The following is a 57,671-nucleotide window of genomic DNA, read 5'->3' on the forward strand; positions in this document are numbered from 1 at the left end:
CAGGCAGCCTGTCAAGGTATTCGAAGAGTACCGTCAGGCGGCATAGGCGAGTGTCGCACTTCGAAGTTGAATTCGCGCCCCATTGAAAGCGATTTCAGTCATGTTTTTGTCATCAATTTGAATATTTATAACTTATTCATCGAAGCGAATTAATTGTTGGTAGCGGTTTCATGATGGATCTTTTCGCTTTTACTTCCATGTTGATGGTGAGTTATTGCATGGTTCGGCTGATTATCATCGTACAAAACCCTCTACGGCCAATGCTGGGCGATTTGTCGCCATTTTGTGAATCAGCTCATGTTTGTCCCGAAATTGGCTACCTATAATCGGCCTCGGTTATCACCTAAACGTTTTTATGGTGATAAGAACTTGGATATTCAGGATCACACTCCTCTCAGCGGGAATAAGGAAAATGAAAATGAAAGCAAAGTGGCTCCCGATCGCTGCAGCAGTAACCGCAGCCCTGGCTTCCCAAGCCGCCTTCGCCGTTGATTTCCACGGCTACTTCCGTTCAGGTGTCGGCGTTTCCGGTGACGGCGACATGGTGAAATACAACGTGAACAAGGTTGGTCGTCTGGGTAACGAGAATGATACCTACGGCGAAGTTCAGCTGGGTCAGGAAGTATTCAACAAGGACGGCAAGACTTTCTACGTTGACTCCATGTTTGCCATGGCTTCCAACGGTTCAAACGACTGGGAAGGTACCGGTACCGTTTGTAACTTTGATGCCAAACAGTGCAGCGGCGACTCCGATTTCGCGCTGCGCCAGTTCAACGTGCAAGCCAAGGGCCTGCTGGGCTTCGCGCCGGAAGCTACCCTGTGGGCTGGTAAGCGTTACTACCAACGTCACGACATCCACATCTCTGACTTCTACTACTGGAACATCTCCGGTGCCGGTGCCGGTATCGAAGGCATCCAGGCCGGTCCTGGCAAGATCTCCTTCGCCTGGATTCGCAATGACCGCAGCGCAAAAGACGTATTCGGTGAGTACACCAACACCGGTACCAGCGCAGCGCCGAACTATGTGAAGAACGAAGATCTGAACGTCAACACGCTGGACCTGCGTTATGCCGGTATCCCGCTGTGGAGCGAAGCCTCTCTGGAAGTCGGCGCCATGTATGCGCTGGTCAATGAGACCGAAGCGCAGAAACCGCTGAAAAACAACAACATGAAAGACGGCGTCATGCTGACTGCCGAACTGACCCAAGGCATCCTGGGTGGCTTCAACAAGACCGTGCTGCAGTACGGTACTGAAGGTTACTCCAAGACCATGGCCTTCTACGGTGACGGTTCCGGGTACGGTGCCGAAGCCAAAGACGGTGCTGACGGTTTCCGTATCATCAACTGGGGTGTTGTCCCGATGGGCAACAACTTCGAGATGGGTCACCAACTGGTCTACGGTGTAGGCAACGAGATGTGGGATGGCAACGACAAGTGGGAAACCATGTCTGCCGTTGTTCGCCCGATGTACAAGTGGGATGACTTCAACAAGACCATCTTCGAAGGCGGCTACTTCAAGGACAAGAACAAGTCCACCAACGGTACTACCGAAGATGATTCCGGTTACAAGCTGACCCTGGCTCAAGCCTGGTCTGCCGGCTCCAGCTTCTGGGCCCGTCCTGAAATCCGTGTGTTCGCCTCCTACTTGGCCAACGACGAAGACAAGAAAGTCTTCGAAAGCGGTACCTCCAAAGACACCTACCAAGTTGGTGTTCAAGCGGAAGCTTGGTGGTAAGCAGCTGTTTAAGTTAAGTTAGTCACTGCCCCCGTATGGGGGCAGTTTTGTTTCGCCGGGTAACGGCAACCGGGTTATGGAGATAAGAAGAATGAAACTGGTAAAGATGTCTATCGCAGCCGTGGTTACTGCGCTGTTGGCCGGTTGTTCCGGTAGCATGTTGGTCCCCGTGCAGGATCATGCATCCATCCTGAGTAATGCCGATCAGGCCAAGCAGGCGCTCTCGCAGGCGACCAGCTGCTGCGCCGCTTTCAGTGATTTCAATTATGTGGCGTTGCCGGAGGGCGACACTCTGCTGGTCCTCGACAGCAAGCAACCCAGTTTTCAGTTTGACGAGGGGATGAGCTATTTCGCCGCTTATCGCCTGCCGGCCAATACCGGCAATCTGGCCATCAGCATCGCATCCCAGGTGAGCAAGACGGTGCTGATCCCGCAGGTCATCATGCTGGATGCCCAGTTCAAGGTGACGCGCGTGCTGGGTGAATCGGTATTCACCTATCAGCCGGCCCATCTGCTCGATAACGACAGGATTGAGGGCAAGTTGTTCGTCGACCGCAGCATGCCGGGCAATCCGGCGGCCGAGACCTATATGATTGTCTATGCCCCGGCCAACAAGCTGGCAGGCAGCACCACCATACTGCACCCCTCCAAGGCGTTTGCCAGAGCCAACGGGACGGTTGAACCGGATATCAAGGACCCCGTGATCCCGCACTCCCCATGGGGTCTGGTACAGATCAAGGTGGCCGACATGGCAAAAGGGCAGGGACTGGAAGCGGTCTTCAAGCCTGAATATGCCGACAAGGTAGCAATGAGCAAGGCTGCACCGGCGGCGACGGCCGTTGCGGCAGGCACTGTGGCGACCGCTGCGGTAGCCGCGCCTGCCAAGCCTGCGCCCGCCATGCTGAGTGAAACCGAAGCCTTCTATCAATCCCAGATCGAAAAAGCGGTGAAAGCCGGTGATATCGACAAGGCGATGCAACTGGTCAGCGAGGCGGAGCGGGCCGGTTCGACCAAGGCGAAATCGGTCTTTATTGATGCGGTGAAACGTTCCCAAAAGGGCTGAATATTGCCCGGTCTTTAAAATATAATATTTATTTGAGGCCTCCCTTGTTGGAGGCCTTTTTAATCGGTAGACTAAAATAGAAAAAACAGCAAATGGTTACAATAAGTTACAATGCGTTTCGTTGGGTATTGTTTTGATTGGCTAAAATACAATGCGAAACAGCACTTTTCATATTTATGGCTTAGCATGAAGATGCCGAAATATATCTGTAATTAGCTAAAAATTCCCGCCGAAATTATCTTGTGATCTCCCCTCCAAATTTTTTATTCGCTTACCCCTGATGGAAGATATTTGCGATCTGCTGGGTTATATTCAGCTGGTCAAAATAAACAAACCCGCGTCGAATTCATGCCGATGAGAGATGATGTTGATGATCGTCTATAAATTGGACTGAAGCGTCTACGGTAAGACATTCCATTCAGGAGCGCACACATGTTAAAAAATGCTTTCTCTAATCTGCAAAAGGTCGGTAAGGCGCTGATGCTGCCAGTATCGGTCTTGCCCGTTGCAGGTATTCTGCTGGGGGTGGGTGCTGCCCACTTCAGCTGGTTGCCGGAAATTGTCTCCCAATTGATGGAGCAGGCCGGTGGTTCCGTATTTGGTCAGATGGCCCTGCTGTTCGCAGTGGGTGTAGCCCTCGGCTTTACCAATAACGACGGTGTATCCGGTCTGTCAGCCATCGTCGGCTACGGCATCATGGTTGCCACCCTGAAGGTCATGGCGCCTGTGATGGGCGTTGAGACCATCGAAACCGGCGTCCTGGGTGGTATCCTCGCCGGTGGCGTGGCCGCATGGGCGTTCAACCGCTTCTACAAGATCCAGTTGCCCGAGTATCTGGGCTTCTTCGCCGGCAAACGCGCCGTGCCCATCATCACCGGTTTCGTCTCCATCGGCCTAGGCGTGATCCTGTCCGTCATTTGGCCGCCGGTGGGCGCTGCCATCGGTGCCTTCTCCGACTGGGCTGCCAACCAGAACCCGGTACTGGCCTTCGGTATCTACGGCGTGGTTGAGCGCTCCCTGATCCCGTTCGGTCTGCACCACATCTGGAACGTACCTTTCTTCTATCAGGCTGGTACCTGTGTCAACGCTGCCGGTGAAACCGTACACGGCATCATGACCTGCTTCCTGACTGCTGACGACGCTTCCCGCGCTGCCGGCAACGGCTTCGGTCAGCTGGCCGGTGGCTACCTGTTCAAGATGTTCGGTCTGCCTGCCGCCGCGTTTGCCATCGCGCACTCCGCCAAGCCGGAAAACCGCGCCAAGATCGTAGGCATCATGGCCTCTGCCGCCCTGACCTCTTTCCTGACCGGTATCACCGAGCCGATCGAATTCTCCTTCCTGTTCATCGCCCCGGTACTGTACGCCATCCACGCCGTGCTGGCTGGTCTGGCCTACGTGCTGACCAACTCTCTGGGCGTGGTACACGGTCACACCTTCTCCAACGGCTTCATCGACTTCGTGGTGCAATCCCCGCGTGCCGATCACATGCTGCTGCTAGTGGGTCTGGGTCTGGTCTATGCCGTCATCTACTACGTGGTCTTCACCGTGGTCATCCGTGCCATGAATCTGAAAACCCCGGGTCGTGAAGACGAAGCAGCCGAAGAGAGCGTTGGTCAGAGCAAGGACGAGATGTCTGCCGCACTGGTCTCTGCCTTCGGTGGCAAAGAGAATATCGCTTCGCTGGACGCCTGCATCACCCGTCTGCGGGTCGGTGTGAAAGACGTGGCCAAGGTTGACCAGGCTGGTCTGAAGAAACTGGGCGCTGCCGGTGTGGTAGTGGCAGGTTCCGGCGTACAAGCCATCTTCGGTACCAAGTCCGACAACCTGAAAACCGACATGGACATCTGGATGAAGAGCAACTAATCCTGTTGCCTGAATACCAGAGTTGTTGAAAAGGGAGGCGCAAGCCTCCCTTTTTGCTGGGCGTCATAGGGCAGCCGGATGCGGTGGTGCATGTTTCGACCGGCGCGGTATCAATGTTGCCATCGGTCTTCAGCTCAAAGAAAAGGCGCCCATGGGCGCCTTTGTAGTATCAGACCGGTTTAGAGCTTTTCCAGATCCCGCTCGATTTCGCTGATCTTGTTCTGCACCACTTTTTCCAGGTGGCGCAGATCGCGCAAGATCTTCTGCTTGATGTCCGGGTCGGCCTGCACGTGCACGCCCTGGGTCAGGTTGTCGAGCTCATCCACCACGTACTTGAGATTGGCGTTGATCTCGGTGACATCCTTGTACTCGTGGGTACCCGAATCGACCAGCATGGTCTTGCGCTGGCGCGGATACTTGAACTTGACGCTCTTGGCGAAGAACTCGCCCTTCTGTTTCTTGAAGTAGATCTTGAGGATGTCGTGATTGGCTTCCTGGCGCAGGGTATAGCTGTCCACTGAGGTGGGTTCCTGGATCCCCAGGCTCTTCAGATTCTCGTACATCGGGCTTCCTCGGTTTGAAACGATCCTGACCAATCTATCTTAACCGAGTCGGTGTGGCTTGCCTGTGACAGGGGCGCCAAAATCAAAAGGGCGCCATCAGGCGCCCTTTTAAATCACCGTAAACCGCTTACTCGTCGATGGAGCGCAGCAGGGCGTTGATGCCGACCTTGGCGCGGGTCTTGGCATCCACTTTCTTGACGATGACGGCGGCGTACAGGCTGTATTTGCCGCACTTGGAGGGCAGGGAGCCGGAGACGACCACCGAGCCGGCCGGGACGCGGCCGTAGTGGATCTCGCCGGTTTCACGGTCATAGATGCGGGTGGACTGGCCGATGAAGACGCCCATGGAGATGACGGAGCCCTCTTCCACGATCACCCCTTCCACCACTTCGGAACGGGCACCGATGAAGCAGTTGTCTTCGATGATGGTCGGGTTGGCCTGCAGCGGCTCCAGTACGCCGCCGATGCCGACGCCGCCGGAGAGGTGCACGTTCTTGCCGATCTGGGCGCAGGAGCCCACGGTGGCCCAGGTGTCGACCATGGTGCCTTCATCGACGAAGGCGCCGATGTTGACGTAGGAGGGCATCAGCACGGTATTGGGCGCGATGAAGGAGCCTTTGCGGGCGGTGGCCGGCGGCACCACGCGCACACCGGCAGCCTTGAACTGCTCGGCGCTGTAGTCGGAGAACTTGAGGGGAACCTTGTCGTAATACTGGGCGTCGTCACCCTTGATGATGCCGTTGTCATTGATGCGGAAGTAGAGCAGTACCGCCTTCTTCAGCCACTGGTGTACCACCCACTCGCCGGCAATCTTCTCGGCAACGCGAGCCTTGCCGGAGTCCAGCAGGTCGATGGCTTGCAGGATGGCGGCCTTGGTGGCGGCATCGACGGAGCCGGGAGTGATGGAATCACGGCGCTCGAAGGCCGCTTCGATGATCTGTTGCAACTCGGTCATGACAGGTTTCCTTTAAAAAATTCCGTTTGTTGTATCACACTTTTCCAATTGTTTTTAAGGGCTCGGGCCGATTTCTTCACGGGAACGCCGATTTATTGTGCTGGCGTGGTCCAACCATTTGTTCTGCTTGATAAATCAGGGACAGACTCGGCGTCTTGTGAAGCCTTCACGGGCCCGGCCTGCCCTCATCATCGGCCGACTCTTGCGGGTTGAGCTGGTTGACCAGCCGCTCCTCCAGCGCCTGCTGCTCGGCCTGGGTCAACGGCTCGCCCGCGAGTGTGGTGAGGCTGAAGAAGTCCTCCACCCGCTCGCCGATGGTGGTGATCTTGGCGGCATGGAGCGACAGGCCGCACTGTTGGAACACGGCGCCGATGCGGGCCAGCAGCCCCGGGGTATCGAGCGCGGTCAGCTCCAGCAGAGTGTGGCGGGTCTCCCCCTTGTGGGGCAGAAAGACCACCCGGGTCGGCACGCTGAACTGGCGGTGGCGCCGTGACAGGGGTTTGCTGCGCAGCACCAGCTTGCCCGGCTCCTGCAGCGCCTTCTCCAGCGCCTTCTTGATGGTGGCGGTGCGGTTGGGGCTGATGGGCTCGCCGTTGGGCTCGAGCACCACGAAGGTATCGAGCACGTAGTCGCTGCGCGAATTCATGATCTGGGCGTCGTGGATGTTGAGGTTCTTCTGATCCAGCGCCGAGGCCACGGTGGCGAACAGATTCGGGGTGTCGCGACAATAGATGAACACCTCGCTGCCGCCGCGGGTCGGGTGCTTGCCGATGATCACCAGCGGCGCCGGGTTGTCGCCGTGTTCGATGATCTTGCGGCAGTGCCAGGCGATCTGCTCCGGCGTATGGCGCAGGAAGTAGTCTGCCTTGAAGTCGCTCCAGAGCTGGTTGATGGCCTCCTCCGGCACGTCGCGCTGGGCCAGGATCTGCTTGGCCTGGCGCTGGTTCTCGCGGATCTTGAGGCGCATGTCGGGCGGGTTTTCCAGCCCCTGGCGCAGCGCCTTCTGGGTGGCGAAGTAGAGCTCGCGCAGCAGGGTGCCTTTCCAGTCGTTCCAGAGGGTGTCGTTGGTGGCGCAGATATCGGCCACGGTCAGGCAGTAAAGCAGGTCGAGGTGCTGCTCGTCGCGCACCTTCTGGGCAAAGTCGGTGACCACCTCGGGGTCATAGATGTCGCGGCGCTGGGCGGTGACCGACATCAGCAGGTGGTGGCGTACCAGCCAGGCGACCAGCCGGCTCTCGTAGCGATCCAGGCCGTGCAGCTGGCAGAACTCCAGCGCATCGACGGCGCCGAGCTCTGAGTGGTCGCCACGCCGCCCCTTGGCGATGTCGTGGAACAGGGCGGCGATGCTGAGCAGCTCCGGCTTGCGCAGCCGGGTGAACACCTCGTGGCAGAGCGGGTGGGTCTGGCGGCTGGCCGGGTTGGGAAACTGATGGATGTTCTTGAGCAGCCGGTGAGTGTGTTCATCCACCGTGTAGGCGTGGAACATGTCGAACTGCATCTGGCCGACGATGAGGTTCCACTGCGGCAGGTAGGCCGCCAGGATGCCGTACTTGTGCATCAGGGTGAGCGGCTGGCCGATGCCGTTGGGGTGGCGCAGCAGCGCCATGAACAGGCGGCGGCATTCCGGCAGATCCTGCAGCCAGCAGTTGAGCTTGCGGCGCGCCTCGCGCAGCTGGCGCAGGGTGGCGGAGTGAATGCCGGCAATCTCCGGGTGCTGGGCTATCTGGTAGAAGAGGCGCAGGATGGCTGCGGGCTCGCGGCCGAACAGCTCGGAATCCACCGCATCGATGAGGCGCCCGCGCAGCTGGAACTCGTCGGAGAGGCGGCGCACGTCCATGGCGGTGTTGCCGAGGATCGCCTCGTCAAACAGCTGCAGCAGCATCTCGTTGAGCTCGGAGACCCGCCGCACCGTCTGGTAGAAGCGTTTCATCATCTGCTCGACCGGGGCGTTGCCTTCCCCCTCGAAGCCCAGCATCTGGGCCACGGTACGCTGGCGATCGAACAGCAGCCGGTTGTCGCCCTTGTTGATGGCCATGTGCAGGGCGAAGCGCACCTTCCACAAAAAATTCTGGCAATCGAGCAGCTCGCGATACTCGGCCCGGTTGAGGAAGCCGTGGCTGGTCATCTCGAACAGGGTGGTGGCGCCGAAGTGGCGGCGAGCCACCCAGGCCAGGGTCTGGATGTCGCGCAGGCCGCCCGGATTGCTCTTGAGGTCCGGCTCCAGCTTGTAGGCGGTGCCGAGAAACTGCTGGTGGCGCTGGGCCTGCTCTTCGCGTTTGGCCTTGAAGAACTGCTCGCTTGGCCAGAAGTGCTGGGGGCCGGTGGCCTCCTTGAGCTGCTGGAAGCCCGCCTCGCGGCCGGTGATGTAGCGCGCCTCGATGAGGTTGGTGGCAACCGTGATGTCGCCGCGTCCCTGCTCGAGACACTCGGCCACGTTGCGCACCGCCTGGCCCACCTCCAGCTTGAGATCCCACAGCAGGGTGATGAACTCACCGATGCGCAGCCCCAGCACCTCGTCCAACTCGTCCCCTTCGTAGAGGATCAGCAGGTCGATGTCGGAGTGGGGGTGCAGTTCGCCACGGCCATAACCACCCACCGCGATCAGAGTGAGCTCCGTCTTGTCGAAGCCGAACTTTTGCCACAACCGGGTCAGCAGCTCGTCCATGTATTCGGAGCGGGTAGCCACCAGTTCGATGATGTTGTCACCGGCATCGAAGCGGGCGTGCAGCCAGCCGAGAAAACGGCTCAGGTACTCCTTGCAGTTCTCGCGGGTGAGCTGAGCGTCGGGTAACAGGTGGGGGGAAAGCAGGCTGGCATCCATGGCGTCTCACACTCTACTGTCGCACGCCTGTGCGCTGTTCTCGCACGGGTTCGCGGCTGATAAAAACAAAACCCCGGCGGGAGGCCGGGGTTTGATGTTAACCGTGTTTGATGAGACGGTCGATAGTGTCATCCGGGCGCAGGGTCAGCACCTCGCAACCATCCTCGGTCACCAGCAGGGTGTGTTCCCACTGGGCGGAGTCGCCGCCATCCTTGGTGGTCACGGTCCAGCCATCCTTCGGATTGACCTTGCAGTGGTACTTCTTGCTGTTGACCATGGGTTCGATGGTGAAACACATGCCCGGCTTGAGCTCCTGCTTGCCGCCGTTGCGATAGTGCAGGATCTGCGGCTCTTCATGGAACTCGGCCCCGATGCCGTGGCCACAGTAGTCGCGCACCACGGAGAAACCGGCCTTCTCTACGATGGGCTGGATCACGGCACCGATCTCGGTGATGCACATGCCCGGCCGCACCTGCTTGATGGCGGCGTAGAGGCTCTCCTGGGCGACCTTGCACAGCTGACGGCGCAGCGGGGTGGTCTCACCCACGATGAACATGGCGGAGGTATCGCCGTGGTAGCCATCCTTGATGACGGTGATGTCCAGGTTGATGATGTCCCCTTCCCGCAGTTTCTTGTGGTTCGGGATGCCGTGGCAGATCACATCGTTCACCGAGGTGCAGATGGACTTGGGGAAGCCGTGGTAGTTGAGCGGCGCAGGGATGGCCTGCTGCACGTCGACGATGTAGTCGTGGCAGAGGGTGTTCAGTTCGTCGGTGGTGACGCCCGCCTTGACGTGGGGGGCGATCATGACCAGCACATCGGCGGCCAGTTGGCCGGCAACGCGCATCTTTTCAATCTCTTCCGGTGTCTTGATTTTAATGGACATGGGATCTCTCTTGGGACCTGATCGCGCATCTATCGATGTCCGGCAATCAGGTAATGAAAAATAGATGCGTTTGCAATCAGGCCAAAATTTTATCCCCAACCCCCGTTTACTTCCAGTGTGATTGTCATCACAGCGTCAAATCGGCGCTTCAGCATGCTGCCCAGGGATCCATTTTTAGCGGTTCGGCTGGTGGTGTCCTGACCAAAGTTATGGTATAAAGCGCGCCGGAATGGGGAACTTGTGTCCTCATGCCATCACCCTTACTTAAACAACACACACACATCGACACATATGCCGGGGTGCCTTAACGGGTCGGTTATATGGGATGTGTGGAGGCCTAACCCCAATAGAGGTATAAAATGGCTAAAGTTTCTATGCGCGACATGCTGCAAGCCGGCGTTCACTTCGGTCACCAGACTCGTTACTGGAACCCGAAAATGAAATCCTACATCTTCGGTGCCCGCAGCAAGGTTCACATCATCAACCTGGAAAAAACCGTTCCGATGTTTGACGATGCCATGAACTTCATCAGCTCCGTAGCTGCCAAGAAGGGCAAGGTACTGTTCGTAGGTACCAAGCGTGCCGCGTCTGAAGCCGTAAAAGAAGCCGCTGAGCGTTGCGACCAGTTCTATGTTAACCACCGCTGGCTGGGCGGCATGCTGACCAACTGGAAAACCGTTCGTCAGTCCATCAAGCGCCTGAAAGATCTGGAAACCCAGAGCCAAGACGGTACCTTCGACAAGCTGACCAAGAAAGAGGCGCTGATGCGTACTCGCGAAATGGAAAAGCTGGAGAAGAGCCTGGGTGGTATCAAGAACATGGGCGGCCTGCCTGACGTTCTGTTCGTTGTCGATGCCGACCACGAGCACATCGCTATCAAAGAAGCCAACAACCTGGGTATCCCGGTAGTTTCCATCGTTGATACCAACTCCAACCCGGACGGCGTTGACTATGTCATCCCGGGTAACGACGACGCTATCCGTGCCGTTCAGCTGTACCTGAATGCTGCTGCTGACACCGTACTGGAAGCTCGCGCTCAGGACATCGTTGTTCAAGCCGAACAAGATGGCTTCGTTGAAGCTGAGTAATTGATAAGGACTGCAAAGCCCTTATTAACCAAGCTGATGTAATTGGTTAGCAGGGGCCCTTGTGGCCCCTGTTTCTTGTCAATTCAAGACCGAGGATACTGGACATGGCAAACATTTCTGCCGCCCTGGTAAAAGAACTGCGCGAGCGCACCGCCGCTGGCATGATGGATTGCAAAAAAGCACTGGAAGAAGCCAACGGTGATATCGAACTGGCTATCGAAAACATGCGCAAATCCGGTCAGGCCAAAGCCGCCAAGAAAGCTGGCCGTATCGCCGCTGAAGGTGTGATCTTCGCCCGTACCGAAGGCAACGTTGCCGTCATGATCGAGCTGAACTGCGAGACTGACTTCGTTTCCAAGGATGCCGGCTTCCTGGCCATGGGTCAGAAAATCGTTGAAATCGCCGCTACCCAGAAGATCGCTGACGTTGACGCGCTGAAAGCCGCCGACTTCGGCAACGGCGAGTCCGTTGAGCTGACCATCACCAACCTGATCGCCAAGATCGGTGAGAACATGAACCTGCGTCGCGTGATGCTGGTTGAAGGTGACAACCTGGGCACCTACGTTCACGGCTCCCGCATCGGTGTTATCACCAAGCTGGCCGGTGGTTCCGACGAGCTGGCCAAAGATCTGGCCATGCACGTTGCTGCCAACAGCCCGCAATTCGTCAAGCCGGAAGATGTATCTGCCGAAGTCGTTGCCAAAGAGCGCGAAATCCAGATCGACATCGCCATCAACTCTGGCAAGCCGAAAGAGATCGCCGAGAAAATGGTTGAAGGCCGCATGAAGAAGTTCACCGGTGAGGTTTCCCTGACTGGTCAACCGTTCGTGAAAGATCCTTCCATGACCGTTGCCGAGCTGCTGAAGAAAGAAGGCGCTGACGTTGTTTCCTTCACCCGTTTCGAAGTGGGCGAAGGCATCGAGAAGCAAGAGACCGATTTCGCTGCGGAAGTTGCAGCCCAAATCGCGGCCGCTCAAAAGGCCTAATCGAACCGGTTTTTCCGTTTCCCCAGACCGCGACTTATGTCGCGGTCTTTATATGACCAGGAATCAGTGACATGAGTACCAATCCCAAGCCTGCATACAGACGTGTTCTTCTGAAGTTGAGTGGTGAAGCCCTGCAAGGATCCGAGGGTTTTGGCATTGATCCGGCGGTGCTGGATCGGATGGCCCAAGAGATCAAAGAACTGGTTGAGCTGGGTGTTCAGGTCGGTCTGGTCATCGGTGGCGGCAACCTGTTCCGTGGTGCCGGTCTTGCCAAGGCGGGCATGAACCGCGTGGTGGGCGACCACATGGGTATGCTGGCTACCGTGATGAACGGTCTGGCCATGCGTGATGCCCTGCATCGTGCTTATGTGAATGCCCGTCTGATGTCTGCCATCTCCCTGCAAGGCATCTGTGACTCCTATGTCTGGGCCGAAGCCATCAGCCAGCTGCGCGCCGGCAAGGTGGTGATCTTCTCCGCCGGTACCGGCAACCCCTTCTTCACTACCGATTCTGCGGCCTGTCTGCGCGGGATCGAGATCGAAGCTGACGTCGTGCTCAAGGCCACCAAGGTCGATGGCGTGTTCACCGACGATCCGGTCAAGAACCCGGATGCCGTGCTGTGCCATGAACTGAGTTATGATGAAGTTCTTGAAAAAGAACTCAAAGTAATGGATCTTGCTGCTTTTACTCTGGCCCGCGACCACGATCTGCCGATCCGGGTGTTCAACATGAACAAGCCGGGTGCGCTGCGTCGGGTGATCATGGGCGAGCCGGAAGGTACCCTGATCCATCACGTCAGCAAGTGAGACAAGCGTGAGCTTCGGCTCGTTTGTCCATGACGCCAGCCAATAAGATAGATACGGGCCGGTTGACGGCTCGTTCGCCAAAAGGAAAACCACTGTGATCAACGAGATTAAAAACGACGCCAAGGACCGCATGGCCAAGAGCGTAGAGTCGCTCAAGACCCAGATGTCCAAGATCCGTACCGGCCGTGCTCACCCGAGCCTGCTCGACGGTATCCAGGTGGAGTATTACGGTGCGGCCACTCCTCTGAAACAGTTGGCCAACGTGGTGGCTGAAGATGCCCGCACCCTCTCCATCTCCATCTTTGACCGCTCCATGATCCAGGCGGTGGAAAAGGCCATCCTGACCTCCGATCTGGGCCTCAACCCGTCCAGCAACGGCCAGACCCTGCGCGTGCCGCTGCCGCCGCTGACCGAAGAGCGTCGTCGCGACCTGACCAAGATCGTGCGTGCCGAAGCGGAAGGTGCCCGGGTTGCCGTGCGCAACATCCGTCGCGATGCCAACGCCGACCTCAAAGCGCTGCTCAAAGACAAAGAGATCTCCGAAGACGACGACCGTCGTGCTCAGGAAGAGATCCAGAAGCTGACCGATTCCTTCATCAAGCTGGTAGACGAAGCACTGGCCCTGAAGGAAAAGGAGCTAATGGAAATCTAAGCCTCTGACAGGTATATTACGAGCGCCGTGTAGTGCCCCTGCACGGCGCTTTTGTCTTTGTGGGAGAAATGAATGTCGCTTTTGGCAGCCGTAGGTGATTGCGCCAATTCGTCCTTGCCTCGTCACGTCGCCATCATCATGGACGGCAACGGACGCTGGGCCCAGAACCGTGGCAAGATGCGGGTCTATGGCCACAAGGCAGGCGTGAAGTCTGTTCGCGAGGCGGTAACCTTTGCTGCGCGGGCCAAGATAGACGCGCTGACCCTGTTTGCGTTTTCCAGCGAGAACTGGCGTCGCCCGGAAGGAGAGGTCAGCGCCTTGATGGAGCTGTTCATGACGGTGCTGGGCCGTGAGGTGCAGAAGCTGCACAGCAACGGCATCCGGCTCAAGGTGATCGGCGATACCGCCCGTTTCAGCGAGCGTCTGCAGGCCAAGATTGCCAAGGCAGAGGCGTTGACCGCCAACAATCAGGGGCTGACCCTCAATATCGCCGCCAATTATGGTGGTCAGTGGGACATCGCCCAGGCGGCCCGCAAGCTGGCCCGTGCTGTGGCGAGCGGGGAACTGGCTGCCGACCAGATAGATGAAGCCATGCTTGGCCGTGAGGTATGCATGGCCGACCTGCCGCCGGTGGATCTACTGATCCGCACCGGGGGCGATCATCGCATCAGCAATTTTGTGTTATGGCAGCTCGCCTATGCCGAGCTCTATTTTACCCCGGTGCTGTGGCCCGATTTCAACGAGGCCGAGTTCAGCGAGGCCGTTGCCTCCTTTGTGGCTCGTGAGCGTCGTTTCGGCTGCACGGGTGAACAGATCCGGGAATTGATCGCCGAGCAACAGACCGGCTAACCCCCCTCCCAAGAGAGAGGCTTCTTTTGCTAAAACAACGAATTATTACCGCATTGCTACTGGTTCCCCTGGTGTTGGGGGCGCTGTTTTTTCTGCCGTTGAAATTCTTTGCCCTGTTGGCATCCCTGGTATTTCTGTTGGCCAGCCGCGAGTGGAGCGGCTTCGTCTCCGCCAAGCCGCAGCAGTGGCTGCCGCTGGTGTACTGCCTGCTGCTCGGAGCCAGCCTGTTCTGGCTGCCGGTGGAGCAGCTGTGGACACCTCATCTGCATCCGCTGGTGATGGGCGTGCTCTGGACCGCCGTCAGCTGGTGGCTGCTGGGGCTGCTGCTGGTGTTGCGCTACCCCCAGAGCGCCAAGCTGTGGAAGGAATCCATCTGGCTCAAGTCCCTGTTCGGCCTGGTGACCCTGGTCCCCTTCTTCTGGTCCCTGGTGGCCATCCGTGGTTACAACTTCTATCACGACCCCATGATGGGGGCCTGGATCCTGCTGTTCGTGATGGGACTGGTCTGGGCGGCAGATTCTGGCGCGTATTTTTTCGGCAAGGCGTTCGGCAAACACAAGCTGGCGCCGGCCGTGAGCCCCGGCAAAACCATCGAAGGCATGTGTGGCGGCCTGTTTACCGCCAGCCTGCTGGCGGTCGGGGTGACCTGGTTCATGGGCTTCGTGCCCGCCAAGATGGCCATCGTGCTGTTCTGCTCCTTGCTGGCGGTGCTGGCCTCGGTACTCGGCGATCTCACCGAGAGCATGTTCAAGCGCGAAGCCGGCATCAAGGATTCAGGCACCCTGTTGCCCGGCCACGGTGGCATCCTCGATCGGATCGACAGCCTGACCGCCGCGCTGCCGGTGTTCCTGCTCAGCTATCTGCTGCTCAGCCAGGAGTTTTGATGCATAACCTGGTGATTCTGGGGGCCTCCGGCTCCATCGGTCAGAGTACGCTCAAGGTACTGCGGCACAATCCGGGGCGCTGGCAGGTGCTGGCGCTGACCGCGGCCCGCAGCGTGGAGGCCATGCTGCGCGACTGTCTCGAATTCTCTCCCCGCTTCGCCGTCATGGTGGACGAGGCCGCCGCCAGCGAGCTGGCTGCTCAACTCAAGACCCACGGCAGCGCGACTCGTGTCATGGCTGGCCCGGCCGCCCTGTGCGAAGTGGCCGCTCACCCCGATGCCCACAGCGTGATGGCCGCCATCGTCGGTGCCGCCGGGCTTGCACCCACCATGGCCGCGGTGCGTGCCGGCAAGCGCATCCTGCTGGCCAACAAGGAGGCCCTGGTGATGTCCGGCGCTTTCTTCATGGAGGCGGTGCGCGAGCACGGGGCCGAGCTGCTGCCCATCGACAGCGAACACAACGCCATTTTTCAGTGCCTGCCCGAGGCCATCCAGCGCCAGCCGGGCTTTTGCGACCTGGCGGGAGCGGGTATCAGCAAGATCCTGCTGACCGGCTCCGGCGGCCCGTTCCGTTATACCGACATCGCTGAGCTGGCCCGCGTCACCCCGGCTCAGGCCATCGCCCATCCCAACTGGTCTATGGGTGCCAAGATCTCGGTCGACTCCGCCACCATGATCAACAAGGGGCTGGAGTATATCGAGGCGCGCTGGCTGTTCAACGCGGCGCCCGAGCAGATCCAGGTGGTGATCCATCCCCAGTCGGTGATTCACTCCATGGTGCAGTACAAGGACGGCTCCGTGCTGGCCCAGCTCGGCAATCCGGACATGTGCACTCCCATCGCCCACGCGCTGGCCTATCCGGCTCGAGTCGAGTCCGGTGTGGAACCTTTGGATTTCTTCAGTGTCGGAGAGTTCAGCTTTATCCGTCCCGACTATGAGCGCTATCCCTGCCTGCAGCTTGCCATGCATGCCTGTCAGCAGGGACAGGCCGCAACCACGGCCCTCAATGCCGCCAACGAGGAGGCCGTGGCGGCTTTCCTTGCAGAGCGGATCGGTTTTATGGATATTGCCAGAGTCAATGAGGCCACCATGCTCGCCCTGGGCGGTACGGCGGCCGGTTCGCTGGACGATTTGATTGCGCTGGATGGGGCGGCCCGTGCCCGTGCTCACAATTTGATTGAGGAGCTTAGCTGATGAGAGCTGTTTCGTGGCATTGTGCTGCCTTCACCCTGATTGTCGGAGACAGGACCATGCATGAAAGCGAGGTGATGGGCTGATGGGCGGTGTGTTGTGGAACATCGGTGCCTTTATCGTCGCCCTCGGGCTGCTGGTTGCGGTACATGAATTCGGCCACTTCTGGGTGGCCCGTCGCTGCGGTGTCAAGGTCGAACGTTTCTCCATCGGTTTCGGCAAGGCCATCTGGCGTCGGCTCGGCAAGGATGGCACCGAGTACGTGCTGGCCCTGATCCCCCTCGGCGGTTACGTCAAGATGCTGGACGGCCGGGTGGACGAGCTCAAGCCCGGTGACGAGCAGTACGCTTTCAATCACAAGAGCGTCTGGGCGCGGATGGCCATCGTCGCTGCCGGCCCCATGGCCAACTTCGTGTTTGCCCTGTTCGCCCTCTGGCTGATGTTCATGATCGGCGTGCCCGCCGTCAAACCCGTGGTGGGCGAGGTGCGTCCCGCCTCCATCGTGGCGGCGGCCGGGGTGGAACCCGGCATGGAGATCGTCGGCGTCGGCGGCGAGGAGACCGGTGACTGGGAGAGCGTGACCTATGCCCTCATCAGCCACCTTGGCGATGACTCGGTCCAGCTCAAGCTCAAGGCGGCCAATACCAGCTACGCGGTGGACAAGACCCTGCAACTGGCCGGCTGGAAGTTTGACCCCGACAAGGAGTCTCCCATCGGCAGCCTGGGCATAGTGCCGCTCGGTGGCAAGGTGCTGCCGGTGGTCGATGCGGTGGTGGCCGCGAGCGCCAGCGAGAAGGCCGGCGTTCAGGCGGGCGATCGCATCAAGCGGGTAGGGGAGCAGGAGATCACCGAGTGGGCCCAGTTTGTCCACCAGGTGCAGCAGTCGCCCCAGCAGCCGCTTGAGGTGACCGTCGAGCGGGCGGGCAGCGAGCTGACCCTGACCCTGACGCCGGATGCCAAGAAGGTACGGGGCCAGCTGGTCGGTTTTGTCGGCCTGTCGCCGCAACTGGTTCCATTACCGGATGAGTATCGGATTCTGTTACAGTATGGGCCTTTGCAAGCCCTGTGGCAGGGCGCCCAGAAGACCTGGAGCCTGACCACCCTGACCTTCGACATGATCGGCAAGCTGATCGGTGGCATCGTCTCGCTGGACAACCTGAGCGGCCCCATCTCCATTGCCAAGGGCGCGGGCAGCAGTGCCGACTACGGTCTGGTCTACTTTCTCGGCTTTCTGGCGCTGATCAGCGTCAACCTGGGGATCATCAACCTGTTCCCCCTGCCGGTGCTGGACGGTGGCCATCTGGTCTACTTCCTCATCGAGGCGGTCACCGGCAAGCCGGTATCAGAAAAAATTCAGGAAGTGGGTTTCCGGATTGGCGCCGCCATTCTGATGTTACTGATGGGTATTGCGCTGTTTAATGATTTCGCTCGCCTCTGAGGCCAGAGCATCAACAAGGACACATAAGAACAAAATGGCTGTTAAAAAAGCATTGGTGTTGAGTTGCCTGCTGGGTGCCAGTTTCCTGGCCCAGGCGGCCCCTGCCTCTTTTGTGGTGCAAGATATTCAGGTTGAAGGTCTGCAGCGGGTGACCCTGGGTGCCGCCCTGCTGAACCTGCCGATCCGGGTGGGCGATTCCGTCGATTCCGTGACGCTGGCCAACGCCATCAAGAAGCTCTATGCCTCCGGCAACTTCGAGGACGTCAAGGTCTACCGCGACGGTCAGGTGCTGCAAGTGGCGGTCAAAGAGCGGCCGACCATCTCCAGCATCGAGTTCTCCGGCAACAAGGATATCAAGGAAGAGCAGCTGACCCAGAGTCTGGAGTCCTCCGGCATCCGGGTGGGTGATCCGCTGGATCGCACCGTGCTGAGCTCCCTCGAGAAGGGGCTGGAAGATTTCTACTACGGCGTGGGCAAGTACTCCGCCAAGGTCAAGGCCATCGTCACCCCGCTGCCGCGCAACCGGGTCGACCTCAAGTTCACCTTCGTGGAAGGGGAAGCGGCCAAGATCCAGCAGATCAACATCGTCGGCAACAACGTGTTCCCGGAAGAGAAGCTGCTGGCCCAGCTCTCCCTCAAGGACGACGTGCCCTGGTGGAACTTCACCGGTGACCAGCGTTACCAGAAGCAGAAGCTGGCCGGCGACATCGAAACCCTGCGCTCCTACTACATGGACCGCGGCTACATCCGCTTTACCCAGGAGTCGACCCAGGTCTCCATGACCCCGGACAAGAAGGGGGTCTACGTCACCCTCAACGTCAAGGAAGGGGATCAATACAAGGTGTCCGGCATCCAGCTCAAGGGCGATCTGATCGATCGCGGCGGCGAGATGAAGGGGCTCATCCCCATCGAGACCGGCAGCATCTACTCCGCCAGCCAGGTGACCCACACCGAAGAGGTGCTCTCCAAGTTCCTCGGTCGCTACGGCTACGCCTACCCGAAAGTGGTCACCTTCCCGCAGGTCAACGATCAGACCAAGGAAGTGGAGCTCATCGTCAACATCGAGCCGGGCCCCCGCGTCTATGTGCGCAACATCAACTTCACCGGCAACGTCACCACCAAGGACGAAGTGCTGCGCCGCGAAATGCGTCAGATGGAGGGCACCTGGCTCTCCTCCGACAGCGTCGAGCAGTCCAAGACCCGTCTCAACCGCCTCGGCTTCTTCGAAACCGCCGAAGTGGACACCAAGCGGGTGCCGGGCAGCGATGACCAGGTCGATCTGGACTTCAAGGTCAAGGAGCAGCCGGCCGGTTCCATCAACGCCGGTGTGGGCTACGGTACCGAATCTGGCCTGAGTCTGCAGGCGGGCCTGCAGCAGGACAACTTCATGGGGACCGGCAAGAAGATCGGCATATCCGCCAGTACCAACAAGTACTCCAAGAGCGTCGACCTCAGCTACAACGATCCCTACTTCACCGTGGACGGGGTCAGCCTCGGCGGTCGTCTCTACTACAACCAGTTCAGTGCGGCCGACGCCAACATCGTGGACTACGAGAACACCACCATCGGCTTCCGCCTCTCCAGTGGTTTCCCGGTCAACGAGAACAACCGTCTCGACTTCAGCCTCGGGGTCGAAAACAACAAACTGTCCCAGCCCAACCCCTATCTGCAGGTGGATGAGTTCTGGAAGGTGTACAGCGAGAACAAGGATGGCGACAACCGCATGGTGTTCAACACCGTCGATGTCACCGCCGGTTGGACCCGTTCCACCCTCAACAAGGGCCAGTTCCCGACCGCCGGTGACCGTCAGCGGGTCAACGCCAAGGTGACCGTGCCGGGCATGGATCTGCAGTACTTCAAGCTCAACGCCGAAGACGCGCACTACTTCCCGTTCGATGCGGATCACAAGTGGGTGCTGATGGCCAAGGCGCGTGCCTCCTACGGCAACGGCTACGGCAGCAACGGCAGCTATGACCACGTATTGCCGTTCTTCGAGAACTACTTCGCCGGTGGTTTCGACACCCTGCGCGGCTTCAAGAGCAATACCGTGGGTCCGAAGGCGCTCTACTACTACAACCTGAGCGGCAACGACGTCATCCAGGGTACCGACAGCTCGGTGGGCGGCAATGCCCTGGCGGTCGCCTCCCTCGAGATGATAGTGCCGACGCCGTTTGCGTCCGAGACCTATCAGCCGCAACTGCGGACCAGCTTCTTCATCGATGCCGGTTCCGTGTGGGATACCACCTTCGACTATGACCAGTACCGCAACCGTTGCTTCAGCGGCTGCAACTATCTGGCCGACTATTCGGATCCGACCAACTACCGCGCCTCGGCCGGTCTGTCGCTGCAGTGGCTCTCCCCGATGGGCCCGCTGGTGTTCGCGATTGCCCGTCCGCTCAAGCAGTACGAGGGCGACCGGACCGAGTTCTTCTCATTCAACATCGGCCGTACCTTCTAAGGACGGACTCTGCCCCCACCCAGCGGTGGGGGTATTCAATGATGGGACGCGCAGCTTGCGTGCCTCACCAGGTAACAAGTCGGTCCGGGTACCACTTGCATAATCAGGTAAATCAGGTAGCCCTCACATGAGGGAACAAGGAGTAAGTGTGAATAAAGCGTTGAAAGTAGCTGGTTTGAGTTTTGCACTGATGGCTGCCGGCATGGGCTCCGCCTTGGCCGAGACCAAGATCGCCGTGGTCGACATGGGCGAAGTATTCCAAAAGCTGCCCCAGCGTGAAGCAGTCTCCAAGAAGCTGAAAGGCGAATTCGAGCCGCGCATGCGTGAGCTGCAGAAGCTGGAATCCGACGGTCAGAAACTGGTCGAGAAGTTCAAGAAGGACGAAGCCTTCATGAGCGCCGAGCAGAAGAAGCAGAACCAGGAGAAGCTGGCCAAGCTGCAGATGGAGTTCAACCAGAAGCGTCAGGCGTTTGAACAGGACAACGGTCGCCGTCAGTCCGAAGAGCGCAACAAGATCCTGACCAAGGTGCAGGCTGCCATCGATTCCATCGCCAAGAGCAATGGTTACGATCTGGTGCTGGAGCGCAACGCCGCCCCGTACGCCGCCAGCAAGCTGGACATCTCTGCCCAGGTTATTTCTCAGGTAAGCAAGAGCAACTAATTGATGGCATTCACTCTCGCACAGCTGGCCCAGCAACTGGGGGCCCAGGTCCATGGCGACGGAACCCTGGAAATCCGCAAGGTAGCGACACTGGAAAAGGCCGGGGAGGGGGATATCACCTTCCTGTCCAATAAAAAGTACCGGCATTATCTGGAGCAGAGCAAGGCGACCGCCGTGCTCATCACAGAAGCGGATCTGCCATTTTGTCCCACCAATGCCCTGGTGCTCAAAGACCCCTATGTGGGCTTTGCCCGGGTAGCCCAACTGCTGGACACCACCCCGCAGCCGGCCACGGATATCCATCCGAGCGCCGTCATTGCGGCGGACGTGCAACTGGGCGAGAGAGTGGCCATCGGGGCCAATGCGGTGATCGAATCCGGCGTGGTGCTGGGTGACGATGTGCGCATCGGTCCGGGCTGTTTCGTTGGCAAGAATACCCGACTGGGAGCTCGCTCCCGGTTGTGGGCCAACGTCACCCTGTATCACAACATCACCATGGGCACCGACTGTCTGGTTCAATCCGGCACAGTGATCGGGGCCGATGGGTTCGGTTATGCCAACGAGCGCGGCGAGTGGATCAAGATCCCCCAGCTCGGCGGCGTGACCATCGGCAACCGGGTCGAGATCGGTGCCTGCACCACCATCGACCGCGGCGCGCTGGAAGATACCCGCATCGCTGACAACGTCATCATCGACAACCAGTGCCAGATTGCCCACAACGTCGAGATCGGCTACGGCACCGCCGTGGCGGGCTCCACCGTGATGGCAGGTAGTCTCAAGGTCGGCAAATACTGTATCATTGGCGGCGCCTCCGTCTTTAACGGGCACATGGAGATCTGCGACCAGGCCACCGTTACCGGCATGGCCATGGTGATGCGACCCATTACCGAGCCCGGTGTCTACTCTTCCGGCATCCCCCTGCAAACCAATAAAGAGTGGCGCAAGACCGCCGCCCGGGTGATGCGTATCGAAGAGATGCACAAGCGGTTGAGCAAGCTTGAGAAGAAGCTGGACCAAGAATAATCACGATTGGTATAGGGTACTGTTTTGACTACTGAAAAGAAGAGCCTGGGTATCCAGGAAATAATGGATCTGCTGCCCCACCGTTATCCGTTCCTGATGGTGGACAAGGTGGAAAACTACGAGATCAGCGATGAGCGCAAGACCTTGCGTGCCATCAAGAACGTCTCGTTCAACGAGCCGATCTTTCAGGGCCACTTCCCGGCCAAGCCGGTGTTCCCCGGCGTGCTGATCCTGGAAGCCATGGCACAGGCCACCGGTATCCTGGCGTTTACCATGGTGGGCAAGCCGTCTCCCAACGAACTCTATTACTTTGCCTCAATCGACAACGCTCGTTTCAAGCGTCCGGTGGGCCCCGGCGATCAGCTGGTGCTCGACGTGGAATTCCTGAAAGAGCGTCGCGGTATCGCCAAGTTCACCGGTGTGGCCACGGTCAACGGTGAAGTGGTCTGTACCGCCGAGCTGATGTGCGCCAAACGCGAGGTTTAACACACGTGATCGACCAGACTGCCATCATTCACGATACTGCCGTCGTCCATGAGTCTGCCGTCATCGGTAAAGGGGTTGAAATCGGCCCCTTTTCTGTCATCGGTGCCGAGGTGGAAATCGGCGACAACACCTGGGTCAGCTCCCATGTGGTGATCAAGGGCCCGACCAAGATTGGTCGCGGCAACAAGATCTTCCAGCACACCTCCATCGGTGAGGATTGCCAGGACAAGAAGTACGCCGGCGAGCGCACCTTCCTCGAGATCGGCGACAACAACGTCTTTCGCGAGAACTGCACCGTGCACCGTGGCACCATCCAGGATCAGTCCCTGACCAAGATCGGCAGCGGCAACCTGTTCATGGTCAACGTCCACGTTGCCCACGACTGCATCATCGGTGACAACTGCATCTTCGCCAACAACGCGACCCTGGCGGGCCACGTAGTGATCGGCGATTTCGTGATCTTCGGCGGTCTCTCCGCGATCCACCAGTTCGGCCGCGTCGGCTCCCACGCCTTCGTCGGTGGCTGCGCCGCTCTCAACAAGGACGTGCCGCCCTACGTGATGGCCGCCGGCAACTACGCCAAACCGTTCGGGGTCAACTCCGAGGGGCTGCGTCGCCGCGGTTATACGCCTGAGGCCATCTCCGCCGTCAAGCGCGCCTACAAAGAGATCTTCCGCTCCGGCAAGACCATCGAAGAGGTGCTGCCGGTGCTGATCGAGATGGCGCAAGCCGAGCCGGCCATCCAGCTCTACGTGGATTTCCTCAAAGACAACGAGCGCGGGATCATCCGTGCCTGATCCCGTTCGCATCGGTATCGTCGCCGGAGAAGTTTCCGGCGACATTCTGGCTGCCGGCCTGGTGCGCGAGCTGCAGGCCCGCTACCCGGACGCTCAGTTCGAAGGGATCGCCGGGCCGCGCATGCAGGCCCTCGGCGTGAAGGCGCTGTTCGAGATGGAAGAGCTTTCCGTCATGGGGATCACCGAAGTGCTGGGCCGTCTGCCGCGCATTCTCAAGGTCCGCCGCGAACTGCTGCGCCACTTCATCGCCAATCCGCCCGACATCTTCATCGGGGTGGATGCTCCGGATTTCAATATCGGGGTGGAGCTCAAACTGCGCCGCGCCGGTATCAAGACGGTTCACTACGTCAGCCCCTCGGTGTGGGCCTGGCGCCAGAACCGCATTCACAAGATCAAGGCCGCCACCGACATGGTGCTCGCCTTCCTGCCGTTCGAGAAAGCCTTCTACGACCGCTTCGATGCCCCTTGCCGTTTCGTCGGCCACACCATGGCGGACGACATCCCGCTGGTGCCGGATCAGGCTGCGGTGCGTAGAACCCTCGGCATCGACGCCAACCGACGCTGGCTGGCGGTGCTGCCGGGCAGTCGCAGCGCCGAGGTGGGCTTTATGTCGCCCCTGTTTCTCGAGGCCTGCAAGCACCTGACGGTGCGCTATCCGGATCTCGGTTTCATCGTGCCGCTGGTCAACCAGAAGCGGCGCGAGCAGTTCCTGGCCATCAAGGCCGAGCTGGCGCCGGATCTCGACATGGTGCTGCTGGAAGGGCAGGGCCGTGAGGCGATGATCGCCGCCGACGTGGTGATGCTGGCCTCCGGCACCGCGGCGCTTGAAGCCATGCTGGTGAAAAAGCCGATGGTGGTGGGCTACAAGCTCAAGCCGTTCAGCTACTGGCTGGCCCAGCGGCTGGTGAAGACCGAATTCGTCTCCCTGCCCAACCTGCTGGCCGGTCGCATGCTGGTGCCCGAGCTCATCCAGCACGAATGCACCCCGGAGAATCTGGTGGTCGAGGTGAGCAAGTTCTTCGAGCACGACAACAGCGCGCTGGTGAACACCTTCACCGAGCTGCACCAGCTCATCCGCTGCAACGCGGATCAGCAGGCGGCCGAAGCGGTGGCCGAGCTGCTCGGCAGATAACTTCCGGGCGGCCGCAGGGGCTGCGCCAACGTGACGCCAGGCCCTGCGGGGCCTGTTTTGATTCAAGGCTACAAGATGATGATCGATATTCCTGACGACAGGCTGGTTGCCGGTGTGGACGAGGTGGGCCGTGGCCCGCTGGTGGGTGACGTGGTCACCGCCGCGGTGATTCTTGACCCGGCCAATCCCATCATCGGGCTGAACGACTCCAAGAAGCTCTCCGAGAAGAAGCGGCTCGCCCTGTTTGACGAGATCAAAGAGAAGGCGCTGGCCTGGTCCGTCGGCCGTGCCAGCCCGGCGGAGATCGACGAGCTCAACATCCTGCACGCCACCATGCTGGCGATGCAGCGCGCCGTGGCGGGGCTCTCCATCGCGCCCGAGCTGGTCTTCATCGACGGCAACCGCTGCCCAAGCTTGCCGATGGAGGCCCGCGCCGTGGTCAAGGGCGACAGCCTGGTGGCTGCCATCAGCGCCGCCTCGATCCTCGCCAAGGTGACTCGCGATGCGGAGATGACCGAGCTGGACAGCCGTCATCCCGAGTACGGTTTCGCCCGCCACAAGGGCTATCCGACCGCGGAGCACCTCGCCATCCTGGCCGAGCGCGGCCCGCTGCCCGAATATCGCAAAAGTTTCAAACCGGTGCGTCGCGCACTGGGGATCGAATAGACCATGCAATTTAGTCCGAGCAACGAGAGGGGATGACGATGGCTGAACCCCGTTTTATCCACCTGCGGGTCCACTCCGACTTCTCCATGGTCGACGGCCTGCAGAAGATCAATCCCATCGTCGGCGCGGCGGCGGCCAACAACATGCCGGCGCTGGCGCTGACCGACCAGATGAACATGTGTGGCCTGGTGCGCTTCTACGGTGCCGCCCACGGCAAGGGCGTCAAGCCCATCGTCGGGGCCGACTTCTGGGTGCAGAGTGACGAGCTTGGCGACGAGCAGTTCCGCCTCACCCTGCTTGCCATGGACAACGACGGCTACCAGAACATCACATTGCTCATCTCCCGCGGCTATCAGCGCGGTCACGTGCAGGGGCGCCCGGTCATCGACAAGGCTTGGCTGGCCGAGCACGCCAAGGGAGTGATCGTCCTCTCCGGCGGGCGCGAGGGGGACGTGGGCAAGTTCCTGCTCAAGGGCAACCGCCAGATGACCGAGCAGTGTCTCGCCTTCTATCAGGGCCACTTCCCCGACGCCTATTATCTGGAGCTGCTGCGTACCGGCCGCCCCGATGAAGAGGTCTACCTGCACATGGCGGTGGCCATTGCCACCGAGTTCGCACTGCCGGTGGTGGCCACCAACGAGGTGGTGTTCCTCACCGCCGATGACTTCGACGCCCACGAGATCCGGGTCGCCATCCACGACGGCTATACCCTGATGGACAAGCGCCGCCCGCGCCGTTACAGCCCACAGCAGTACCTGCGCAGCCAGGAGGAGATGGCGGAGCTGTTTGCCGACATCCCTGAGGCGCTGGAGAACACGGTGGAGATCGCCAAGCGCTGCAACGTGACGGTGCGCCTCGGCGAATACTTCCTGCCCAACTTCCCGACCGGTGACATGACCACCGAAGACTTCCTGGTCATGAAGTCGAAAGAGGGGCTGGAGGAGCGACTTGAATTCCTGTTCCCGGATCCGGCCGTGCGGGCCGAGCGCCGTCCCGAGTATGACGAGCGGCTCGACATCGAGCTCAAAGTGATCAACCAGATGGGCTTCCCGGGTTACTTCCTCATCGTGATGGAGTTTATCCAGTGGTCCAAGGACAACGGCATTCCCGTCGGCCCGGGCCGGGGCTCGGGGGCGGGTTCCCTGGTGGCCTACGCACTCAAGATCACCGATCTGGATCCGCTGGAATTTGACCTGCTGTTCGAACGTTTCCTGAACCCCGAGCGGGTATCCATGCCCGACTTCGACGTCGACTTCTGCATGGACAGACGGGACGAGGTGATCGACCACGTCTCCGAGATGTATGGCCGGGAAGCGGTATCGCAGATCATCACCTTCGGCAGCATGGCGGCCAAGGCGGTGGTGCGGGACGTGGGCCGGGTGCTGGGCCACGCTTACGGTTTTGTGGATCGCATCTCCAAGCTGATCCCGCCGGATCCGGGCATGACGCTCGCAAAGGCATTCGAAGCCGAGCCCAAGTTGCCGGAGCTCTACGAGCAGGACGAGGAGGTCAAGGACCTCATCGACATGGCCCGCCGGCTGGAAGGGGTGGTGCGCAACGCCGGTAAACACGCCGGTGGCGTGGTGATCGCGCCCACCAAGATCACCGACTTCGCGCCGCTCTACTGCGATGACGAAGGCCATCACCCGGTCACCCAGTTCGACAAGAACGACGTGGAGTACGCCGGGCTGGTGAAGTTCGACTTCCTGGGCCTGCGCACGCTCACCATCATCGACTGGGCGCTCGGCATGATTAACCCGCGCCTTGCCAAAGAGGGCAAGCCGCCGGTCGACATCGCCGCCATCCCCATCGACGACAAGCGCTCGTTCGACCTGCTGCAGCGCTACGAGACCACCGCGGTATTCCAGCTGGAATCTCGCGGCATGAAGGATCTCATCAAGCGGCTGCAGCCTGACTGCTTCGAAGACATGATCGCTCTGGTGGCGCTGTTTCGCCCGGGCCCGCTGCAGTCGGGCATGGTGGACAACTTCATCGAGCGCAAGCACGGCAAGGAGGCCATCTCCTATCCGGACGAGAAGTGGCAGCACGAAAGCCTGCAGCCGATCCTGGAGCCCACCTACGGCATCATCCTCTATCAGGAGCAGGTGATGCAGATTGCCCAGACCCTGGCGGGTTATACGCTGGGTGGCGCGGACATGCTGCGCCGGGCGATGGGCAAGAAAAAACCCGAAGAGATGGCCAAGCAACGGGCCGGCTTTGAGGAGGGCGCGGTCAAGAACGGTGTCGACGGCGAACTGGCGATGAAGATCTTCGATCTGGTGGAGAAGTTTGCGGGCTACGGCTTCAACAAATCCCACTCTGCCGCCTATGCGCTGGTCTCCTACCAGACCCTCTGGCTCAAGACCCACTTCCCGGCGGAGTTCATGGCGGCGGTGATGACCGCCGACATGGACAACACCGACAAGATAGTGACCCTGGTGGACGAGTGCCAGCGGATGGGGCTGACCGTGATCCCGCCGGATGTGAACACCGGTCGCTACCGCTTCAGCGTCAACGAAGATGGTCACATCGTCTACGGCATCGGCGCGGTGAAGGGGGTGGGGGAAGGCCCCATCGATGCGATCCTGGAAGCGCGGGATCGGGACGGCCCGTTCCGCGATCTGTTCGACTTCTGCAACCGGGTCGACATCAAGAAGCTCAACAAGCGGGTGATGGAGAAGCTCATTCTCTCCGGCGCCATGGACCGGCTCGGCCCCCACCGCGCCGCCCTGATGGCGACTCTGGAGGAGGCGATGCGCGCCGCCGAGCAACACGCCAAGGCGCAGGCGGTGGGTCAGGTCGACATGTTCGGCGTGCTCACCGAAGAGATAGACGACGTCAAGAAGGCGTTCGCCAACGTGCCGCACTGGCCTGACAAGGTGTGGCTGGAAGGGGAGCGCGAGACCCTCGGGCTCTACCTCACCGGTCACCCCATCAACCAGTACAGCGGCGAGCTGCGTCGTTATACCTCGGGCCGGCTGTGCGATCTGCACCCCACCTCCCGCGATACCGTGACCACGGCCGCAGGCTTGGTGATTGCGGCGCGCAGCATGGTGACCAAGCGTGGCAACAAGATGGGGATCTTTACCCTGGACGACCGTTCCGGTCGCCTCGATGTGACCCTGTTCAGTGAAGCGCTGGAAAAGTATGAAGAATTGATGCAAAAAGACCGTATTTTGGTGGTTTCTGGACAGGTCAGCTTTGATGACTTCTCCGGTGGCCTTAAAATGTCGGCCCGTGAATTACTGGATATCAACGATGCGAGAGAGCGTTTTGCCAGGGCGATCCGCATCTCTCTCGATGAACAGCAGATTGATGATCGTTTTTTCCCGCGTTTGTGCGAGATTTTGGAACCCGCCCGTGCCGGAGTTTGTCCGGTTCAGGTAAACTATCGTCGCCCCGGCTCCCGGGTGCGATTGACGCTCGGTACCGAGTGGCGGGTGACGCCCACCGATCAACTGATAGATGACTTGCGCGTCCTGCTTGGACGAGAGCGGGTTGAATTGGTTTTTGATTAGAGGATCTATAGTCCCTATGAGTCTTTTTCTGGATTTTGAACAGCCGATCGCCGAGTTGCAGGCACAGATCGATGAACTGCGCCATGTGAGCGAGCACAACAGTGCCGTGGATCTCAACGAAGACATTCGCCGGCTGGAGAAGAAAAACGAAGAGCTGACCAAGAAGATCTTCGGCGATCTGGGGGCCTGGCAGGTATCCCAGATGGCGCGTCATCCCCAGCGCCCCTATACCCTCGACTACATCGAGCACATCTTCACCGACTTCGACGAGCTGGCCGGCGATCGCGCCTATGCCGATGACAAGGCCATCGTCGGCGGTATCGCCCGTCTCGACGGCGAGCCGGTGATGGTCATCGGCCACCAGAAGGGGCGCGAGACCAAGGAGAAGATCAAGCGCAACTTCGGCATGCCGCGCCCGGAAGGGTATCGCAAGGCCCTGCGCTTGATGGAGATGGCCGAGCGCTTCAAGATGCCGATCATCACCTTCATCGACACCCCGGGCGCCTACCCTGGCGTGGGTGCCGAAGAGCGCGGCCAGTCCGAGGCGATTGCCCGCAACCTGAAAGTGATGGCCGGTCTGACCGTGCCGGTGGTCTGCACCGTGATCGGTGAAGGCGGCTCCGGCGGCGCCCTGGCCATCGGTGTCGGCGATCGCGTCAACATGTTGCAGTACTCCACCTACTCGGTCATCTCGCCGGAAGGGTGCGCCTCCATCCTGTGGAAGAGCGCCGACAAGGCGCCGGTCGCGGCCGACGCCATGGGCATCACCGCCCAGCGCCTGAAGGAGCTGAAACTCATCGACAACATCGTCGAGGAGCCGCTCGGTGGCGCCCACCGCAATGTGGAAAAGATGGCCAAGCGCCTGAAAGACCGCATTCAGCAGGATCTGAACGCCCTGCGCCCGCTCGAGACCGAGCAGCTGCTGGAGCAGCGTTACCAGCGCCTGCTGGGCTACGGCTACTGCTAAGCCCGCTGCGGCGTCGCTCCATGCTGGAAGGCCCCCGCTCTGCGGGGGCCTTCTTTTTTGGGCGAGCGTTTGGGCGAGAGCGGGGCAGTGAAAAATCCTGTTCATATGGATACCTGTTGGCACGATGTTTGCCAAAACCCCCCTGTTGGATCAATTCAACGGCGATTTGTGGCCAAAAAAAGTGGGATCCCGCTCCCGTTTTGCTTAAAGTGATTGTTTCCGATCGACCCGATCGGCATGCCCGCAAGGACGCTCTGCGGACGTAAACAGGCCAGCCCGGCCTGACTCACAGGAATGTTCACCTTCCCGGTGGCCCAGTCTTGTGCAGCACCCTGCTGCGTCCAGCCGCCCCGGTGTTACGTCACTCTCATCGTGCATCGTCTCCATCTGCAGCGAGTGAATCATGAGCGAATCGGTTTTTGAGATCCATGACTGGACCCTGAGCGTCGACGACAACATGCTGTGTCGTCCCGACCGCGAAGTCTACCTCGAGCCCCGGCTGGTCAATCTGTTGCGCTTCCTGGCCAGCAACGCCGGCACGGTATTTGGGCGCGACTGCCTGATCAACGAGGTGTGGGATGGCGCCGAAGTGACCGATCAGGTGGTGACCCAGTCCATCTTCGAGCTGCGCAAGATCCTCAAAGACGGTCGCAACGATGCCGCCGACTACATAGTCACCGTGCCCAAGCGCGGCTACAAGCTGGTGGCGCCGGTGCGGCCGCTGCAAGTGGTGTCGGTGGTGATGGCGCCAGCCGGCGACGAGATCCAGAGCGATTTGAGCCCGCCGCTGGCGGAGGAGGACGCCGAGGCCGTGGTCACCGCAGCCCCCTTCCCGGCCGGCCCGCTGACCCGGGCCATCTCGAGTCACGCCCAGGATGGCCGCAGCCGCTGGAAGATGATCGGCTTCGATGTCTTCGTGGCGGTGATCCTGGTCTCCATCGTCAGCCTGCTCAGCTATCAGCACGCCAGCCCCCAGGTGCACTCCATGCTGGATCCCGACCTGCTGGTGTTTCGCTTTCACTCCGGCATGGATGGCAGCAACGAGAACGTGCGCCTGGCCGACGGCATCACCCGCGCCCTGATGGGGGAGGTGGCCGCCGCCACGCCGCTGCGGGTGCAGTATGGTGCCAACACCCTGATGGGGGGCATCCTGCCCGGCAAGGAGCTGAGCGTGCGGGTCTCCCGCCAGCCGGGGGGCACCTATCTCGATCTGGAGTACCGCAACATCAATACCAACCGGGTGCTGTTCAGCCACCAGTACCAGCTCAGCCGTCACAACGTGCACGGGGTATTGCAGGCGAGCAGTCAGGATCTGCTGCGTGCCCTCGATCAGCCGGACGTGCTGCCCGGCATGGGCTGGCCGACGGATGACGGGGCGCTGATGGCCATGATGGAGGCGCACTACTACATCAACAGCCAGGATCCGGTGGCCCTCAGACGCGGCGTCGAGCTGCTCGACAAGTCGCTGGCCAGTCAGCCGGATCAGCCGTTGCTGCTGGCGGAGCGTTATCTGGCCGGGGAGGCGCTGGCGACCCTGACGGGGACTCCCCAGAGCGAGCGCCTGCAGGGCATAGGCACCCATCTGGCCAGCGTGGTACGGGATCAGGCCGCCCTGCCGGCCCGGGTCTGGGAGGCCCTCACCTTGCAGGCGATCCTGAACGGACAGCAGCAGGAGGCTACCCGCCTGCTGGCCGAGGCCGCCAGCCGGGGCCGCTCCGTGCTCTATCACATTCTGCGCGGCAAGCTGGCCGAGCTGGATGGCCGCCCCGAGGCGGCGGGGGATGCCTACAGCCAGGCCTTCCTGATGGAGGCGACCGAGCAGACCTATCTGCTCTGCCAGCAGCTCGGTTTTTACAGCAATATGGAAACCCTCACCCCGGCCCTGTTCAATGCCCTTGGCCAGAGCAAGGTGAAGCTGTTCTGACTTCTTTCGGGGCCATCTTGGCCCTGTCGCCAAGGCGGCGCTCACCGCCGGTTGCCTAGGGGCGCCGGCGGGTGCGCCGCCAGACATCATCTCTCAGCCCTCCCCATCCCAGGTCTGCCCCGTGCAGGCATAAGCCATGGTTGTTGCCATCCTTGGCGCCAGCATCGAACTGTTTCTCTGTCTCCCCGCCGAACCGCTGAACCAGCCGAGTTGGTGCCGGTGTGTACCGTCCTGTGGCACTCAAGGTGCCCGACCTCAGCCTTGATATTGTCTTGAGTTGTCTTGAGTCAGGAGCGCGGCAGGGTTGTGGTCGCCAGCCGGTGCCTGTTGCGGCGACCCAGCACCACCGGCCGAAGGCGAGAGCGTGCCCACGGCCGAGGGAGGATCAAAAACATCCAGCAAAAGGGGCCGTGCGAACCCGTCTGCCGGGCATGCTCAGACTCGGTGGGTTATGAATGACGCGCTTTATGCCGCGGCGCCCCTCAGAAAAATATCAAGGCGTGTCGACTGGCACTTATCGGCCGCATCAAGGGGGGCGGCGGATATCAAGGTTTTATCAAGGTGCTCGATGGCGTATCAGCCAGTCATTTGTTTTTAAAGTGTTTTTATCGATCCAGGCTGACCGGTCGAAAAAGTTCACTCATGTTTTTATCCCTTAGCTGGTCTTTATGTTTTCCGGGGCCGAGGAGCCTAGTCTGTGGCCATTGGTTGGCGGGAGGCTCCGCCAAGCGTGTGTTTGATGCCTTAATATCGACCCGGAGATTTTATGTCCCTAGATACGAGCAAGAAGATCGGCCTTGTCGCCTGTACAGGTGTGGTGGCCGGCAACATGATGGGGAGCGGTATTGCACTGCTGCCCTCGGCCCTGGCCACCATAGGTTCCATCTCTGTGTTCAGCTGGGCCATCTGCCTGGTCGGCGCCATGGGGCTGGCCTTCGTGTTTGCCCGCCTCGCCACCAAGAACCCGCAAGAGGGTGGCCCCATCGCCTATGCCGGCGAGATCTCTCCGGTGTTCGGTTTCCAGACCGGTGTGCTCTACTACCATGCCAACTGGATCGGCAACCTGGCCATCGCCATTACCGGCGTCTCCTACCTCTCCGTTTTCTTCCCCATTCTCAACAGCCCGATCCCGGCCGCCGCGGCCACCATCACCGCCGTCTGGATCTTCACCTTCGTCAACCTGCTTGGCGGCAGCTGGGTGAGCCGGCTCTGTACTCTGGGTCTGGTGCTGATCCTGCTGCCGGTAGTGGGTACTGCCGTGATGGGCTGGGGCCATTTTGATGCCACCGTCTACAGCCAGAACTGGAACACCACCAGCGGCAGCGACCTGCATGCGGTCATCAGCGCCGTGCTGATCTGCCTGTGGTCCTTCGTGGGCGTCGAGTCTGCCGCCGTCTCTTCCGGCATGGTGAAGAACCCCAAGCGCACCGTACCGCTGGCCACCATGCTGGGTACCGGTATCGCGGGCGTCATCTACATCCTCTCCACCCAGGTGATCAGCGGCATGTTCCCGGCCGGTGAAGTGGCTGCCTCCGGCGCCCCGTTTGCCATGGCTTCCTCCGCCATCTTCGGCAGCTGGTCCGCGCCGTTCGTCTCCGCCTTCACCGCGCTGGCCTGCTTCACCTCGCTGGGTTCCTGGATGATGCTGGTGGGCGAGGCGGGCAAGCGTGCCGCCCACGACGGCAACTTCCCGAAAATCTACGGCGAAGTGGACAAGAACGGCGTCGCCAAGAAGGGTCTGATCCTGGGCTCCCTCAAGATGACTGCGCTGATGGTTGGCCTGACCGCCTTCACCTCCCAGTCCGCCCACGCCGCCGATCTCTTCAACGTGCTGACCACAGATGCAGTGCTGCTGACCATGCTGCCCTACTTCTACTCCAGCATTAACCTGATCCGTTTTGAAGGCATGACCTCCCGCAGCATCGGCGCCATGATCTTCTCCGGTGTCGCCTGCGTGTTCTGCCTGGTAGCCCTGATGGGTGCCAAGGGTTCCAACCTCACCGCTACCTTCGTGGTGTCGCTCATCATCCTGATGTTCTACGCCAAGAAACAGGGTCTGCGTCAGCACGACGCCCTGCTCAAAGAGCAGACCAGCCACTAATTCCGTTTTCCTTTTCCGAGCGCTCTTCACTCACCATCCCTGATGGAGAGCGTCCCATCACGTGTGGAGCATTACGATGAACATCATTGCCATCCTCAACCACCTGGGCGTTTTCTTCAAAGAAGAACCCATTCGCCAGCTGCAAGCCTCCCTCGAGCGCAAGGGTTTCGAGGTCGTTTATCCGGTCGACGTGGCCGATCTGCTGAAGCTGATTGAGAAGAACCCCCGCGTCTGTGGCGCCATCTTCGACTGGGACAAATACTCGCTGGGCCTGTGCAAGGAGATCCACGATCGCAACGAGAAGCTGCCGATCTTCGCCTTCGCCAACGACCAGTCCACCCTGGACATTCACCTGACCGACCTGCGTCTGAACGTGCACTTCTTCGAGTACCGTCTCGGCATGGCCGACGACATCGCCCTCAAGATGGGTCAGGCCACCCAGGAGTACCAGGACGCCATCCTGCCGCCGTTCACCAAGGCGCTGTTCAAGTACGTGGAAGAGGGCAAGTACACCTTCTGTACCCCGGGTCACATGGGCGGCACCGCCTTCCAGATGAGCCCGGCCGGCAGCATCTTCTATGACTTCTATGGCCCGAACGCCTTCAAGGCCGACGTCTCCATCTCCATGCCGGAGCTGGGCTCCCTGCTGGACCACTCAGGTCCGCACAAGGAAGCCGAGGAGTACATCGCCCGTACTTTCAACGCCGATCGCTCCTACATCGTCACCAACGGCACCTCCACCGCCAACAAGATCGTCGGCATGTACTCGGCGCCGGCCGGCAGCACTGTGCTGGTGGATCGCAACTGCCACAAGTCGCTCACCCACCTGATGATGATGAACGACGTGACCCCGCTCTACTTCCGTCCGACCCGCAACGCCTACGGCATTCTGGGCGGCATCCCGCAGAGCGAATTCAGCCGCGACACCATCGCCGCCAAGGTTGCCGCGACTCCGGGTGCCCAGGCGCCGCGCTACGCCGTGATCACCAACTCCACCTATGACGGCCTGCTCTACAACACCGGCTTCATCAAGGAGGCGCTGGACACCCCTTACATCCACTTCGACAGTGCCTGGGTGCCCTACACCAACTTCAGCCCGATCTACGAAGGCAAGTGCGGCATGAGCGGCGAAGCCATGCCGGGCAAGGTGTTCTATGAAACCCAGTCCACCCACAAGCTGCTGGCGGCCTTCTCCCAGGCCTCGATGATCCACATCAAGGGCGACGTGGAGGAAGAGACCTTCAACGAAGCCTTCATGATGCACACCTCCACCTCGCCGCAGTACGGTATCGTGGCCTCCACCGAGATCTCCGCAGCCATGATGCGTGGCAACACCGGCAAGCGGCTGATCAAGGACTCCATCGATCGCGCCATCTCCTTCCGCAAAGAGATCAAGCGTCTGCGCGAGCAGAGCGAAGGTTGGTTCTTCGACGTATGGCAGCCGGACGACATCGACACCGTCGAGTGCTGGAAGCTGGATCCGAAAGATGACTGGCACGGTTTCAAGGACATCGATGACAACCACATGTACCTCGACCCCATCAAGGTCACCCTGCTGACCCCGGGCATGGGCCGCAATGGTCAGCTGCTGGACAACGGCATCCCGGCTTCGCTGGTCTCCAAGTTCCTGGACGAGCGCGGCATCGTGGTGGAGAAGACCGGCCCCTACAACCTGCTGTTCCTGTTCTCCATCGGTATCGATCAGTCCAAGGCGATGCAGCTGCTGCGTGCCCTGACCGAGTTCAAGCGTGGTTACGATCTGAACCTGACCATCAAGAGCATACTGCCGAGCCTCTATCGTGAAGACCCGAGCTTCTACGAAGGCATGCGCATCCAGGAGCTGGCGCAGCGGATTCACGAGCTGACCAGCAAGTACCGCCTGCCGGAGCTGATGTTCAAGGCGTTCGACGTGCTGCCGGAGATGAAGATGACCCCGCACGCCGCCTGGCAGCAAGAGCTGGCCGGCAGCGTGGTGGAAGTGCCGCTGCGTGACATGGTGGACCGCATCAGCGCCAACATGATCCTGCCGTACCCGCCGGGAGTACCGCTGGTGCTGCCGGGCGAGATGGTGACCCAGGATTCCCTGCCGGTGCTCGAGTTCCTCGAGATGCTGTGCGAGATCGGGGCGCACTACCCGGGCTTCGAGACCGACATCCACGGCCTCTATCGTCAGGCCGATGGCAGCTACACCGTCAAGGTGCTGCGCTAAGCGAGAGTGACAACAACGGGCCGCAAGGCCCGTTTTTCCCATCTGGGTTCATCCATTTTTTTGCGAGTCAGCATGAAGCGAGTTCTCTCCATCCAGTCCCACGTGGTGTTCGGCTGCGCCGGCAACAGCGCCGCCGTGTTTCCCATGCGCCGCATGGGGCTGGAGGTGTGGCCCGTCAACACGGTGCAATTTTCCAACCATACCCAGTACAGCGCAGGCTGGCAGGGGATGGTGATGCCAAACGGCCATATCCGCCAGCTGATGGCGGGGCTGGCCGACATCGGCGTACTGGGGCAGTGCGATGCGATCCTGAGCGGCTATCTCGGCTCGGCCGAGCAGGGGGAGGAGATCCTGGCGGCGGTGGCCCACCTCAAGGCACTCAATCCGAATGCCCGCTATTTTTGCGACCCCGTGATGGGGCATCCCGACAAGGGGTGCATAGTCGCTCCCGGCGTCGCCGATTTTCTGAAAAACCGGGCGCTGGCCTGCGCCGACCTGCTGGCCCCCAATCTGCTGGAGCTGGAGCAGCTGACCGGCCGCGAGATCTGCAATCTGAGCGAGGCGCTGGCGGCGTGCCAGCAACTGCGTGAAGGGGGAGTGGAGCTGGTGATGGTCAAGCATCTGGGCCGCGCCGGCTTGAGCCTGGACCGGTTCGAGATGCTGCTGGTGTGCGAAGAGGGGGCGTTTCATATCTCGCGCCCCCTCTATGAGTTTCAGCGTCAGCCCATCGGGGTGGGGGATCTGCTGAGCGCCACCATGCTGGCCAACCTGCTGGCAGGCTTCACGCCGGTGGCGGCGTTCGAGCGCACCAATGCCAGCGTGGATGCGGTGCTGGCCCAGACCTGGCTGGCGGGCGCCTACGAGCTGCAGCTGGTGGCCGCCCAGCAGGCGATGGTCGAGCCCGAGATCCGCACCTGTGCCCGCCGGCTGCCGGCCTGATGGCGGCGCTTAGCCGGCGCGCCTGGCCAGTTGCACTTGTTGGCGCGCCCCAAGCGGTTTGCGATTGGGCCGGCTCAGCGGGGCACAGGCCAGCTTGAGGCGGCGCCACTCGCGCCACAGCAACCAGCACAGCGGCAGGGTCAGCAACACCACGGTAGTGGGCTGGGCCAGCAGCACGCCGTCCCGGCCCCACCAGAGCGGCAGCATGAAGATCAGCGGCAACAGCAGCAGAGTCTTGGCGGCCGAGATGAGCAGCGCCTGGCGGGTACGGGCCATGGACTGCAGCAGCACGATGCCGAACATGATGATCCCCTCCAGTGGAATGGCGCCGAGGTTGAGGGTCAGGCTGCTGATGGCAGCCGCGAGCAGCTCGCCATCCTGATCGCCGGTGTAGAGCATGGCCACCTGGCGCGGCAGCAGCTGGATCAGCAGCCAGACCGCCAGACCGTAGATGAGCGTGATCTTGAGCCCCATCTCCATCAGGAACTTGAGGTCACGATGGCGTTTGGCGCCGGCCGCCTGGCTGACCAGCGGCTGGATGCCAAAGGCCAGCCCCTGCAGGATGACGATGAACACCGCCTCGGTGTAACCGGCCACGGTGAAGCCCGCCAGATCCTTGACCGAACCGTGCACCATCAGCTGGCTGTTGTGCAGCAGCAGCAGCAGGCCGAGGTTGAACTGGGCGATCAGACTTGGCAGACCGGTGAACAGCAGGTTCGGCATGGCCGGGAAGTCGGGCACCAGGTGGCGCCACTCTATGCGCAGCTTGGCATGGCGGGTAAAGAAATAACCCAGCCCGAGGAGGCTGACGACCCCTTCGGAGATGAGGGTGGCCTGCGCCGTACCGATCAGACCCAGCCCCAGCCGGCCCACCATGATGTAGTTGAGAATGATGTTGAGGATGGCGCCGCTGCTCACCAGCAGCATGGCGAGACGGGGGCGGCCGTCGTTGCGCAGCAGATAGGGCACCGCCAGGTTGCAGGCCAGCAGCAGGGTGCCGCCGCCAATCCAGTAGAGATAGTCGCTAGCCTGTTGCCAGGTGTCGGTACCCTGTTCAATGCCCAGTGCCAGCAGGATGTCGACGTGCCAGTAGTGCAACAGCAGCGGCGCCACGGCGCCCAGCAGCCCCAGCAGCCAGAGCGCATTGACCAGCGCCTGGCGGGCCAGGCCGAAATTTCTGGCACCCTGCTGGAAGGAGATGGCGGTGGCCGCCCCCATGCTGATCATGGCGGCGAGACCGATCAGCACCATGATGACCGGGTAGACCAGGTTGATGCCGGCAAGGCCGGCGGCCCCCACGTAGTGACCGACGAAGATGCCATCGACCAGGTAGTAGGCGCCGGATACCAGCATGGCCATGATGGAGGGGAGGGCATAGCCCCAGAAACGGCGGGTCATCGCCCGCTGGCGCAGAGTGAAGTAGGCAGACATATCTGTTCTCTTGGGGAGTTCGATTATCGAGCAGATAGTCTAGATTAATATTTTTTTGTCGATAATCCGGTTTTTACTTGATGAATTGATGAGCCATATTCATCAATTAGTGCGACTGGTAGTGTCCCTTGAGCATGTCGATGAGGGCGCGCAGCCCGTTGCCCAGCTGATGGCGACTGGGATAGAAGAGCGAGAAACCGACGAAGGTGGGGCACCAGGGCTCCAGCACGCTCACCAGGGTGCCCTCGGCCAGCTGCCTGCTCACCTCCTCTTCCAGACAGTAGGCCAGCCCCAGCCCCGCCTCGGCCGCTCCCAGGTAGAGGGCCGGCGTGCTGGTGGTGAGCGGCCCGGTCACTTCGATCTCCAGCATGGCGCCCTCCTCGCCGGCAAAGGCCCAGCGATAGTGATGGGAGGGGGTGAGCCGATAGCCGATGCAGGCGTGCCGGGTCAATTCGCGCGGGTGCTGCGGGGTGCCGTGCTCGGCCAGATAGGCGGGGGCGGCCACCACCAGATAGCGCTGGGGCGGGCCGAGCGGTACCCCGATCATCTCCTTGGGCAGCAGATCCCCATAAAAGAGGGCGGCGTCATAGCCATCTTCGATGAGACGCGGCATCAACTCCTGCTCCACCACCTCCACCTGCATGCGCGGGTAACGCACCATGTAATCGATCAGCACCGGGGCCAGCAACTCATCGATGGCGCCGCGTGGCGCGCTGATCTTCAGCCTTCCTACTGGTTCGTCGCTGTGACGGGCCAGTTCACCCAGTGCACTCTCCAGATGGCTCAAGGTCGGCAGCAACTGGGTCAGCAGGCGCTGACCCGCATCGGTGGGCACCACGGCGCGGGTACTGCGATTGAGCAGACGTACCCCCAAACGGGTCTCCAGTCCTTTCAGGCTGTGGCTCAGGGCGGAGGCAGACACGCCGAGTTCGAGGGCGGCCTTGCTGAAACTCTGGTGGCGGGCGACGGCGGCAAACACCGCCAGTTCGGCGAGATCGGTACGGGTGATGGCCATATTAATTCAGCGAAAAAATGTTGAGCAACAGGGTACGTCAGCGGACGGCGGGGCACAACATGAGCAATAAATGGGCGAATGTAAGCGATTTGTTGTACCCACAAGGATATAGATACGGGTGAAACTACCTCTATTTGTTAACGGCTGTTCACAAAATTGGGCTCGTAACGTGATCTCTGACGCCAGAAAGGCGATTCCAGTCAAACTTTGGTTGATTAATTCAAAAAAACACTGTGATCGCTAAGGGGATTTAATTAGAGTCAGCGCATCGGAACAAAAGCGTGTTAGCGAGTTGTAAAGTCTGACGCGTTTGTGGCCCTCGGGCCTATGACCCGCCGGCTTGTTTGTTGCAATTTGGTTGTTACATGGAGTGATGACCAGCTTGCCGGGCCGACGGGATGAGAATAACAGGGATGGACTGCAGGAGTTCCAGGGAGATGGAACAGGGCATTGCGCCCGGTTGACTAGAAATTTTCTATTTTCCTTGATGACAGGAACACCCCTATGTCTGACATGAACATTGCAGTAGAAGGCAGCTTAGCCAGTAATGCGTCTTCCCGTGGCATCAACAAGGCCGATGTGGTCTGGATGCTGGGTCTGTACGGTACCGCCATCGGTGCCGGTGTACTCTTCCTGCCGATCAACGCCGGTGTAGGTGGTCTGTGGCCGCTGGTTGCCATGCTGGTGCTGGCCCTGCCGCTGACCTTCTTCGCACACCGTGGCCTGACCCGCTTCGTGCTGTCCGGCTCCACCCGTGATGGCGACATCACCGAGGTAGTAGAAGAGCACTTCGGCAAGACCGCAGGCAAGTTCATCACCCTGCTCTACTTCTTCGCCATCTACCCGATCCTGCTGATGTACTCGGTAGCCATCACCAACACCGTCGAGAGCCTGATGGTGCACCAGCTGGGCATGACTGCACCTCCCCGTGCCATCCTGTCTCTGGCGCTGATCCTGGGTCTGATGGCGATCGTTCGCCTCGGCGGCCAGGTTATCGTCAAAGCGATGAGCGTGCTGGTATTCCCGTTCGTGATCACCCTGATGGGCCTGGCGCTCTACCTGATCCCGCACTGGAACGGTGCCATCATCACTGAAGCTCCGGCGCTGGGTGACGCTTTCAACGGCGACTTCCTGAAGACCCTGTGGCTGGCCATCCCGGTCATGGTGTTCTCCTTCAACCACTCCCCGATCATCTCCTCCTTCGCGGTGGACAACAAGGGTCGTTACGGTGAAGGTGCCGAGAAGAAGTGCAGCAACATCCTGCTGGGCGCCCACGTCATGATGGTGATGACCGTTATGTTCTTCGTATTCAGCTGCGTACTGAGCCTCTCCCCGGCTGACCTGGCTGCTGCCAAGGAACAGAACATCTCCATCCTGTCCTACCTGGCCAACCACTTCGACAACCCGGTTATCGCCACCGTGGCTCCGCTGATCGCCATGGTCGCCATCAGCAAGTCCTTCCTGGGTCACTACCTGGGTGCACAAGAGGGCATGAACGGTCTGATGGCCAAGTCCCTGCGTGAGAAAGGCAAGAACGTTGACGTCAAGCAGCTGAACAAAGTGACCGCGGTGTTCATGATCCTGACCACCTGGGCCATCGCCACCATCAACCCGAGCATCCTCGGCATGATTGAAGACCTGGGCGGCCCCATCATCGCGATGCTGCTGTTCCTGATGCCGATGTACGCCATCACCAAGGTGCCGGCCATGCGCAAATACGCTGGCAACATCAGCAACGTGTTCGTGACCATCATCGGCCTGATCGCCATGTCCGGTATCATCTACAAGCTGATTGCCTGATAACACGGGTTACCCGCTTGAATGAAAAAGCCGCCTCGCAAGAGGCGGCTTTTTTTATGGCCGGGATTCAGGGCTGGGCGTTGTCGATGTTCTCCGCCTGCCAGAGGGCGTAGCCCTTGCCGGAGGCAGTGGTGGGCAGGTCAATCTGCATCAGGTCATTGCCGATGACGAAGGGGCCCGAGTAACTTGCGCGCAGGCTCTGCGCCAGATCCTTCACCCCGAGCTGGCCGTTGAGGCCGATATGGCTGAACACGGTCAGGGCCGGTTTGGCCTCGTTCATCACCCGGACGGCCTGCTCGGGGGAGGCGAGGTGACCGGCGATCGCCCGGTAGCCCGGGTTGGCCTTCATGCGGGCGGCGGAGGTCATGGAGACGCAGTGCACCAGCAGATCTGCCCCCTTGGCCTCTTTCACCACCTGCGGGCTGTAGCGGGTATCGCCGGAGAGCACCACGCTGTGGCCGTGGTAGTCGATGCGATAGCCAAACGATGGCTTGATGTTGACCCCGTGGTCGTTGTCAAAGGCGGTTACCTTGACCCCATCCCGGTCGTAGACCACCCCGGCAGTCACCTCGTGGCTGTTGATCTTCACCCCGTCCAGCGGCGTTCCCTCATCCTTGACCCGGGTGGCGATGTCGGTGGTGTAGGCCTGCTGCAGGCCGCTCGCGAGGGCATCGGTGCCCTTGGGGCCGTAAAGCTCCATCGGCACGTGGCGCTGGCCATAGGCAGGTTGCAGCCAGCCGGTCAGCCAGAGATCCGCCAGTCCGTTGGTGTGGTCGGAGTGGAAGTGGGTGAGGAAGAAGGCGTTGACCCGGCCGATGGGGATATGCAGCTGCCACAACCGGGTGGCGGAGTTGCGGCCAAAGTCGAACACCAGCTTCTGGTTGCCCGCCTCGACCAGAGTGCTGTAACCGCCGCGGCTGATCTGGGGCACCGGGGTGCCGGTGCCAAGCAGGCTGACCCGGAAGATATCGGGCTGGGCTTGTGTCACGGCCAGTGTCGCGCTGACGGGGGCGCTCTGCTGCGGGTTGATAAAGCGGCTCTCGGCAGCCTGGCTGACACCGGTGGCCAGCAGACCGACCAGCAGGGCGGCCAGATAGGTACTTTTCATGGATGTATGTCCTGATGGGTGAGGCTGCTGATCACTATATTGGTAACCAAAAATGAGATAAATTGGCTAAAAACCATTTCTTAATAAACTTTTGGTTGTGAATGTTAGTCGCTTGCTGCGGGCCAAATGGCCTAGAAACGTGGGCAAAGGAGGGGTTGTGGACCGATTGACCAGCATGCGCATCTTCACCCGGGTAGTGGATCTCGGCTCCTACAGCGCGGTGGCGAACGAGCAGGGGATCAGCGCCCAGATGGTGGGCAAGCATGTGCAGGGGCTGGAGCAGTGGTTGGGGGGCAAGCTGTTTCACAAGACCACCCGCCAGCAGACCCTGACCGAACTGGGCCAGCTCTTTCTGGCCCGCTGCCAGCGGGTACTGGAGGAGCTGGCGCTGACCGAGTCGTTGACCCAGCACCTGCTGGCCGAGCCGGCCGGGCGGCTGCGCATCGCCGCTCCCTTAAGCTTTGGCCACCATCGGCTGGTGCCGCTGTTGCCCGCCTTTCTCGACCGCTACCCCAAGCTGGAGGTGGATCTGCAACTCACCCCGCGCTGGGTCGATCTGGTGGAGGAGGGGTTCGACGCCGCCATCCGCACCCTGCGCCCGCAGGATGAGGCGCTGATCGCCCGCCCGCTGCTGACCCAGCACTACCGCCTCTGCGCCGCGCCCGCCTACCTCGCTCGCCACGGCGTGCCCCGTCAGCCGGCCGATCTCGCCAGCCACCAGTGCTTGCACGGCAACTGGGGCGAGCACGAGCGCTGGCAGTTTGTCGGGGGCGATGGCCAGAGCGAGGAGGTGCGGGTGGTCTCGCGCCTTCGTATCAACCACTGGCCGGCGCTGTTGACGGCAGCGCTGGCAGGGGCCGGCATCAGCTTGCAGCCTGCCGATCAGGTGCAAGAGCATATCGCGGCGGGGCGGCTGCTGCCCCTGCTCGATACCTACCGCATTCCGGACAAGACCCTCCATTTCATCTACCCGGCGGCGCGCCGGCAGGTGCTCAAGATCACCCTGCTGGGGGATTTCCTGGCCGAGGCGCTGGCCGACAAATCACCGCAGCCGGCATGAGCCGGCTGCGGTGATTGGGTTATGCCTGCGCCAGGTGTTGCCTGAAGAAGGGGACTATCTGTGCCAGTGCCTGGCCGGTGGCGTCGGGCTGGTCGTAGAGATCGTAATGGCTGGCCCCCTCGACAATCTGCAAGCGTTTTTGCTGTGAGCGGGCACGGCCAAAGAGCTCGAACCCGTCCCGATATGAGCCGAAGGCCCCGGGCGCTCCGCCACCGATGACGATATGCAGGGGCTGGGTCAGCAGCAGTTCGGCAAAGGCAAACGCATCCCAGTTCATGGCCGGCCCCAGGCTGCTCATGCGCAGCTTGTTGGGGGAGCCGGGTTGTTGGCCGCGCGCCGTGGTGTAGTACTGCACCGCTTCGACGATGTCGATGTCGTGCAGCCCCGCCTGCTCGCGTTCTGCCTCCGAGCCCGGGATATAGCCCGTCACCATGGTGTCGGCGCCGCGCGCCTCGGCGGTGCGCTGGGCGGCGATGGCCTCCAGAGTCTTGAGGGCCGCATCCGGGGTGAGATCCCCCTGGCGCAGGATGCGGCCGTAGTTGGCCGCCACCACGGTGGCCACCGCCTTGAAGCGGCGCTCGGTCATGGCGGCGTTGACCGCGTAGCCACCGCCGCCGCACACCCCGAGTACGCCGATGCTGTCGGCATCCACGAAGGGCAGGGTCACCAGGTAGTCGACGGCGCAGCGAAAATCTTCGACCCGGGTGGCGGGGTCTTCGCTAAAACGCGGCTCGCCGCCGCTCTCTCCCTGGGTGGAAGCATCGAAGGTCAGGGTGATGAAGCCGGCCCGGGTCAGGGCCTCGGCGTAGACGGCGCCGGCAGTCTGCTCCTTGCAACTGCTGATGGGGTGGGCGCAGACGATGGCCGCATAGTGTTTACCGGCATCAAATCCCTCAGGCAGGCGCAGGGTGGCGGCAACGTCCCAGTGGTGGTGGGCAAAGCGGACCGATTGTTGCTGTGTCATCTGTTGTTCCTCACAAAGAATCAAAGGTGGGTACGAAAGAAGGGGATGAGGCCGGTGAGCGCGCCGTCGACCCATTGGGGCTGGTCGTACAAACCGATGTGGGTGGCTCCCTCGACGATGAACAACCCCTTGTGCGCACTGGCGGCCCGCTGATGCAGCACTTCGCTCATCCAGCGGGTGCCGGCTTCGCTGCCTGCCACCAGCAGCAGGGGCTGGGTCAGGAACAGTTCAGCCTGGTGGAAGGCATCAAACGTCACCAGCTGGGCCAGGCTGCGGGTGGTGAGCCGACTCGGGGCGTTGTCATGCCGGGCCCGTGGCGTACGGTAGTAATCGAAGGCTTCCGCCCAATCCGGATGAAGCTGCTCTCCCTGTTCACGGCTGAGCGGCGTGGTGGGCAGGTACTGGATGGCTGCTCCGGTCGCCTCGGCAGTGCGTGCGGCCATCGCCAGGTCGCGCAAGGCCAGACACTCGGTCGGCGTGCCGCGCTTGTCCCAACCCTGGCGGTACATCTGACCGTAGTTGACCGCACTCACGGTACCGATCGCCTTGAGCCGGGTGTCCATCATGGCTGCAGCCGCGGCGTAACCGCCTCCGGCGCAGATCCCGAGCACGCCGATGCGCTCAGGGTCGACCTCGGCCAGAGTGGTCAGGTAATCGACGGCGGCGCTGATGTCGTCCACGCGCACATGGGGATTTTCCAGCTGGCGCGGTTCACCCTCGCTCTCTCCCTGATAGCTGGCATCAAAGGCCAGCGCGATGAAACCGGCCTTTGCCAGGTGCGCGGCATAGAGGCCGGCGGTCTGCTCCTTGACGCCACCGGAAGGGTGAACGCAGACGATGGCGGGGTAGCGTACGCCCGCTTGCAGATCGGCAGGCAGATGAAGGTGGCCGGCCAGGCTCAGGTGTTGATTGGCAAAACGAACGGGGTACATGGTGTGCTCCTTGGGAGTGGGGCGCCAGGATGCGGCGACGAAGAGAGCATATGCCGCCACCTTTGATTTGATTAGATGGCCCAATCCGAATGCTTTAATACTGATTTCTTATGAATAGCGGCAAGAATCGGGTGACGTTGCGAGCGGGACGCGGATGGACGCTGGCACAGCAGGGTAGCAGCGGTGAGAAAACTTATCTGGATGGCGCGTATAATCGGGGCAGTATTATCACCATGACTAATCAATGATGAAAGAGAACCTCAACGAGCTGACGACCTTCATGGTGGTGGCCAGGGAGCAAAGCTTCACCCGCGCGGCTGCCCAGCTCGGGACGTCCCAGTCCGCCATCAGCCAGACGGTGAAGACCCTGGAGCAGCGACTCGGCCTCAAGCTGCTGTCACGCACTACCCGCAGCGTCACCCCCACTGAAGCCGGTGAGCGGCTGATCGCGCTGGTGGGACCGGCGCTGGCGCAGATCGACAGCGGCCTCAGCCAGCTGACAGCGCTGCGGGACAAACCGGCCGGCACCATCCGCATCACGGCGGATGAATACGCCATTCGCGCCGTGCTCTGGCCCAAGATCAGCACCTTTTTGCACCACTATCCGGATATCCGGGTCGAACTCAGCACCGATTACGGCCTGGTGGACATCGTCGTCGAGCGCTACGACGCCGGGGTGCGTCGCGGCGGTTTGATCGCCAAGGATATGATTGCCACTCCCATCAGCCCCGAGATCAGGATGCTGGTGGCGGCCGCCCCCCGCTATCTGGCGGCTCATGGCCGCCCGAGCCGGCCGCAGGAGATCGCCAGCATCCATCAGTGCATCAATCTGCGCTTGCCGACCCAGGGCGGATTTTTCTCCTGGAGTTTTCTGGAAGGGGGGCGGGAGCTCAAGATCCGTGGCGAAGGGCAACTGGTGTTCAACAGCATCGGCAACGTGCTTGAGGCGGCGCTCGACGGTTACGGGCTGGCGTACCTGCCCCAGAGCATGGCTGAGCCCTATCTGGCGGATGGCCGGCTGGAGGAGGTGCTGGCCGGTTACAACATGGTGCACCCCGGTTACTACCTCTACTACACCAGCCGCTTGCAGGCCTCGCCCGCTTTCTCGTTGCTGCTGGAGGCGTTGCGCCACCGCAGCTGACCTCGACTCACCCGCGAGCCTCCCGGCCTGAATAAAGCACTGCATATTCTTGCCATCCTGCTTAACAAAGGGGCGAGGGAGGCCTAACATGGCGGGATGTTTTTCTAGTCGGGACAAAAGGATATGTCTGGGTTGAAAAAGGATCTTGGGCTCTGGCAGGGGATGGGGCTGCTCGCCACCTCGCTGCTGGGCACTGGGATCTTCGTGGTACCGGCGACTGCCGCCTCGCTGGCGGGTGGGGCCTCGCTGTGGGCCTGGTTGCTGTTGATTGCGCTGGTACTGCCGATTGCCTTTACCTTCGCTCGCCTCGGCCGCCGCTATCCCCACGCCGGCGGGGCACCGCACCTGATTGGCCTCGCCTTTGGCAACGGCGCCGAGCGCTTCTCCGCCTTCCTGTTTCTGGCGGTGTTGCCGGTGGGCTTGCCCGCCGCCCTGATGATCGCCGCCGGCTTCTGGCACGCCCTGTTCGACTTGGGGGAGTGGACCCTGTGGGGTATCCAGCTGCTCACCCTGCTCGGGGTATTTTTGCTCGGGCTGCGTGGGGCGCGCTCCTCCGGCAACCTGCAGTTGCTGATCGCGCTCGCCATTTTGGGGCTCACCCTGCTCATCTGGTTCAAGGGGGATATCAGCTGGCGCGACGCCGCCCGGCCGCTGCCGACGATGGACGAGTGGCCCGCCATGGCCACCGCGCTGGCGGTGATGTTCTGGTGTTTCGTCGGGCTCGAGGCCTTCGCCCACATGGGGGAGGAGTTCAAGCGACCGGAGCGGGACTATCCGCTGGCCCTGCTCGGCGGGGTACTGCTGGCGGGGCTCATCTACTGGGTGCACTCGCTGGTGGTGCTCAAATATGGCCTCTACGGCGATGAGGCGACCAACGCCACCGCCATTCCGGCCCTGCTCTCGCTGCTGTTCGGCCCCACCGCCAAGTGGCTGGTGGCGGTGCTCGGCTATCTCTCCTGCTTTGCCAGCATCAACGTCTACCTGCAGGGGTTTGCCCGGCTGATCTGGAGCATGGCGCGTGAAGGCAAGCTGCCGGTCTCGCTGGCCCGCCTCACCGCTCGCGGTGCACCGCTGCGGGCCTTGAGTCTGGTGCTCGCCATCTGCCTGGTCTGCATCACCCTGATCATCTGGCTGCGGCTGCCCCTCGATGAGCTGATCCGCTACGCCAACGGCAACTTCGTGCTGGTCTACCTGCTCTGCATGGCGGCGGGTTGGCGCCTGCTCGGCGGGGTGGGCAAGGGGCTGGCGGGGGTGAGCGTGCTGCTCTGTGCCCTGGTGCTGGTGGCGCTCGCCTCCCAGGTGCTCTATGCCGTGGTGCTCAGTCTGGGGTATGGCTGCTTCTCGTTGTGGCGGCGCAGACGCCGCCGCTCGGCATCCGATGAGGGTGTCTGCGCCATCAAGTAACCCGAAAAAAAGCCCCGCAGTGCGGGGCTTTTTGTTGCAGGTCACAGGCTGGTGGGCAGGTCGCTGCGCAAGATGGCGTAGTGGCGCAGGGAGATGAAGCCATCCCCCTTGCGTTCGCATTCCCGCGCGGTGCCCTCGTAGTGAAAGCCGGCCCGCTCCAGCAGGCGGGCGGAGGGGAGGTTGGGCTCCTCCACCACCGCCAGCAGCCGGTGCAGCTCGCTGGTGCAATAAGTGAGCGGCAGCCACAGTTGCAGCGCCGCGCTCATCACCCCCTTGCCCCAGTGTTCGGGATAGAGCCAGTAGCCCAGCTCGGCCCGCCGGTGAGTCGGGTCGGCATCGTTGTAGCCGATGGCGCCGAGCGGTTCGTCCGTGTTCTGGTCGCGAATGAGGTGCCAGGCGCCACGGCCGGTGCGGGTCAGCTCGGCATACCAGGCCATCTGGGCCTGGCACGCCGTCAGGCTGTCGTAGCTGACGCCGTAGTAGGCGACGACCCGCGGATCGGACAGGCCGCGAAAGATGTGGGGCAGATCGGCGTCGCTGACTGGATCCAGCCTGATGTGGGGTTGTTGCGTTGATGTCATGGTGGCTCCTTGCGGCCAACCGGAGTTGGCCGCGAGTGGTGAGTCAAACAGGGATGGCTGGCAAAGCCGGTTTATGGCAGTGCTCATGATCCGACCAGCCCGAGCTGGTCGGTGAGCCTGGTCAGCTCGTCGCGCCACTGCTGCTGCAGGCGCGGGGTCTGGTGCCTGGGCTTGCGGGCCAGGTCGGCGGCGAGCAGGGCATCGAGTTCATACCAGCGTGCCAGCAGCGTCTCTTCGTCATCCGCCGGGCCGGCCGGGGCCTGCCCCATGGCGGGGGCGGCCAGGCTTGCCTTGTCTGCTGTCGGCGAGGGCGCATCGCCGAGTAGCTCGGCATAGGCCCGCTCGGCGCTGTGAGCCTCCTGGATGCGACCATCCCTGATCAGCCAGAAGCGGTTGCAACTGCGCTCGATCAGCTCCCGGTCGTGGGAGACCAGCAGCACCCCCCCCGGGAAGGCGGCAATCGCCTCGGCCAGCTCCTCCTTGCCCGCCAGATCCAGGTGGTTGGTGGGCTCGTCGAGCCAGAGCATGTGGTGGCTGCCGAGCGACAGGGCGAGAAACAGCAGCCGTGCCCGCTCGCCCCCGCTCAAGCTGTGCACCTGCTGACCGTGGCGGACATAGGGGAAGCCCGCCCGGATCAGCGCCTGTCGCCGCGTCACCTCAGGCAGAGGGGCCAGGGGGTAGAGGGCGTCGCTCAGGGTGGCATCGTCAGCCAGCTGTTGCAGGGACTGATCGTAATAGGCGATGCTGGCACCTGGGTGGCAGTACCAGCCTGCCTGCGGGCTCTGCGCGGCCAGTTCGCGCCAGCACTGGCGTAGCAGGGAGGACTTGCCGGTGCCGTTGGCTCCGAGCAGGGCGACCTTATCTCCTGCCCGCAGCCAGAGTCCTTCGGCGTGCAGCAGCGGCGGCAATGCTGGCGCCGGTGCCACGTCGAGGGCCTCCAGCCGCAGCAGGGTGTCGGCGGGTAGGCTCACTCCGCGCAGCTCGAGCCGCCAAGGGGACAGCGCCGCGACCTGGCTCTGCTCCTCCTGCAGGCGGGCGATGCGCTTTTCCATGGACTTGGCCTGGCGCACCAGCTTCTCGTTGTCATGCTCCCGCCCCCAGATGGCAAGGCGTTTGCTGCTGGCGCTCAGGCGGTCGATCTCCTTTTGTTCGTCGGCCCGGCGCAGGCGGGCCTGCTCATCTTCGGCGGCCAGCGCCGCCCGCGCCTGGCTGCAGGGCAGGGCGAAGCGGTGCAGCTGGCCATCGCGCAGGATCAGGGTCTGCTCGGTGACCCGGTCCAGCAGGCGACCATCGTGGGAGACCAGCACGAAGGCACCGCGCCAGCCCAGCAGAAACTGCTCGAGCCAGAGCAGGGCGGGCAGATCCAGGTGGTTGCTGGGTTCATCGAGCAGCAGCAGGTTGGGTTGGCGCAGCAGGGCGCGGCCTATCTGCAGCCGGCTGTGCTGGCCGCCGCTCAGCGCACTGACCGGCAGTGCGGCCTGGGCCTCCAGCTGCAACTCGGCCAGCAGCTTGTCCACCTGCCATTCGGCGCTCGTGTCGTTGCCCAGCGCATCCAGCAGCACGGCTCGGGTGCTGAGGGTTGAAAGCCTGGCCGGCAGTTGCTGGGCCACAAACTCGCAGCGGCAGGCGGCGGCCTGCACGACCCGGCCTGCCTGGGGCGTGCGCTCGCCCGCCAGCAGCGCCAGCAATGTGCTCTTGCCGCAGCCGTTGGCACCGACAAGGCCAAGCCGGTCGCCCGCGCGGATGCCGAGTTCGAGGTGGTCAAATAACGGAAGGTGCCCCGCACTCATCTGCAGGGAATGGGTACTCATCAGGATTGTCATGCTCTTGCTCTCTTAAATCGCGGGATCGAAGATCCCTGTCATCAGGAGCGCTGGCGACAACGGCAGAGTCGAGAAAGGTCTCGGTATGGAAGGGAGTCGGCTTTGCTCGAACCCGCTATCGCAGCGCGATGGTATGCAGGCAAGAGCACGCGAATGTGCCGAACAGGCGAGCCGAGAACATCGGACACGCTTGGATAACCATTTTTTACCTCCTTGTGTTTCGTGATGGCACGGTGCGGCGATTATAAGCGCAGAAAAAATAACCGTCTATCCATGGCGGTGCCCTGCGGGTGAGGCGGGAAGGCGCTTTGTCAGCGGCGGGACAAAAAAACGCCCCGCTGGGCGGGGCGTGGTGATGGGGGTCAGTCGCGCGGAGTCTTGAGCGCCTGGATCACATCTTCATTGGGGGCCAGCCCCTCCACGTGGTTGAAGCTGTCCAGCCCCTCCTGCGGGTTGATGGTGAAGGCGTCGGCACTCAGGTAGCTGCCGCTGCCGGCACTTTCGACCACGACGATGAGCTCGGGCTGCTTGTCGCCGTTGAGATCCAGCAGCTTGAGCTCCTTGATGCTGCCATCGCGCGGCAGCACCTTGCCGTCGATGAACTGATCCAGCGGGAACTGGGGGTTGGCGCCGGAGTAGAGGCGCACGTCGTAGCTGCCGGTGGAGGCAGGTTCGCCGCGCCCTTCGCTGACGGTCACTACCTGGCCTGAGGGGAGCGTCAGCTGTTTGAAGAACCCGTCCGCCGCCTGGCTGGCGAGGGGCAGGGTGAGCAGGCCGAGTGTCATGAGCAAGGCTTTCATCGGTTTGACCCTTGTTACTGCGGCGGCGGTTGCCCGCTACCTGTGTCACTGTGCGAACCGGGCGGGCAATCCCCGCCGGTTCGCGTCATCCGCCCCTCATCGGGGCGGTCATTACCAGATCTTGACCCGTTTGGCCGGGTCCAGATAGAGCTTGTCACCCGGCTGGATCTTGAACGCCTCATAGAAGGCGGGGATGTTCGGCACCACGCCGTTGACCCGGTATTCCGGCGGCGAGTGGGGATCCGAGGCGAGCAGCATCTGCATCAGCTCGGGGCGATACATGCCTTTCCACACCTGGGCCCAGCCGAGGAAGAAGCGCTGCTCGCCGGTGAAGCCGTCCAGCACCGGGGCCTCTTTGCCATCCAGCGACAGCAGGTAGGCCTTGTGGGCGATGGTAAGGCCGCCCAGATCGCCGATGTTCTCCCCCAGGGTGAACTGGCCGTTGACGAACTGCCCCTTGATGGGCTCGAAGCGGTTGTACTGAGCTACCAGCCGGCTGGTGCGGAAGCGAAACTCCTTGAGATCCTGGGGCGTCCACCAGTCGCGCATCACGCCGTCCCCGTCGGATTTGGCGCCCTGATCATCAAAACCGTGGCCCATCTCGTGACCGATCACCCCGCCGATGGCGCCGTAGTTGACCGCGTCATCCGCCGTCATGTCGAAGAAGGGGGGCTGCAGGATGGCGGCCGGGAAGACGATCTCGTTATTGCTCGGGTTGTAGTAGGCGTTCACCGTCTGCGGCGACATGTGCCACTCGTCTCTGTCTACCGGCTTGCCGAGGCGTGCCAGGTTGTCGGCGTATTCGAAGGCGCGGGCCCGCTGCAGGTTGCCCACCAGATCGTCGGCACGGATCGCGATGGCGCTGTAATCCTTCCACTTGTCCGGGTAGCCGATCTTGGGGCGGAACTTGGCGAGCTTGGCCTGGGCCTGGGCCTTGGTGGCCGGCGACATCCAGTCCAGCTCCTCGATGCTCTGGCCGTAGGCGGTGCGCAGGTTCTCCACCAGCTGCTCCATGCGGGCCTTGGCCTCTGGCGGAAAGTAGCGCTCCACGTAGAGCTTGCCTACCGCCTCGCCCAGGTGATCGTCCAGTACGCCGAGGGCCCGCTCCCAGGGGGCGCGCTGCTTGGGCGTGCCGCTCAGGGTGGTGCCGAAGAAGGCGAAGTTCTGGGCATCGGTCTGGCTGTCGAGGTAGGGGGCATAATCGGTGATGAGATGCCACTTGAGGTAGGCCTGCCAGTCGCCGACCGGGGTCTGCTGCATCACCTCGTTGAGGGCCGCGAGATAGGTGGGCTGGCCGATGATGAGGCTGCTCTGGCCGGCGAGGCCGGCCTGGGTCAGGTAGGCATGCCAGTCGATGGCGGGGGCGAGGCGTTTGAGTTCGCTCTGGGGCCCTTTGTTGTAGTTCTTCTCCCGATCCCGCAGGGTGACGTTGTCCCACTGGATCCGGGCGAGTTTGCTCTCGAGGGCCAGGATGCGTTTGGCCTTGGCCCCCGCATCCGCCTCGCCGAAGCGGCCCAGCATGGTGGCGATGTGCTGCTCGTATTTCTGGCGCAGCGCCTGGCTGGCGGCATCCGTCTTGAGGTAGTAGTCCCGATCCGGCAGACCGAGCCCGGCCTGGTAGAGGTAGACCGCATAGCTGTCCGGCGCCTTGGCGTCGGCATCGACCCAGAAACCGAACGGGGCGCCGCCGCCGTTGCGACCGCTCTGGGCGAAGGCCCGGGCCAGATCCTGCGGCGTGCGGATCTGCTCGATCTCGCTCAGCATCGGCATCAGCGGCGCCGTGCCCTTGGCGTTGCGGGTCGTCTGATCCAGATAGCTCTGGTAAAGGTCGTGGATCTGCTGGGCCGGTGTGCCGGCGGCGGCCTTGCCGTCCAGCCCTTCCACCAGCACCCGCACGTCCGCCAGGGATTTGTCGCGCAGCATGTAGAAGGCACCGTCGGCGGGCCTGTCGTCCGGGATCTTGGCGGTGGAGAGCCAGTGGCCGTTCACGTAGCGGAAGAAGTCGTCACCGGGTTTGACGCTGGTGTCCATGTTGGCCAGCGCGAGGCCGGAGTGTTTGTCTGCGCCGTCCGGGGCCTGACTGCAGCCGGCCAGCAGGGCCAGCCCGACGAGGGCGGCCAGTATGCTTTTTTTGTTGTTCATTATGTTGGATTCCAATTCGGGTTATGCGGCTTCCTTGCCCACGCAGGGAGCGTCTCACTCTAGCAGTCGGGTTAGCGCTTGATAAGCCCGAGTCTGCTAAGATCGGCCTGGTCGTATTGGGGAAGCCTATGATTTCTCGTATTTATTCTCGTTTTTGTCAGACTCTGCCCGCGCCGGAAGGTTCCCGTGGCCTGCTGGTAGCCTTCAGCGGCGGACTCGACTCCACCGTGCTGCTGGTGCTGGCGGCCCGCTTTGCCCGCGCCCACGGCCTTGCCCTGCGCGCCCTGCACGTCCATCACGGCCTGAGCCCACATGCCGACGAGTGGGTAGCACACTGCGAAAAGGTGTGTCAGCAACTGGCGGTGCCGCTGCTGGTCGAGCGGGTGCAACTGCAGCGGGATAGTGGCGACAGCCTGGAGGCGCAGGCGCGGGAGGCCCGCTATCTGCGTCTCGCCGCTCAGTTGGGGGAGGGGGAGTGGCTGCTCACCGCCCACCATCAGGACGATCAGCTGGAGACCCTGCTGCTGGCGCTCAAGCGCGGCGCCGGCCTGCGCGGGCTGGCGGGCATGGTGCCGAGCCAGCCCTTTGCCGGTGGCCTGTTGCTGCGCCCCTTGCTCGAGGTGAGCCGGGCCGAGCTTGCCGAGGCGGCGGCCAGCCTCCCCTATGGCTGGGTGGAGGATGAGAGCAACCAGGATGTGAGTTATGACCGCAACTTCCTGCGCCAACGGCTCATTCCCCAGCTCAAGGCCCGCTGGCCCACCATGGCCCAGACGGCGGCGCGCAGCATGGCGCTGTGCGCCGAGCAGGAGGCGCTGCTGGAGGAGCTGGCAGAGGCCGACTGGCGGCTGGCAGCGGCAGGAGAGGCGCTGCAGATCGCGCCGCTGCTGGCTCTGTCAGGCACCCGGCGCAACAACCTGCTGCGTTACTGGATCCGCCGCCAGGGAGGCGAGATGCCCTCCCGCGAGCAGCTCGGTCTGCTCTGGCAGGAGGTGGCGCTGGCACGGGAAGACGCCAATCCTCAGCTCAACTGGGGCGGGCAGAGCTGCCGCCGCTTTCAGGGGCGGCTCCATCTGGTGCGACCCGGGCTGCAGCCTCGCCACGAACAGCTGACATTGGCCGTGGGGGAGACGCGGATCCTGCCGGACGGGCTGGGGGAGGTGCGCTTGCTGCCGCGAGTGGAAGGCGAGGGGCTGCGACAGCCAAGGGCGGACGAGCCGCTGTCGGTGCGCTTCGGGGTGGCCGCCGGCAGCATGCTCAAGCCGGTAGGGCGTGGCGGCAGCCGGCGCCTCAAGAAGCTGCTGCAGGAGTACGGGGTTCCCTCCTGGCAGCGTGGCCGCATTCCCATTCTCTATTACGGCGAGCAGGTGGCGGCGGTGGGTGAGCTGTTCCTCTGTGACGGATTCATGACGCAGGGCGCCGGTCTGGACTGGCACTGGCTGCCGGCGGCGGCCTGTCAGCCTCCTGCCTGATCCTATCCGTTGCAAATGACAAGGCCGGCATATGCCGGCCTTGTCATATTCAGCGGCTGGCCGGTTCAGTCCAGCAGGCCGGCCTTGCCCGCCTTCTTGCGGGCATAGAGGTGGGCATCGGCGGCCTCGTACAGGCTGTGCACGTCCACCCCGGACTGCCAGCTGGCGGCTCCCAGGCTGCAGCCGACCGAGAAGGTACTGAGTTCCTTGTTGGTCATCAACATGTGCTGCAGGCGCAGCCAGACCGGGCGCCAGGCCTCGGGTTCGGCGGGTTGCAGCAGCAGGGCGAACTCGTCGCCGCCGAGGCGAAACGCCTGATCCGTGCTGCGGATGCAGTGGGTCAGCAGCTGGGCGAAGCGGCTCAGCACCAGATCGCCGACCGGGTGGCCCCAGGTGTCGTTGATCTGCTTGAAGCGGTCGAGATCCAGCAGCACCAGCACCAGGCCGTGGGATTCCCGGCTGTGCTGCTCTACCGCCCGGCCGATGGCTTCGTCAAAGTAGGAGCGGTTGCCGAGCCCGGTCAGGTGATCGAGCCTGACCTGCAGCTCCAGCTGTGACAGGCGCAGATAGAGGGGCAGGGGCAGGCAGAGCAGTTGGTGATACTGCTGCAGGATCCGCTGCTGGCTGCCGCTCAGGGTATGTTCCAGGGTGTAGTGCAACTGGCCGATCAGCTGGCCATGCTGGCCGCGCAGCTCGAACGGGTAGCTGTGCAGGGTCAGGCTGGCCTGGGGCGGATGCTGGATCAAGGTGTGAGACTGGCCGCAGTCGAAGTGCAGGCTGTGGATCCGGACAATTCTTGCCGCACGATCGGCAAAGGTTGCCAGCAGGCTGCCGAGGTCCATCTGCACCAACAACAACTCGAGCAACTGGTTGCGATCCTGACTGGCCAGCGGCGTGAGCCGCTCCATCTGGCGAACCCACTGCTCGATGCCATGTCCCAGACCATTCAATGATGATGTGTTTTCCACGGTACAGCCCTCAAACAACCTACTTCCTGACACTTACCTGCAATCCTTGTGCCCAAAATATGTTCGATGCGAACAAGAGTGGCTGGCTAGGCTTAAGTAGATAAAAAGGGAGGAAATATTGTACGCAGATGTGTTGATCCTGCTGCTTGCCGCCGTGCTGTTGGTGGCGATTTTCCGGCGCCTCGGCCAGCCGGTGATCCTCGCTTACCTGCTTGCCGGGGTACTGCTCGGCCCCTATGGCGTCGCCGTGATCACCGGCCAGGCGATCATGCAGACCATCGCCGAGCTCGGCATCGTCTTTCTGATGTTCTCGCTTGGGCTCGAATTCTCGCTGCCCCGGCTCATCGCCATGCGTCGGCTGGTGATCGGGGTGGGCGGCCTGCAGGTGTTGCTCACATCATTGCTGTTTTTCGCCATCGCCTGGTGGTGGGGCCTGAGCCTGCCCCAGGCGCTGGTGGTGTCGGGCACCTTGGCGCTCTCGTCCACCGCCGTGGTGATCAAGCAGCTGGGAGAGCAGAAGCAGCTGCACACCCGCCGCGCCCAGCTCGGGGTGAGCGTGCTGCTGTTTCAGGATCTGGCGGTGGTACCGCTGTTGGTGATGATCCCCATCCTGGCCAGGCCCGAGATCCAGGGCAGCGCCCTGCTGGCGGAGATCGCCTGGGCCACCCTCAAGGGGCTGTTTGCCCTGCTGAGCCTGCTGGCGGTGGGCAAGTGGCTGCTGCCGCTGCTGTTTCACGAGGTGGCGCGGGCCCGCTCCGACGAGCTGTTCGTGCTGAGCGCCCTGCTGGTGGCGCTGCTGGCGGCCTCGCTGACCCAGTGGATGGGGCTCTCCATGGCGCTGGGGGCCTTTCTGGCGGGCATGATGCTGGGGGAGTCCCACTATCGCCATCAACTGGAGGTGGACATCCGGCCGTTTCGGGACGTGCTGATGGGGCTCTTCTTCATCACCATCGGCATGACCATGGACTGGCAGCGGGTGGCGCAGGACTGGTGGCTGGTGGCCACCAGCGTGCTCTGCCTGATCCTGTTCAAATCCCTGCTGGTGCTGCTGGCCGGCCGGCTGATGGGGGAGCGCAAGCGCGATGCCATGGCGGCGGGGATCATGCTGAGCCAGGTGGGGGAGTTCGGCTTCGTGCTGCTGGCGCTGGCCAACCACCACGGTCTGCTCGACCATCGGCTGGTCTCCCTGCTTATCGGTATCGGCGTCACCTCCATCGCCATGACGCCCTGGCTGGTGTTGCAGGCCCATCATCTGGCCCGCTCCCTCACAGATCCTGCCCTGCTCACCCGCTCCGAGGTGGCCCAGTCGGGCCTGAGCAAGAGCCAGCACGTGATCATCGCGGGCTTTGGTCGGGCCGGTCAGACCTGCGCCCGCTTTCTCAAGCAGGAGGAGATCCCCTTCCTGGCGCTGGATCTCGATCCGGAGCGGGTGAGCGAGGCCAAGTCGGCGGGGGAGCAGGTGGCGTTCGGCGATGCCAGCCGCCGCGACATCCTGCTGGCCGCCGGCCTGCTGCGGGCTCGGCTGGTGATCATCACCTTTGACGATCACAAGCGGGTTGAGGCCATGCTGGCGCTGATCAGGGAGCTGGCGTGGGAGGTGAAGGTGCTGGTGCGCACCCGCGATGACAGTTTTCTGGAGGCGTTCAAGCGGGCGGGCGCCTTTGCGGTGATCCCCGAATCCCAGGAGGGGGCCCTGATGCTGGTCTCCCACCTGCTGCTCAACTGCGACATCCCCATCGGCCGGGTGATCCGGCGCATGGAGCACGAGCGCAGCAGCCAGTACCGCTTTCTGCACGGTTTCTACTGGGGGGATCAAAGCGCCGGCAATCTGGAAACGGACCAACTGCTCGAGCGGCTGCACCCCGTGCTGCTGCACGAGCAGGCCTGGGCGGTGGGTCGCAGCGTGCAGGCTCTGGCGCTGGAGACGGTGCGGATCAAGGAGGTACAGCGCGGCGAGCTGCGGCTGGAGCCCAAGCCAGAGCTGGTGCTGGCGGCAGGGGATCGGCTGGTGCTGTTCGGCAATGGGGTGGCGGTGGAGCAGGCGGAGCAGCGCCTGCTGGAGGGGCGTTAGTCCTCGCTCAAGGTGTATTCATCCTCGCCGAAGGTGAGTGAGCCGCTTGCTGGCTGGCGTGCCGGTTCACCCTCAAGAGGCCATTTCAGGCTTCGACCGGTACCATCTCCTCTATCCCCAGAAACGCTTCGACCCGCCGGCGCTCGTTCAGGGTATCCAGGTAGCCCAGCTTGATCAGCTGCTGGCAGTAGCCGGGATAGAACATCAGGAAACTGGCCAGGCTGCTGGTCTCATCCCCCGTTACGCCCAGTACCCGCAGCAGGCGGCGCAGGTGCACCGGCAGCTTGCGCAGATAGGCCAGC

45 protein-coding genes (1 of these 45 running past the window's edge) are annotated in these 57,671 nt (G+C 61.9%); 30 read left to right on the plus strand and 15 right to left on the minus strand.

Annotated elements, in window-relative coordinates; genetic code table 11:
- Window positions 1–418: 418 nt before the first annotated feature.
- The 3 genes from OKC29_RS11355 (at window position 419) to ptsG (ending at window position 4,661) form a co-directional block, all read left to right on the plus strand.
- Complete coding sequence (locus OKC29_RS11355; RefSeq protein ID WP_333562757.1) at window positions 419–1,735, plus strand: maltoporin; 1,317 nt, start codon at window positions 419–421, stop codon at window positions 1,733–1,735.
- A 91-nt stretch (window positions 1,736–1,826) separates the two neighbouring features.
- Window positions 1,827–2,798 (plus strand): MalM family protein, encoded by a 972-nt coding sequence (locus OKC29_RS11360; protein WP_162275628.1) that lies wholly within the window; start codon window positions 1,827–1,829, stop codon window positions 2,796–2,798.
- 432 nt (window positions 2,799–3,230) lie between these two features.
- Window positions 3,231–4,661, plus strand: coding sequence for a PTS glucose transporter subunit IIBC (ptsG, locus tag OKC29_RS11365; protein ID WP_016349865.1), 1,431 nt, complete (start codon window positions 3,231–3,233; stop codon window positions 4,659–4,661).
- Window positions 4,662–4,840: 179 nt separating this feature from the next.
- On the opposite strand, the gene OKC29_RS11370 is transcribed toward ptsG, so the two are convergent.
- From OKC29_RS11370 to map, 4 genes are all read right to left on the minus strand, one after another.
- Entirely contained in the window at window positions 4,841–5,224 is a 384-nt protein-coding gene (locus OKC29_RS11370) for a DUF3461 family protein (RefSeq protein ID WP_011705091.1), read from the minus strand.
- Between the two features lie 127 nt (window positions 5,225–5,351).
- A complete protein-coding gene (gene dapD / locus OKC29_RS11375) occupies window positions 5,352–6,179 on the minus strand; it encodes a 2,3,4,5-tetrahydropyridine-2,6-dicarboxylate N-succinyltransferase (protein WP_005303473.1) in 828 nt (275 codons plus the stop codon).
- A gap of 166 nt (window positions 6,180–6,345) precedes the next feature.
- On the minus strand, window positions 6,346–9,000 hold the full coding sequence (gene glnD / locus OKC29_RS11380) for a bifunctional uridylyltransferase/uridylyl-removing protein GlnD (RefSeq protein ID WP_044799420.1): 2,655 nt from the start codon (window positions 8,998–9,000) through the stop codon (window positions 6,346–6,348).
- 97 nt (window positions 9,001–9,097) lie between these two features.
- Window positions 9,098–9,886, minus strand: coding sequence for a type I methionyl aminopeptidase (gene map, locus OKC29_RS11385; protein WP_011705093.1), 789 nt, complete (start codon window positions 9,884–9,886; stop codon window positions 9,098–9,100).
- A 359-nt stretch (window positions 9,887–10,245) separates the two neighbouring features.
- Here map and rpsB point away from each other — a divergent pair, with 359 nt between their 5' ends.
- The 21 genes from rpsB to pdxY all read left to right on the plus strand — a co-directional run bounded on the left by rpsB (window position 10,246) and on the right by pdxY (window position 36,660).
- Window positions 10,246–10,974, plus strand: a complete 729-nt coding sequence (rpsB, locus tag OKC29_RS11390; RefSeq protein WP_005303470.1) for a 30S ribosomal protein S2 — start codon at window positions 10,246–10,248, stop codon at window positions 10,972–10,974.
- A gap of 104 nt (window positions 10,975–11,078) precedes the next feature.
- The gene (gene tsf / locus OKC29_RS11395) at window positions 11,079–11,960 is read left to right on the plus strand and encodes a translation elongation factor Ts (RefSeq protein WP_016349867.1); all 882 of its coding nucleotides are present in this window, start codon (window positions 11,079–11,081) and stop codon (window positions 11,958–11,960) included.
- Between the two features lie 71 nt (window positions 11,961–12,031).
- Window positions 12,032–12,766, plus strand: coding sequence for a UMP kinase (gene pyrH / locus OKC29_RS11400; protein ID WP_011705095.1), 735 nt, complete (start codon window positions 12,032–12,034; stop codon window positions 12,764–12,766).
- A 94-nt stretch (window positions 12,767–12,860) separates the two neighbouring features.
- Window positions 12,861–13,418, plus strand: coding sequence for a ribosome recycling factor (frr, locus tag OKC29_RS11405; RefSeq protein WP_011705096.1), 558 nt, complete (start codon window positions 12,861–12,863; stop codon window positions 13,416–13,418).
- Window positions 13,419–13,490: 72 nt separating this feature from the next.
- Complete coding sequence (gene uppS, locus OKC29_RS11410; protein ID WP_017408605.1) at window positions 13,491–14,267, plus strand: polyprenyl diphosphate synthase; 777 nt, start codon at window positions 13,491–13,493, stop codon at window positions 14,265–14,267.
- Between the two features lie 26 nt (window positions 14,268–14,293).
- Window positions 14,294–15,151 carry a phosphatidate cytidylyltransferase gene (locus OKC29_RS11415; RefSeq protein WP_005303453.1) on the plus strand — a complete coding sequence of 286 codons (858 nt, stop codon included), beginning with the start codon at window positions 14,294–14,296 and terminating at the stop codon, window positions 15,149–15,151.
- Window positions 15,151–16,344: a 1-deoxy-D-xylulose-5-phosphate reductoisomerase gene (gene ispC / locus OKC29_RS11420; RefSeq protein WP_060388760.1), complete on the plus strand. Its 1,194-nt coding sequence runs from the start codon at window positions 15,151–15,153 to the stop codon at window positions 16,342–16,344. The genes OKC29_RS11415 and ispC overlap by 1 nt, the downstream gene beginning before the upstream one ends.
- Window positions 16,345–16,426: 82 nt before the next feature.
- Window positions 16,427–17,779 carry a sigma E protease regulator RseP gene (gene rseP, locus OKC29_RS11425; RefSeq protein WP_016349871.1) on the plus strand — a complete coding sequence of 451 codons (1,353 nt, stop codon included), beginning with the start codon at window positions 16,427–16,429 and terminating at the stop codon, window positions 17,777–17,779.
- 34 nt (window positions 17,780–17,813) lie between these two features.
- The gene (bamA, locus tag OKC29_RS11430) at window positions 17,814–20,237 is read left to right on the plus strand and encodes an outer membrane protein assembly factor BamA (RefSeq protein WP_011705100.1); all 2,424 of its coding nucleotides are present in this window, start codon (window positions 17,814–17,816) and stop codon (window positions 20,235–20,237) included.
- A 148-nt stretch (window positions 20,238–20,385) separates the two neighbouring features.
- Entirely contained in the window at window positions 20,386–20,898 is a 513-nt protein-coding gene (locus OKC29_RS11435; RefSeq protein ID WP_011705101.1) for an OmpH family outer membrane protein, read from the plus strand.
- A gap of 3 nt (window positions 20,899–20,901) precedes the next feature.
- A complete protein-coding gene (gene lpxD / locus OKC29_RS11440; protein WP_011705102.1) occupies window positions 20,902–21,921 on the plus strand; it encodes a UDP-3-O-(3-hydroxymyristoyl)glucosamine N-acyltransferase in 1,020 nt (339 codons plus the stop codon).
- Window positions 21,922–21,945: 24 nt separating this feature from the next.
- Window positions 21,946–22,407, plus strand: coding sequence for a 3-hydroxyacyl-ACP dehydratase FabZ (fabZ, locus tag OKC29_RS11445; RefSeq protein ID WP_010634777.1), 462 nt, complete (start codon window positions 21,946–21,948; stop codon window positions 22,405–22,407).
- 5 nt (window positions 22,408–22,412) lie between these two features.
- Window positions 22,413–23,204 carry an acyl-ACP--UDP-N-acetylglucosamine O-acyltransferase gene (gene lpxA / locus OKC29_RS11450; RefSeq protein ID WP_073349223.1) on the plus strand — a complete coding sequence of 264 codons (792 nt, stop codon included), beginning with the start codon at window positions 22,413–22,415 and terminating at the stop codon, window positions 23,202–23,204.
- Complete coding sequence (gene lpxB, locus OKC29_RS11455; RefSeq protein WP_011705104.1) at window positions 23,197–24,336, plus strand: lipid-A-disaccharide synthase; 1,140 nt, start codon at window positions 23,197–23,199, stop codon at window positions 24,334–24,336. The genes lpxA and lpxB overlap by 8 nt, the downstream gene beginning before the upstream one ends.
- Before the next feature lie 75 nt (window positions 24,337–24,411).
- Entirely contained in the window at window positions 24,412–25,002 is a 591-nt protein-coding gene (gene rnhB, locus OKC29_RS11460; protein WP_026080161.1) for a ribonuclease HII, read from the plus strand.
- A gap of 38 nt (window positions 25,003–25,040) precedes the next feature.
- Window positions 25,041–28,520, plus strand: coding sequence for a DNA polymerase III subunit alpha (gene dnaE, locus OKC29_RS11465; RefSeq protein ID WP_073352361.1), 3,480 nt, complete (start codon window positions 25,041–25,043; stop codon window positions 28,518–28,520).
- Window positions 28,521–28,536: 16 nt separating this feature from the next.
- On the plus strand, window positions 28,537–29,487 hold the full coding sequence (gene accA / locus OKC29_RS11470; RefSeq protein WP_026080159.1) for an acetyl-CoA carboxylase carboxyl transferase subunit alpha: 951 nt from the start codon (window positions 28,537–28,539) through the stop codon (window positions 29,485–29,487).
- A 403-nt stretch (window positions 29,488–29,890) separates the two neighbouring features.
- Window positions 29,891–31,411 carry a lysine decarboxylation/transport transcriptional activator CadC gene (gene cadC, locus OKC29_RS11475; protein ID WP_060388762.1) on the plus strand — a complete coding sequence of 507 codons (1,521 nt, stop codon included), beginning with the start codon at window positions 29,891–29,893 and terminating at the stop codon, window positions 31,409–31,411.
- Between the two features lie 766 nt (window positions 31,412–32,177).
- Window positions 32,178–33,512: a cadaverine/lysine antiporter gene (gene cadB / locus OKC29_RS11480; protein ID WP_073349225.1), complete on the plus strand. Its 1,335-nt coding sequence runs from the start codon at window positions 32,178–32,180 to the stop codon at window positions 33,510–33,512.
- Window positions 33,513–33,588: 76 nt separating this feature from the next.
- Window positions 33,589–35,721: a lysine decarboxylase CadA gene (locus OKC29_RS11485; RefSeq protein ID WP_073349227.1), complete on the plus strand. Its 2,133-nt coding sequence runs from the start codon at window positions 33,589–33,591 to the stop codon at window positions 35,719–35,721.
- Between the two features lie 72 nt (window positions 35,722–35,793).
- The gene (gene pdxY, locus OKC29_RS11490; protein WP_024946037.1) at window positions 35,794–36,660 is read left to right on the plus strand and encodes a pyridoxal kinase PdxY; all 867 of its coding nucleotides are present in this window, start codon (window positions 35,794–35,796) and stop codon (window positions 36,658–36,660) included.
- A 9-nt stretch (window positions 36,661–36,669) separates the two neighbouring features.
- Here pdxY and OKC29_RS11495 read toward each other — a convergent pair whose 3' ends face one another.
- Together OKC29_RS11495 and OKC29_RS11500 are read right to left on the minus strand one after the other, a co-directional pair.
- Window positions 36,670–38,091, minus strand: coding sequence for an MATE family efflux transporter (locus OKC29_RS11495; RefSeq protein WP_073349229.1), 1,422 nt, complete (start codon window positions 38,089–38,091; stop codon window positions 36,670–36,672).
- Between the two features lie 106 nt (window positions 38,092–38,197).
- Window positions 38,198–39,106, minus strand: a complete 909-nt coding sequence (locus OKC29_RS11500) for a LysR substrate-binding domain-containing protein (RefSeq protein WP_073349231.1) — start codon at window positions 39,104–39,106, stop codon at window positions 38,198–38,200.
- Between the two features lie 504 nt (window positions 39,107–39,610).
- Between OKC29_RS11500 and OKC29_RS11505 the strand changes: the two genes are divergently transcribed.
- The gene (locus OKC29_RS11505) at window positions 39,611–40,906 is read left to right on the plus strand and encodes an HAAAP family serine/threonine permease (RefSeq protein WP_024946034.1); all 1,296 of its coding nucleotides are present in this window, start codon (window positions 39,611–39,613) and stop codon (window positions 40,904–40,906) included.
- Window positions 40,907–40,973: 67 nt separating this feature from the next.
- Here OKC29_RS11505 and OKC29_RS11510 read toward each other — a convergent pair whose 3' ends face one another.
- Window positions 40,974–42,014 carry an MBL fold metallo-hydrolase gene (locus OKC29_RS11510; RefSeq protein ID WP_073349233.1) on the minus strand — a complete coding sequence of 347 codons (1,041 nt, stop codon included), beginning with the start codon at window positions 42,012–42,014 and terminating at the stop codon, window positions 40,974–40,976.
- Between the two features lie 157 nt (window positions 42,015–42,171).
- Here OKC29_RS11510 and OKC29_RS11515 point away from each other — a divergent pair, with 157 nt between their 5' ends.
- Window positions 42,172–43,074: a LysR family transcriptional regulator gene (locus OKC29_RS11515; protein ID WP_073349234.1), complete on the plus strand. Its 903-nt coding sequence runs from the start codon at window positions 42,172–42,174 to the stop codon at window positions 43,072–43,074.
- A gap of 19 nt (window positions 43,075–43,093) precedes the next feature.
- Here the strand turns inward: OKC29_RS11515 and OKC29_RS11520 are convergent, their stop codons facing one another.
- Together OKC29_RS11520 and OKC29_RS11525 are read right to left on the minus strand one after the other, a co-directional pair.
- Window positions 43,094–44,038: an alpha/beta hydrolase gene (locus OKC29_RS11520; RefSeq protein ID WP_029303704.1), complete on the minus strand. Its 945-nt coding sequence runs from the start codon at window positions 44,036–44,038 to the stop codon at window positions 43,094–43,096.
- A 20-nt stretch (window positions 44,039–44,058) separates the two neighbouring features.
- Complete coding sequence (locus tag OKC29_RS11525) at window positions 44,059–44,970, minus strand: alpha/beta hydrolase (RefSeq protein ID WP_073349236.1); 912 nt, start codon at window positions 44,968–44,970, stop codon at window positions 44,059–44,061.
- 244 nt (window positions 44,971–45,214) lie between these two features.
- Here OKC29_RS11525 and OKC29_RS11530 point away from each other — a divergent pair, with 244 nt between their 5' ends.
- Window positions 45,215–46,111, plus strand: a complete 897-nt coding sequence (locus tag OKC29_RS11530; RefSeq protein ID WP_162275629.1) for a LysR family transcriptional regulator — start codon at window positions 45,215–45,217, stop codon at window positions 46,109–46,111.
- A 123-nt stretch (window positions 46,112–46,234) separates the two neighbouring features.
- Entirely contained in the window at window positions 46,235–47,515 is a 1,281-nt protein-coding gene (gene yjeH / locus OKC29_RS11535; protein ID WP_073349238.1) for an L-methionine/branched-chain amino acid transporter, read from the plus strand.
- A gap of 41 nt (window positions 47,516–47,556) precedes the next feature.
- On the opposite strand, the gene OKC29_RS11540 is transcribed toward yjeH, so the two are convergent.
- From OKC29_RS11540 to OKC29_RS11555, 4 genes are all read right to left on the minus strand, one after another.
- The gene (locus OKC29_RS11540) at window positions 47,557–48,096 is read right to left on the minus strand and encodes a GNAT family N-acetyltransferase (protein ID WP_073349240.1); all 540 of its coding nucleotides are present in this window, start codon (window positions 48,094–48,096) and stop codon (window positions 47,557–47,559) included.
- A gap of 83 nt (window positions 48,097–48,179) precedes the next feature.
- Window positions 48,180–49,919, minus strand: a complete 1,740-nt coding sequence (locus OKC29_RS11545) for an ABC-F family ATP-binding cassette domain-containing protein (protein WP_073349242.1) — start codon at window positions 49,917–49,919, stop codon at window positions 48,180–48,182.
- 362 nt (window positions 49,920–50,281) lie between these two features.
- The gene (locus OKC29_RS11550; protein WP_016349890.1) at window positions 50,282–50,719 is read right to left on the minus strand and encodes a PliI family lysozyme inhibitor of I-type lysozyme; all 438 of its coding nucleotides are present in this window, start codon (window positions 50,717–50,719) and stop codon (window positions 50,282–50,284) included.
- A gap of 111 nt (window positions 50,720–50,830) precedes the next feature.
- Window positions 50,831–52,861, minus strand: a complete 2,031-nt coding sequence (locus tag OKC29_RS11555) for a M13 family metallopeptidase (RefSeq protein ID WP_162275630.1) — start codon at window positions 52,859–52,861, stop codon at window positions 50,831–50,833.
- Window positions 52,862–52,989: 128 nt separating this feature from the next.
- On the opposite strand from OKC29_RS11555, the gene tilS reads away from it, so the two are divergent.
- Window positions 52,990–54,330, plus strand: a complete 1,341-nt coding sequence (gene tilS, locus OKC29_RS11560) for a tRNA lysidine(34) synthetase TilS (protein WP_073349246.1) — start codon at window positions 52,990–52,992, stop codon at window positions 54,328–54,330.
- A gap of 65 nt (window positions 54,331–54,395) precedes the next feature.
- Here the strand turns inward: tilS and OKC29_RS11565 are convergent, their stop codons facing one another.
- Window positions 54,396–55,316: a GGDEF domain-containing protein gene (locus OKC29_RS11565; protein WP_102989180.1), complete on the minus strand. Its 921-nt coding sequence runs from the start codon at window positions 55,314–55,316 to the stop codon at window positions 54,396–54,398.
- 100 nt (window positions 55,317–55,416) lie between these two features.
- On the opposite strand from OKC29_RS11565, the gene OKC29_RS11570 reads away from it, so the two are divergent.
- On the plus strand, window positions 55,417–57,369 hold the full coding sequence (locus tag OKC29_RS11570) for a monovalent cation:proton antiporter family protein (RefSeq protein WP_162275632.1): 1,953 nt from the start codon (window positions 55,417–55,419) through the stop codon (window positions 57,367–57,369).
- An 85-nt stretch (window positions 57,370–57,454) separates the two neighbouring features.
- Here OKC29_RS11570 and OKC29_RS11575 read toward each other — a convergent pair whose 3' ends face one another.
- On the minus strand, window positions 57,455–57,671 hold the 3' portion of the coding sequence (locus OKC29_RS11575) for a patatin-like phospholipase family protein (protein ID WP_024946021.1). Its footprint extends 929 nt past the window's final position; only the last 217 of its 1,146 coding nucleotides appear in the window; its start codon lies beyond the right edge, outside the window; it ends in the stop codon at window positions 57,455–57,457.

It is taken from the genome of Aeromonas sp. QDB34 (assembly GCF_027705405.1).
Lineage (GTDB): Bacteria > Pseudomonadota > Gammaproteobacteria > Enterobacterales > Aeromonadaceae > Aeromonas > Aeromonas hydrophila.

Bases quoted from the DNA above. Each gene is read 5' to 3' on its own strand.
- OKC29_RS11355 (WP_333562757.1), top strand. From the start codon at position 419: ATGAAAGCAAAGTGGCTCCCGATCGCTGCAGCAGTAACCGCAGCCCTG.
- OKC29_RS11360 (WP_162275628.1), top strand. From the start codon at position 1,827: ATGAAACTGGTAAAGATGTCTATCGCAGCCGTGGTTACTGCGCTGTTG.
- ptsG (WP_016349865.1), top strand. From the start codon at position 3,231: ATGTTAAAAAATGCTTTCTCTAATCTGCAAAAGGTCGGTAAGGCGCTG.
- OKC29_RS11370 (WP_011705091.1), bottom strand. From the start codon at position 5,224: ATGTACGAGAATCTGAAGAGCCTGGGGATCCAGGAACCCACCTCAGTG.
- dapD (WP_005303473.1), bottom strand. From the start codon at position 6,179: ATGACCGAGTTGCAACAGATCATCGAAGCGGCCTTCGAGCGCCGTGAT.
- glnD (WP_044799420.1), bottom strand. From the start codon at position 9,000: ATGGATGCCAGCCTGCTTTCCCCCCACCTGTTACCCGACGCTCAGCTC.
- map (WP_011705093.1), bottom strand. From the start codon at position 9,886: ATGTCCATTAAAATCAAGACACCGGAAGAGATTGAAAAGATGCGCGTT.
- rpsB (WP_005303470.1), top strand. From the start codon at position 10,246: ATGGCTAAAGTTTCTATGCGCGACATGCTGCAAGCCGGCGTTCACTTC.
- tsf (WP_016349867.1), top strand. From the start codon at position 11,079: ATGGCAAACATTTCTGCCGCCCTGGTAAAAGAACTGCGCGAGCGCACC.
- pyrH (WP_011705095.1), top strand. From the start codon at position 12,032: ATGAGTACCAATCCCAAGCCTGCATACAGACGTGTTCTTCTGAAGTTG.
- uppS (WP_017408605.1), top strand. From the start codon at position 13,491: ATGTCGCTTTTGGCAGCCGTAGGTGATTGCGCCAATTCGTCCTTGCCT.
- ispC (WP_060388760.1), top strand. From the start codon at position 15,151: ATGCATAACCTGGTGATTCTGGGGGCCTCCGGCTCCATCGGTCAGAGT.
- rseP (WP_016349871.1), top strand. From the start codon at position 16,427: ATGGGCGGTGTGTTGTGGAACATCGGTGCCTTTATCGTCGCCCTCGGG.
- bamA (WP_011705100.1), top strand. From the start codon at position 17,814: ATGGCTGTTAAAAAAGCATTGGTGTTGAGTTGCCTGCTGGGTGCCAGT.
- lpxD (WP_011705102.1), top strand. From the start codon at position 20,902: ATGGCATTCACTCTCGCACAGCTGGCCCAGCAACTGGGGGCCCAGGTC.
- rnhB (WP_026080161.1), top strand. From the start codon at position 24,412: ATGATGATCGATATTCCTGACGACAGGCTGGTTGCCGGTGTGGACGAG.
- dnaE (WP_073352361.1), top strand. From the start codon at position 25,041: ATGGCTGAACCCCGTTTTATCCACCTGCGGGTCCACTCCGACTTCTCC.
- accA (WP_026080159.1), top strand. From the start codon at position 28,537: ATGAGTCTTTTTCTGGATTTTGAACAGCCGATCGCCGAGTTGCAGGCA.
- cadC (WP_060388762.1), top strand. From the start codon at position 29,891: ATGAGCGAATCGGTTTTTGAGATCCATGACTGGACCCTGAGCGTCGAC.
- cadB (WP_073349225.1), top strand. From the start codon at position 32,178: ATGTCCCTAGATACGAGCAAGAAGATCGGCCTTGTCGCCTGTACAGGT.
- OKC29_RS11485 (WP_073349227.1), top strand. From the start codon at position 33,589: ATGAACATCATTGCCATCCTCAACCACCTGGGCGTTTTCTTCAAAGAA.
- pdxY (WP_024946037.1), top strand. From the start codon at position 35,794: ATGAAGCGAGTTCTCTCCATCCAGTCCCACGTGGTGTTCGGCTGCGCC.
- OKC29_RS11495 (WP_073349229.1), bottom strand. From the start codon at position 38,091: ATGTCTGCCTACTTCACTCTGCGCCAGCGGGCGATGACCCGCCGTTTC.
- OKC29_RS11500 (WP_073349231.1), bottom strand. From the start codon at position 39,106: ATGGCCATCACCCGTACCGATCTCGCCGAACTGGCGGTGTTTGCCGCC.
- OKC29_RS11505 (WP_024946034.1), top strand. From the start codon at position 39,611: ATGTCTGACATGAACATTGCAGTAGAAGGCAGCTTAGCCAGTAATGCG.
- OKC29_RS11510 (WP_073349233.1), bottom strand. From the start codon at position 42,014: ATGAAAAGTACCTATCTGGCCGCCCTGCTGGTCGGTCTGCTGGCCACC.
- OKC29_RS11520 (WP_029303704.1), bottom strand. From the start codon at position 44,038: ATGACACAGCAACAATCGGTCCGCTTTGCCCACCACCACTGGGACGTT.
- OKC29_RS11525 (WP_073349236.1), bottom strand. From the start codon at position 44,970: ATGTACCCCGTTCGTTTTGCCAATCAACACCTGAGCCTGGCCGGCCAC.
- OKC29_RS11530 (WP_162275629.1), top strand. From the start codon at position 45,215: ATGATGAAAGAGAACCTCAACGAGCTGACGACCTTCATGGTGGTGGCC.
- yjeH (WP_073349238.1), top strand. From the start codon at position 46,235: ATGTCTGGGTTGAAAAAGGATCTTGGGCTCTGGCAGGGGATGGGGCTG.
- OKC29_RS11540 (WP_073349240.1), bottom strand. From the start codon at position 48,096: ATGACATCAACGCAACAACCCCACATCAGGCTGGATCCAGTCAGCGAC.
- OKC29_RS11545 (WP_073349242.1), bottom strand. From the start codon at position 49,919: ATGACAATCCTGATGAGTACCCATTCCCTGCAGATGAGTGCGGGGCAC.
- OKC29_RS11550 (WP_016349890.1), bottom strand. From the start codon at position 50,719: ATGAAAGCCTTGCTCATGACACTCGGCCTGCTCACCCTGCCCCTCGCC.
- OKC29_RS11555 (WP_162275630.1), bottom strand. From the start codon at position 52,861: ATGAACAACAAAAAAAGCATACTGGCCGCCCTCGTCGGGCTGGCCCTG.
- tilS (WP_073349246.1), top strand. From the start codon at position 52,990: ATGATTTCTCGTATTTATTCTCGTTTTTGTCAGACTCTGCCCGCGCCG.